50 protein-coding genes and 2 pseudogenes (2 of these 52 cut by a window edge) are annotated in these 56,576 nt (G+C 69.8%); 25 read left to right on the top strand and 27 right to left on the bottom strand.

The window, feature by feature from the left end; all coding sequences use genetic code 11:
• Positions 1-1,726: the 3' portion of an NHLP bacteriocin export ABC transporter permease/ATPase subunit gene (locus JOC24_RS29035; RefSeq protein ID WP_205023383.1), read on the top strand. 1,133 nt of this gene lie to the left of the window's left edge; only the last 1,726 of its 2,859 coding nucleotides appear in the window; the start codon falls outside the window, past its left edge; its stop codon occupies positions 1,724-1,726.
• Positions 1,727-1,765: 39 nt separating this feature from the next.
• Here the strand turns inward: JOC24_RS29035 and JOC24_RS29030 are convergent, their stop codons facing one another.
• The 3 genes from JOC24_RS29030 to JOC24_RS29020 form a co-directional block, all read right to left on the bottom strand.
• Entirely contained in the window at positions 1,766-2,506 is a 741-nt protein-coding gene (locus JOC24_RS29030; RefSeq protein WP_205023382.1) for a hypothetical protein, read from the bottom strand.
• A gap of 144 nt (positions 2,507-2,650) precedes the next feature.
• On the bottom strand, positions 2,651-4,831 hold the full coding sequence (gene tkt / locus JOC24_RS29025; RefSeq protein ID WP_205023381.1) for a transketolase: 2,181 nt from the start codon (positions 4,829-4,831) through the stop codon (positions 2,651-2,653).
• 284 nt (positions 4,832-5,115) lie between these two features.
• Positions 5,116-6,780: an IclR family transcriptional regulator domain-containing protein gene (locus JOC24_RS29020; protein ID WP_205023380.1), complete on the bottom strand. Its 1,665-nt coding sequence runs from the start codon at positions 6,778-6,780 to the stop codon at positions 5,116-5,118.
• Positions 6,781-6,908: 128 nt separating this feature from the next.
• Here JOC24_RS29020 and JOC24_RS29015 point away from each other — a divergent pair, with 128 nt between their 5' ends.
• The 11 genes and pseudogenes from JOC24_RS29015 to JOC24_RS28965 all read left to right on the top strand — a co-directional run bounded on the left by JOC24_RS29015 (position 6,909) and on the right by JOC24_RS28965 (position 15,757).
• A complete protein-coding gene (locus JOC24_RS29015) occupies positions 6,909-7,679 on the top strand; it encodes a CoA transferase subunit A (RefSeq protein WP_205023379.1) in 771 nt (256 codons plus the stop codon).
• Positions 7,679-8,350, top strand: coding sequence for a CoA transferase subunit B (locus JOC24_RS29010; protein ID WP_205023378.1), 672 nt, complete (start codon positions 7,679-7,681; stop codon positions 8,348-8,350). Before JOC24_RS29015 ends, JOC24_RS29010 begins: the two co-directional genes overlap by 1 nt.
• Complete coding sequence (locus JOC24_RS29005; RefSeq protein ID WP_205023400.1) at positions 8,347-8,571, top strand: hypothetical protein; 225 nt, start codon at positions 8,347-8,349, stop codon at positions 8,569-8,571. The genes JOC24_RS29010 and JOC24_RS29005 overlap by 4 nt, the downstream gene beginning before the upstream one ends.
• Before the next feature lie 186 nt (positions 8,572-8,757).
• Positions 8,758-10,581 (top strand): SpoIIE family protein phosphatase, encoded by a 1,824-nt coding sequence (locus JOC24_RS29000; protein ID WP_205023377.1) that lies wholly within the window; start codon positions 8,758-8,760, stop codon positions 10,579-10,581.
• Between the two features lie 237 nt (positions 10,582-10,818).
• Positions 10,819-11,271 carry a DUF6003 family protein gene (locus tag JOC24_RS28995; protein ID WP_205023376.1) on the top strand — a complete coding sequence of 151 codons (453 nt, stop codon included), beginning with the start codon at positions 10,819-10,821 and terminating at the stop codon, positions 11,269-11,271.
• A gap of 83 nt (positions 11,272-11,354) precedes the next feature.
• Positions 11,355-12,477, top strand: a pseudogene (locus JOC24_RS28990) (IS630 family transposase).
• A 46-nt stretch (positions 12,478-12,523) separates the two neighbouring features.
• A complete protein-coding gene (locus tag JOC24_RS28985; protein ID WP_205023375.1) occupies positions 12,524-13,096 on the top strand; it encodes a S1 RNA-binding domain-containing protein in 573 nt (190 codons plus the stop codon).
• Between the two features lie 288 nt (positions 13,097-13,384).
• Complete coding sequence (locus tag JOC24_RS28980; protein ID WP_205023374.1) at positions 13,385-13,795, top strand: DUF1428 domain-containing protein; 411 nt, start codon at positions 13,385-13,387, stop codon at positions 13,793-13,795.
• A 47-nt stretch (positions 13,796-13,842) separates the two neighbouring features.
• The gene (locus JOC24_RS28975; RefSeq protein ID WP_205023373.1) at positions 13,843-14,136 is read left to right on the top strand and encodes a hypothetical protein; all 294 of its coding nucleotides are present in this window, start codon (positions 13,843-13,845) and stop codon (positions 14,134-14,136) included.
• A gap of 88 nt (positions 14,137-14,224) precedes the next feature.
• A complete protein-coding gene (locus JOC24_RS28970) occupies positions 14,225-14,791 on the top strand; it encodes a transposase (RefSeq protein WP_374104538.1) in 567 nt (188 codons plus the stop codon).
• A gap of 54 nt (positions 14,792-14,845) precedes the next feature.
• Entirely contained in the window at positions 14,846-15,757 is a 912-nt protein-coding gene (locus JOC24_RS28965; RefSeq protein WP_205023372.1) for a MerR family transcriptional regulator, read from the top strand.
• Here the strand turns inward: JOC24_RS28965 and JOC24_RS28960 are convergent.
• Both JOC24_RS28960 and JOC24_RS28955 read right to left on the bottom strand, forming a co-directional pair.
• Positions 15,743-16,049, bottom strand: a pseudogene (locus tag JOC24_RS28960) (hypothetical protein); the annotation flags it as partial. The gene JOC24_RS28965 and the pseudogene JOC24_RS28960 sit on opposite strands and share 15 nt — an antisense overlap.
• A gap of 13 nt (positions 16,050-16,062) precedes the next feature.
• Complete coding sequence (locus JOC24_RS28955; protein WP_239581131.1) at positions 16,063-16,566, bottom strand: DUF6924 domain-containing protein; 504 nt, start codon at positions 16,564-16,566, stop codon at positions 16,063-16,065.
• A 369-nt stretch (positions 16,567-16,935) separates the two neighbouring features.
• Between JOC24_RS28955 and JOC24_RS28950 the strand changes: the two genes are divergently transcribed.
• Positions 16,936-17,643: a DUF2470 domain-containing protein gene (locus tag JOC24_RS28950; RefSeq protein WP_205023371.1), complete on the top strand. Its 708-nt coding sequence runs from the start codon at positions 16,936-16,938 to the stop codon at positions 17,641-17,643.
• 58 nt (positions 17,644-17,701) lie between these two features.
• Here JOC24_RS28950 and JOC24_RS34290 read toward each other — a convergent pair whose 3' ends face one another.
• Complete coding sequence (locus tag JOC24_RS34290) at positions 17,702-17,779, bottom strand: 50S ribosomal protein bL37 (RefSeq protein WP_374104540.1); 78 nt, start codon at positions 17,777-17,779, stop codon at positions 17,702-17,704.
• A gap of 403 nt (positions 17,780-18,182) precedes the next feature.
• Between JOC24_RS34290 and malX the strand changes: the two genes are divergently transcribed.
• From malX to JOC24_RS28930, 4 genes are all read left to right on the top strand, one after another.
• Positions 18,183-19,781: a maltose/glucose-specific PTS transporter subunit IIBC gene (gene malX / locus JOC24_RS28945; RefSeq protein WP_205023370.1), complete on the top strand. Its 1,599-nt coding sequence runs from the start codon at positions 18,183-18,185 to the stop codon at positions 19,779-19,781.
• 2 nt (positions 19,782-19,783) lie between these two features.
• Positions 19,784-20,974 carry a MalY/PatB family protein gene (locus JOC24_RS28940; protein ID WP_205023369.1) on the top strand — a complete coding sequence of 397 codons (1,191 nt, stop codon included), beginning with the start codon at positions 19,784-19,786 and terminating at the stop codon, positions 20,972-20,974.
• 388 nt (positions 20,975-21,362) lie between these two features.
• Complete coding sequence (locus JOC24_RS28935; RefSeq protein ID WP_205023368.1) at positions 21,363-22,601, top strand: PP2C family protein-serine/threonine phosphatase; 1,239 nt, start codon at positions 21,363-21,365, stop codon at positions 22,599-22,601.
• Between the two features lie 300 nt (positions 22,602-22,901).
• Entirely contained in the window at positions 22,902-23,396 is a 495-nt protein-coding gene (locus JOC24_RS28930; protein ID WP_205023367.1) for an ATP-binding protein, read from the top strand.
• A 125-nt stretch (positions 23,397-23,521) separates the two neighbouring features.
• On the opposite strand, the gene JOC24_RS28925 is transcribed toward JOC24_RS28930, so the two are convergent.
• The 9 genes from JOC24_RS28925 to JOC24_RS28885 all read right to left on the bottom strand — a co-directional run bounded on the left by JOC24_RS28925 (position 23,522) and on the right by JOC24_RS28885 (position 33,075).
• On the bottom strand, positions 23,522-24,061 hold the full coding sequence (locus JOC24_RS28925) for a transglycosylase SLT domain-containing protein (RefSeq protein ID WP_239581144.1): 540 nt from the start codon (positions 24,059-24,061) through the stop codon (positions 23,522-23,524).
• A gap of 466 nt (positions 24,062-24,527) precedes the next feature.
• Complete coding sequence (locus JOC24_RS28920; protein ID WP_205023365.1) at positions 24,528-26,363, bottom strand: sugar-binding domain-containing protein; 1,836 nt, start codon at positions 26,361-26,363, stop codon at positions 24,528-24,530.
• Between the two features lie 61 nt (positions 26,364-26,424).
• Positions 26,425-27,039: a hypothetical protein gene (locus JOC24_RS28915; protein WP_205023364.1), complete on the bottom strand. Its 615-nt coding sequence runs from the start codon at positions 27,037-27,039 to the stop codon at positions 26,425-26,427.
• Between the two features lie 6 nt (positions 27,040-27,045).
• Positions 27,046-27,882 carry a carbohydrate ABC transporter permease gene (locus JOC24_RS28910; protein WP_205023363.1) on the bottom strand — a complete coding sequence of 279 codons (837 nt, stop codon included), beginning with the start codon at positions 27,880-27,882 and terminating at the stop codon, positions 27,046-27,048.
• Complete coding sequence (locus JOC24_RS28905) at positions 27,879-28,847, bottom strand: carbohydrate ABC transporter permease (RefSeq protein ID WP_205023362.1); 969 nt, start codon at positions 28,845-28,847, stop codon at positions 27,879-27,881. Before JOC24_RS28905 ends, JOC24_RS28910 begins: the two co-directional genes overlap by 4 nt.
• Positions 28,844-30,181 carry an ABC transporter substrate-binding protein gene (locus JOC24_RS28900; RefSeq protein WP_205023361.1) on the bottom strand — a complete coding sequence of 446 codons (1,338 nt, stop codon included), beginning with the start codon at positions 30,179-30,181 and terminating at the stop codon, positions 28,844-28,846. Before JOC24_RS28900 ends, JOC24_RS28905 begins: the two co-directional genes overlap by 4 nt.
• A gap of 103 nt (positions 30,182-30,284) precedes the next feature.
• Positions 30,285-31,013, bottom strand: a complete 729-nt coding sequence (locus JOC24_RS28895) for a cupin domain-containing protein (RefSeq protein ID WP_205023360.1) — start codon at positions 31,011-31,013, stop codon at positions 30,285-30,287.
• Complete coding sequence (locus JOC24_RS28890; RefSeq protein ID WP_205023359.1) at positions 31,007-31,930, bottom strand: DUF6807 domain-containing protein; 924 nt, start codon at positions 31,928-31,930, stop codon at positions 31,007-31,009. The genes JOC24_RS28895 and JOC24_RS28890 overlap by 7 nt, the downstream gene beginning before the upstream one ends.
• A complete protein-coding gene (locus JOC24_RS28885) occupies positions 31,927-33,075 on the bottom strand; it encodes a Gfo/Idh/MocA family protein (RefSeq protein ID WP_205023358.1) in 1,149 nt (382 codons plus the stop codon). Before JOC24_RS28885 ends, JOC24_RS28890 begins: the two co-directional genes overlap by 4 nt.
• Positions 33,076-33,372: 297 nt before the next feature.
• Here JOC24_RS28885 and JOC24_RS28880 point away from each other — a divergent pair, with 297 nt between their 5' ends.
• A complete protein-coding gene (locus JOC24_RS28880; RefSeq protein ID WP_205023357.1) occupies positions 33,373-34,416 on the top strand; it encodes a LacI family DNA-binding transcriptional regulator in 1,044 nt (347 codons plus the stop codon).
• Positions 34,417-34,607: 191 nt separating this feature from the next.
• On the opposite strand, the gene thpD is transcribed toward JOC24_RS28880, so the two are convergent.
• From thpD to ectA, 4 genes are all read right to left on the bottom strand, one after another.
• Positions 34,608-35,516 carry an ectoine hydroxylase gene (gene thpD, locus JOC24_RS28875; protein WP_205023356.1) on the bottom strand — a complete coding sequence of 303 codons (909 nt, stop codon included), beginning with the start codon at positions 35,514-35,516 and terminating at the stop codon, positions 34,608-34,610.
• A 3-nt stretch (positions 35,517-35,519) separates the two neighbouring features.
• The gene (locus JOC24_RS28870; protein ID WP_205023355.1) at positions 35,520-35,918 is read right to left on the bottom strand and encodes an ectoine synthase; all 399 of its coding nucleotides are present in this window, start codon (positions 35,916-35,918) and stop codon (positions 35,520-35,522) included.
• A gap of 103 nt (positions 35,919-36,021) precedes the next feature.
• Positions 36,022-37,290 carry a diaminobutyrate--2-oxoglutarate transaminase gene (gene ectB / locus JOC24_RS28865; RefSeq protein ID WP_205023354.1) on the bottom strand — a complete coding sequence of 423 codons (1,269 nt, stop codon included), beginning with the start codon at positions 37,288-37,290 and terminating at the stop codon, positions 36,022-36,024.
• Positions 37,287-37,847, bottom strand: a complete 561-nt coding sequence (gene ectA, locus JOC24_RS28860; RefSeq protein ID WP_205023353.1) for a diaminobutyrate acetyltransferase — start codon at positions 37,845-37,847, stop codon at positions 37,287-37,289. Before ectA ends, ectB begins: the two co-directional genes overlap by 4 nt.
• Positions 37,848-38,767: 920 nt before the next feature.
• On the opposite strand from ectA, the gene JOC24_RS28855 reads away from it, so the two are divergent.
• A complete protein-coding gene (locus JOC24_RS28855; protein WP_205023352.1) occupies positions 38,768-39,439 on the top strand; it encodes a hypothetical protein in 672 nt (223 codons plus the stop codon).
• Between the two features lie 23 nt (positions 39,440-39,462).
• A complete protein-coding gene (locus JOC24_RS28850; RefSeq protein ID WP_205023351.1) occupies positions 39,463-40,632 on the top strand; it encodes a hypothetical protein in 1,170 nt (389 codons plus the stop codon).
• Positions 40,633-40,724: 92 nt separating this feature from the next.
• Here the strand turns inward: JOC24_RS28850 and JOC24_RS28845 are convergent, their stop codons facing one another.
• The 4 genes from JOC24_RS28845 to JOC24_RS28830 all read right to left on the bottom strand — a co-directional run bounded on the left by JOC24_RS28845 (position 40,725) and on the right by JOC24_RS28830 (position 45,630).
• A complete protein-coding gene (locus tag JOC24_RS28845; protein WP_205023350.1) occupies positions 40,725-41,216 on the bottom strand; it encodes a hypothetical protein in 492 nt (163 codons plus the stop codon).
• Between the two features lie 231 nt (positions 41,217-41,447).
• Positions 41,448-43,412 (bottom strand): acyl-CoA dehydrogenase family protein, encoded by a 1,965-nt coding sequence (locus JOC24_RS28840; RefSeq protein ID WP_205023349.1) that lies wholly within the window; start codon positions 43,410-43,412, stop codon positions 41,448-41,450.
• 562 nt (positions 43,413-43,974) lie between these two features.
• Positions 43,975-44,343 carry a nucleoside triphosphate pyrophosphohydrolase family protein gene (locus JOC24_RS28835; protein WP_205023348.1) on the bottom strand — a complete coding sequence of 123 codons (369 nt, stop codon included), beginning with the start codon at positions 44,341-44,343 and terminating at the stop codon, positions 43,975-43,977.
• Positions 44,344-44,574: 231 nt separating this feature from the next.
• Positions 44,575-45,630 (bottom strand): aldo/keto reductase, encoded by a 1,056-nt coding sequence (locus JOC24_RS28830; protein WP_205023347.1) that lies wholly within the window; start codon positions 45,628-45,630, stop codon positions 44,575-44,577.
• A gap of 286 nt (positions 45,631-45,916) precedes the next feature.
• Between JOC24_RS28830 and JOC24_RS28825 the strand changes: the two genes are divergently transcribed.
• Positions 45,917-46,813, top strand: a complete 897-nt coding sequence (locus JOC24_RS28825) for a helix-turn-helix transcriptional regulator (RefSeq protein ID WP_205023346.1) — start codon at positions 45,917-45,919, stop codon at positions 46,811-46,813.
• Positions 46,814-46,978: 165 nt separating this feature from the next.
• Here JOC24_RS28825 and JOC24_RS28820 read toward each other — a convergent pair whose 3' ends face one another.
• Positions 46,979-47,821: a phosphotransferase gene (locus JOC24_RS28820; protein WP_205023345.1), complete on the bottom strand. Its 843-nt coding sequence runs from the start codon at positions 47,819-47,821 to the stop codon at positions 46,979-46,981.
• A 285-nt stretch (positions 47,822-48,106) separates the two neighbouring features.
• Here JOC24_RS28820 and JOC24_RS28815 point away from each other — a divergent pair, with 285 nt between their 5' ends.
• A complete protein-coding gene (locus JOC24_RS28815) occupies positions 48,107-48,487 on the top strand; it encodes a VOC family protein (protein ID WP_205023344.1) in 381 nt (126 codons plus the stop codon).
• 371 nt (positions 48,488-48,858) lie between these two features.
• Here the strand turns inward: JOC24_RS28815 and JOC24_RS28810 are convergent, their stop codons facing one another.
• Entirely contained in the window at positions 48,859-49,314 is a 456-nt protein-coding gene (locus JOC24_RS28810; RefSeq protein WP_205023343.1) for a VOC family protein, read from the bottom strand.
• 575 nt (positions 49,315-49,889) lie between these two features.
• On the opposite strand from JOC24_RS28810, the gene JOC24_RS28805 reads away from it, so the two are divergent.
• A complete protein-coding gene (locus JOC24_RS28805; protein ID WP_205023342.1) occupies positions 49,890-51,068 on the top strand; it encodes a PP2C family protein-serine/threonine phosphatase in 1,179 nt (392 codons plus the stop codon).
• Positions 51,069-51,144: 76 nt separating this feature from the next.
• Here the strand turns inward: JOC24_RS28805 and JOC24_RS28800 are convergent, their stop codons facing one another.
• Positions 51,145-53,388: a serine/threonine-protein kinase gene (locus tag JOC24_RS28800; protein ID WP_205023341.1), complete on the bottom strand. Its 2,244-nt coding sequence runs from the start codon at positions 53,386-53,388 to the stop codon at positions 51,145-51,147.
• Between the two features lie 730 nt (positions 53,389-54,118).
• Here JOC24_RS28800 and JOC24_RS28795 point away from each other — a divergent pair.
• Positions 54,119-54,712 (top strand): LURP-one-related/scramblase family protein, encoded by a 594-nt coding sequence (locus tag JOC24_RS28795; RefSeq protein ID WP_307792772.1) that lies wholly within the window; start codon positions 54,119-54,121, stop codon positions 54,710-54,712.
• A gap of 255 nt (positions 54,713-54,967) precedes the next feature.
• A complete protein-coding gene (locus JOC24_RS28790) occupies positions 54,968-56,047 on the top strand; it encodes a hypothetical protein (protein WP_205023340.1) in 1,080 nt (359 codons plus the stop codon).
• A gap of 251 nt (positions 56,048-56,298) precedes the next feature.
• On the opposite strand, the gene JOC24_RS28785 is transcribed toward JOC24_RS28790, so the two are convergent.
• On the bottom strand, positions 56,299-56,576 hold the 3' portion of the coding sequence (locus tag JOC24_RS28785) for an Imm7 family immunity protein (RefSeq protein ID WP_205023395.1). 118 nt of this gene lie beyond the right edge of the window; the window shows 278 of its 396 coding nt (coding positions 119-396); the start codon falls outside the window, past its right edge — the gene reads right to left on this strand; it ends in the stop codon at positions 56,299-56,301.

The raw sequence follows: 56,576 nt of genomic DNA, 5'->3' as shown, positions 1-56,576 counted from the left end.
CTACCGGCCGCTGCCGGAGAAGCCCCTGAGCAGGCGGCAGCTGCTGCGTTTCGGTCTGTTCGGCACGCGGGGCGACCTGCGGAACCTGGTCATGGCCGGATTGGTCACGGTGGCGCTGGGTTCACTGGTGCCGATCGCCACCGGCAGAGTGCTCGGCGTGTACGTGCCCAACGCCCAGAACGCGCTGATCGTGCAGGTGTCGCTGGCGGTCATCATCTCCGGTGTCGTCTCGGCGGCGTTCATGCTGCTGCAGAACCTCACGATCCTGCGGATGGAGGGGCGGATCGAGAGCACGCTCCAGCCCGCGGTCTGGGACCGGTTGCTGCGGCTGCCGACGAAGTTCTTCACCGGGCGCTCCACCGGAGAGCTGGCGAGTGCGGCGATGGGGGTGAGCTCCATCCGCCGGGTGCTGTCCGGCACCGGTCCCGTCGTGGTGCAGGCGGGCACGCTCGGGGTGATGAATCTCGGACTTCTGCTCTGGTTCAGTGTTCCGCTGGCGCTCACGGCCGTCGCGATGCTGGTGGTCATCGCCGGAGTGTTCCTCGTCATGGGGATGTGGGAGCTCCGCTGGCAGCGCAGGCTGGTCGTGCTGGGCAACAAGCTGAACAACCAGGCGTTCCAGACCCTGCGCGGACTGCCCAAGCTGCGGGTCGCGGCGGCTGAGAGCTTCGCGTACGGGGCATGGGCGGCGGAATTCGCCCGCAGCCGTGAGCTGCAGAAGCGGGCGGGCCGGATCAAGAACATGACGACGGTGCTCAACGCCGTCTATCTGCCGTTGTGTTCACTGATCATCTTCGTCCTGCTGGCGGGCCCGGCCCGGGGCTCCCTGACGGCGGGCGAGTTCCTGACCTTCAACACGTCCGTGACGATGCTGCTGACCGCCGTCACCCAGCTCACCGGTGCGTTCGTGTCGGCCGCCGCCGTGCTGCCGATGTTCGAGCAGATCAAGCCGGTGCTCGACGAGGCACCCGAGGTTCGCGGCGCCAGCACCCAGCCGGGCGCGCTGGCCGGGGAGATCGAGGCCCGGGGTGTGTCGTTCCGCTATTCCGACGAGGGTCCCGTCGTCCTGGACGAGGTGTCGCTGACCGTACGGCCGGGCGAGTTCGTCGCGATCGTGGGCCCCAGCGGATGCGGCAAGTCGACGTTGCTGAGACTGCTCATCGGCTTCGACAAGCCGGTCTCGGGCAGTGTCCTGTACGACGGTCAGGATCTGACGGCGCTCGACCAGGCGGCGGTGCGCCGCCAGTGCGGGGTCGTCCTGCAGAACGCACAGCCGCTCTCCGGATCGATCCTGGACTGCATCTGCGGCGCCGAGGTCTTCACCCAGGAGGAGGCGTGGGAGGCCGCGGCCATGGCGGGGCTGGCCGAGGACATCAAGCGCATGCCGATGGGGCTGCACACGATGATCTCCGGCGGCGGCTCGATATCGGGTGGGCAGCGCCAGCGGCTGATGATCGCCCAGGCGCTGGTGCGGCGTCCCCGCATCCTCTTCTTCGACGAGGCCACCAGCGCCCTCGACAACGAGACCCAGCGCACGGTGATCGAGAGCACCAGGTCCCTGCGGGCCACCCGTGTCGTGATCGCGCACCGGCTGTCCACGGTCATGGACGCCGATCGCGTGATCGTCATGGCGGAGGGCCGTGTGGTTCAGGAGGGGCCGCCCGCTCAGCTCCTCGCGGACACGGGTGGGCAGCTCCATGAGCTGGTGCGGCGTCAGATGGGCTAGTCAGGGGCTCCGCCGGGCGGTTCGGGCCGGTGGTGCGGCTCAGGAGTGACAGAGCAGGTCGAGGACGACGGTCTCGGGGTCGAGGCCGTCGAGATAGCGGTTGGCCCGTTCCCAGTGGCCGTCCGTGTCCGCGTCCGCCCACGAGCCGTCGAGCCTGACAAGTGCGAAGCCGGGCACGGCGCACCGGACCGCCCACAGCCGTGCTTCCTCGTGCTCCTGCGCGAAGTACGCGACCGGGTCGCCGGTGAGGAACGACGTGTCGAAGTGCGGGTCTCCCGCGACCGCCCGCCGTGCCACGTCCTGCACCAGCGGCTGGGCCAGGTGATCCGCCCTGGCGTCCGCCAAGGAGTACCTCCCGGGCTCGGCGTCGTGGCGGGCGGCGAAGTCGGAGAGCGGCCGGGCCGGGGGGTGTGCAGCGGTCAGCTCGGTCCAAGCGGCGAGCAGGGCGTCATGCGTGCTCGCCGCTCGTTCCCGCATACGGTCGAAATCGAGCAGACCCCGGGGCCCGCCGTGGCACTCCAGCGGTCCGAGGGCGTCGAGCGCGGCCTTTCTGCGAGGCACGGTCGAGGCCGTGACGAGCCTGCGGTCGCCGTCGTGCTGCGGCATCACGAGGTAGGCGTTGCCCGGGCTGGAGTGAATGGCCCACCGGTCCCAGTGGCCGACCGGATTCCATCCCTCGGTGAGGTTGGCGTCGTAGGGCGCCATGGCGGCGGCTATCGCCCGTGGAAGCTTCCGGGGAGCGGTCGGAGGCAGGCACACGGTGACGAAGAACTTGGTCATGCCCGGGAGCGTAAGCCCTTGGATGTGATCCGCCGGTACGGCTGTCACCTCGTCGGACTCGTCGTCCCGGGCGGGCGGCGGGTGATCCGGGAGATGGGGATCAGGGGCGTCATGTCCGGCTGGATCCGGTTGCCGCCCGGATTCTCAGGTCCTCCGCCCGCCCGGCCTCGGGGGCTCCACCGCGTCGCGGATACTGGCGCGTGCCGCTGCGGCGACCGCTTCGGCGGTGATGCCGAACTCGTCGTACAGCCGCTGGTAGTCGGCGGAAGCGCCGTAGTGCTCCAGGCTGACGATCCGGCCCGCGTCGCCGACCACCTCGCGCCAGCCCTGGCCGACGGCGGCCTCGACGCTGACGCGGGCGCGTACGTCGGGCGGCAGTACCTCGTCCTGGTAGGACAGCGGCTGCTCGGCGAACCATTCGCGGCAGGGCATCGAGACCACGCGGACGGCCAGCCCTTCGTCTACCAGCAGTTTGCGGGCGTCGAGAGCGATGTGGACCTCGGACCCCGTCGCCACCAGAATGACGTCGGGGGCTGTTCCGGATGCCTCCACGAGGACGTAGGCGCCGCGGGCGGCCCGCTCGGCCGGGGCGTGGACACCGTCCGCGCGGTCGAGCACAGGAAGGTTCTGCCGGGTCAGGACGAGACCGGCCGGGCGGTCGGTGTGCTCAAGGATCGTCCGCCAGCAGGTGGTGGTCTCGTTGGCGTCGCCGGGGCGTACGACGTCGAGGCCGGGGATCGCGCGCAGGGCGGCGAGGTGCTCGACGGGCTGGTGGGTGGGGCCGTCCTCGCCCAGTCCGATCGAGTCGTGGGTCCACACGTAGGTGGCGGGCAGCTTCATCAGGGCTGCGAGGCGGACCGCGGGACGCATGTAGTCGCTGAACGTGAGGAACGTGCCGCCGTACGGGCGCGTCAGACTCTGCAGCGCGATGCCGTTGAGCACGGCGCCCATGGCGTGCTCACGGATTCCGAAGTGCAGGGTCCGCCCGTAGGGGCCTCCGGCGAACTCCGTCGTCTGCCGGTCGGTGGGGACGAAGGAGGGCTCGCCGTCCATGGTGGTGTTGTTGCTGCCCGCGAGGTCCGCGGACCCGCCCCACAGCTCGGGCAGGACCGGTGCGAGAGCGGTGAGTACCTGGCCGGACGCCTTGCGGGTGGCCATGCCCTTCGCGTCGGCCGGGAAGTCGGGCAGGGAGTCGGTCCAGCCGTCGGGCAGTTCCTGTTCCCGCAGCCGGTCCAGCAGGGCCGCACGCTCCGGGTTGGCGGTGCGCCATTCCTCGTAGGTCCGCTGCCAGCGGTTCCGGGCGTCCCTGCCCCGCTCGCCCACGGCTCGTGTATGGGCGAGGACCTCGTCCTCGACGGGGAAGTGCGCCTCGGGGTCGAATCCGAGGAGCCGCTTGGTTCCGGCGACCTCCTCGTCCCCCAGGGCAGCCCCGTGGGCCTTGCCGGTGTTCTGCTTCGTCGGGGCCGGCCAGCCGATGATCGTGTGCAGCATGATCAGCGAGGGCCGGTCCTGCTCCGCCTTCGCGGCCTCGATCGCGGCGAGCAGTGCGTCGACGTCCTCGACGTAGTCGCCTGTGCGTGTCCAGTCCACGGTCTGCACGTGCCATCCGTAGGCGGCGAAACGGGCCGGCACGTCCTCGCTGAAGGAGATGTCGGTGTCGTCCTCGATGGAGATGTGGTTGGAGTCGTAGAAGGTGATCAGGTTGCCCAGCCGCTGATGACCGGCCAGCGACGCGGCCTCGGACGCGACGCCCTCCATCATGTCGCCGTCGGACGCCAGCACGTACACGTGGTGGTCGAAGGGGCTGGTTCCCCGCGCGGCGTCCGGGTCGAGCAGGCCCCTCTCCCGGCGTGCCGCCATCGCCATCCCGACGGAGGCGCCCATCCCCTGGCCCAGCGGGCCCGTGGTGATCTCGACGCCGCGGGTGTGCCGGTACTCCGGGTGGCCCGGGGTCGCCGAGTCCCAGGTCCGCAGCGCCTTGAGATCGTCCATCTCCAGGCCGTAGCCGGCGAGGTAGAGCTGGATGTACAGCGTGAGGCTGGTGTGGCCGCACGAGAGGACGAACCGGTCCCTGCCCAGCCACTGGTCGTCGGCGGGGTCGTGCCGCATGACCTGCTGGAACAGCAGGTAGGCGAGCGGGGCCAGGCTCATCGCCGTACCGGGGTGTCCGTTGCCGGTCCTCTGGACGGCGTCCGCGGCGAGCACCCTTACGGTGTCCACCGCGCGCAGGTCCACCTCGCTCCACCCGGCCCGGCCGGCCACGGGAAGGGCGAGCCCCGGGTCGCGGGGTGCGGTGCTGCCGGAAGAGGATCGCTCGGGCGCCATGGTGTTGTCTCCCTCGGATGTCGCTTCTCGGTACGAAGGGGCCGGCCGGCCCGGCTCGCCACCCTCGCATCCTCCGTTCCCGCGTCGCCCTCCGCACCCGGAGCGGGCCCGGCGGTGCGGCAGGGCCTCCCGCGCCCGGACGGAGCGGGTGACGAGCGCGCGGCCCGTCGAACGGTCGCCTACCCACGTCGGTGCGCGACAGGCCCGTGCCGTCGCGGGCAGGTCCCCGCTCCCGTCACCGGCCGGTCCGACAGGGGCCGGGCCGGGGCGCTCCTCGGCCCGGATCACACCGTGGCCACCCGGGCGAAGCGGGCCGCGGTGTGCAGTTCGGCCTCGATGTTCCCTGCGGTGAGGCGCAGTAGGGGCAGCACGTACTCGAGGCACTCGTCGATCGTCCGGCTGCTGCTGTGCATGGCGACGTTGATGGCCGCGACCGCTTCGCCGGTCCGGTCCCGCACGGGTACGGCGATCGAGCGCAGGCCGGCCTCCAGCTCCTCGTCGACCAGGGCGTATCCCTCGGCACGCACGCGTTCGAGCACGGCTTCGAGTGCGGCACGGCGGGTGAGGGTGTGGGGGGCGAGCGGGCGCAGCTCCGCGTGGTCGAGGAGGGGCCCCAGTCCGGCGGCGGGCAGGCCGGCGAGCAGGACTCGGCCGAGCGAGGTGGCGTAGGCGGGGAATCGGGTGCCGACGGTGATGTTGACGTTCATGATGCGGTGGGTGGCGGCACGCGCCACATACTGCACCGAGTCGTCGACCAGGACGGCGAGGGACGTGGATTCGTGGATCCGCCCTGCCAGCGCGACGAGGTGCGGTTCCGCGATCCTCGGCAGGGTGACGCGGGAGAGCGGCGGGTATCCGAGCGCCAGGACACGGGGGGTCAGCCGGTGTCCGCGCCCGTCGACCGCCACGTAACCGAGGTGTTCGAGGGTGATCAGGGCGCGGCGCGCGGAGGCGCGGGACAGACCGGTGGCGCGGGCGACGGCGCTGAGCGTCAGGGCGTCGCCGGTGTCGCCGAAGGCGGTGATGACGGTGAGTCCCCTGGCGAGGGACTCGACGAACTCCCGCCCCAGTTCCTGCTTCGAGGCGGCCGTCCATGAGGCCAGGGACCCCGGGGTCGGTTCGGTGCCGCCGGGAGGGGCGTCACGCAGCCGGCTCTCCATGGCCGCGGCGGCATCGCGCAGCCGGGGCAGCAGGCTGTCGCGGAGGCCCTGCGCACTGTGCCGACTGGTGTGACTGACGACGCTGAGCACGCACGCGATGCCTCCGGCGGGGTGCCGTACGGGTACGGCGAGGGCGAGGAGACCGGGTTCGATGAGCTGGTCGTCCAGGGCCCAGCCGTCGGCCCGCGCCGCGTCGACGCGGTCCTCGAAGGGTTCGTCCGACGGGCGGCGGCGCCGCGGCAGGGACGGGTAGCCGGTGCCGTCGGGGTCGGCGGCCGACCTCTCCCGCCATGCGTGCCATTGCTCGGGCCCCCAGACAGTGGCGAAGACAGTGCCCGGGGCGGTCCGTTCCGCGGGCAGCAGGTCACCGATGCGGAAGCTCAGGGACATCGCGCGGCGCCGGGTGGCCTGGTGCACGAAGCGGATGTCCTCGCCGTCGGGCACCGCCAGCGACACGGACTCGTCGAGTTCGTCGGCGAGGGCGTCCACCAGGTCGCCGAGCAGGCCGGGGATGCGGACCGAGGACAGATAGGCGTTGCCCAGCTCCATCAGGCGCGGTGCGAGGGTGACGGTCCGGCCGTCCAGGCGCACGTATCCCGTGCGGGCGAGGGTCAGCGTGACGCGGTCGACGGTCGAGCGGGCGAGTCCGGTGGCGCGTTCCAGGTCGCTGAGGCTGAGGGAGCCGTCCGCGTCGGTCAGCCGGCGCAGAACGCAGATGCCGCGCATGAGCGGGGCGACGGCCTCCGCGGGGGGCTGCGCGCCTGGCCGGTCGGGACTGGTCGGTGGCATCTGTTCTCCCGTCGGGTGCGCCCGGAGGTTCCCTGGCCCCGTTGACAGGGCTCCGATCCGGGCGGCAGACTCACAGCATCATAGTGAAATAAATTTCACCATGCGAACACTCAAGGATGGTCGGTTCCATGGACAAGGTGGTCGCGTCGGCGGCGCTGGCCGTCGCCGACGTGCCGGACGGCGCGTCGGTGGCGGTGGGGGGCTTCGGCCTCAGCGGCGTGCCGAACGTGTTGATCGATGCCCTGTACGCGAGCGGTGTCGGCGGGCTCGGAGTCGTGTCCAACAACTGCGGAGCGATGGACTCCGGCCTCGCGGTGCTGCTCTCGGCCGGCCGGATCAGCCGGGTGACCGGCTCGTACATCGGCGGGAACAAGGAGTTCGCCCGTCAGTACCTCGGGGGCGAGCTGGAGCTCGAGCTCATCCCGCAGGGCACGCTGGCCGAACGGCTTCGGGCCGGCGGGGCCGGGATACCCGCCTTCTACACCCCCGCAGGCGTGGGAACGCAGGTCGCCGAAGGCGGCCTCCCCTGGCGCTACGACGGTGGGGGCGGCGTGGCCGTGGCCTCCCCGGCCAAGGAGGTTCGCGACTTCGACGGCACGGAATACGTCCTGGAGCACAGCATCCGCACCGACTTCGCCCTCGTCAGGGCGGCGAAGGGCGACCGGCACGGAAACCTGGTCTTCAACAAGTCCGCTCGCAACTTCAATCCGCTCGCCGCCATGGCGGGCCGCATCACCGTCGCGGAGGTCGAGGAACTGGTCGAGCCGGGCGAGATCGACCCGGACCACGTGCACCTGCCGGGCATCTTCGTGCAGCGGGTGGTCGCGCTGACCCCGGGACAGGCCGTGGACAAGAAGGTCGAGAAGCGGACGGTCACGGAGCGGGAGGCACGGGTCTGATGGCCTGGAACCGGAACGAGATGGCCGCCAGGGCGGCCGCGGAGCTGCGCGACGGCGAGTACGTCAACCTCGGTATCGGGCTGCCGACGCTGATCCCGAACCACCTGCCCGAGGGCGTACACGTCGTCCTGGAATCCGAGAACGGCATCCTGGGCACCGGCGCCTTCCCGTACGACGAGGACGTCGATCCCGATCTCATCAACGCGGGCAAGGAGACGGTGACCGTCCGGCCGGGGGCGTCGTTCTTCGACTCGGCTCTCTCCTTCGGCATGATCCGCGGCGGTCACATCGACGCAGCCGTACTCGGGGCCATGGAGGTCTCGGCCCGGGGGGACCTCGCCAACTGGGCGGTTCCGGGGAAGTTGGTGACCGGCATCGGCGGCGCCATGGACCTCGTGCACGGGGCCCGGCGCGTCATCGTGACCATGACGCACACCGCCAAGGACGGCAGCCCGAAGATCGTCGAGGAGTGCACCCTGCCGCTGACCGGCAGAGCGTGCGTCCACCGCGTCATCACGGACCTGGCCGTGCTCGACGTGACCGACGCCGGCCTGGTCCTGGTGGAGACCGCCCCCGGAGTGAGTGCCGCCGAGGTCCTGGAGCGAACCGCCGCTCCGGTCCGTACCGCCGTGCGTACCGCCGTGCGTACCGCCGAAAAGATCACGTCATGAGCTTCCGTCCCCGCGACGTGTACGTCGTCGACGCCGTCCGCACCCTGATCGGCAGGTACAACGGCGCACTCGCGCAGGTCGGCCGGTGCGCGGGCCTTCCCGGGCGGCGGAGCCCCTGGCAAGCCGAACCCGGCGGCGGTGAGCCCTCCCGAGCGGCGGAAAGAGGGCGCCGGATGAATGATGAACAGAGGCTGTGGTGCCTCGGGCGCCGTCCGGCCTGAGTCGCCGGGCGACCGGGCGCGGCTCCGACCACGAAGCGGAAGGCATGAGCGCATGACCGCCCAGACCGCGTTTCCGGCAGCGGACGACATGCCGTTCGTGCACATGCCGCCGCCGGGTGGTCCAAAGGGCGCGGCGAGGGCGGGCACCGGCGGAACGGTCCGCGCGAGGTCAACGAGGGCGGCCCGATGAGATCGACGGACGGGCCGCTGGAGATCGGCTTCATTCGCTCGGTGTTCGACAGCCTGGGGGCAGGGGTTTTCGTCGCCGACGCCACCGGCCGGCTCACCGCGTGCAATCCGCGCGCCGAGCAGCTCCTGGGCCTTTCGCAGGAGCAGATCCTGGGTCGCGACATGCATGATCTGCTGCACCGCCGGCGGGACGGCGGCAAGGTCCCGCGGAGCGAGTACGGTCCGCTGACCGTGCTGGAGAGCGGCCGGCCGGCCGAGGGGAGCGAGGAACTCCTCCTTCGCGGGGACGGCAGCGTCGTCCCGGTCATCTGGGCGTCCACACCCCTGCGGCACGAGGGGCGTTTCGAAGGCGCGGTGGTCGTCTTCCACGATTTCAGCCTGCACCGTGACGCGGCCGACCAGACCGCGGCCTACCTCGCCGCCCTGGAGGGGCTCACCGCCCGGCTGACGATGGTGGCGGAGGTTTCCACGGCCCTCATCTCCGCCCTGGACACGCCGGAGATGCTGGACAGACTGGCCGGACTGCTCGTGCCCGACATGGGCGACTGGGCCGCGATCGACGTGCGTACGGCGGAGCAGACTGGTGAGCTGCAACGCGTCACCGTCCGTACCGCCGGCGATCAGGAGGCGGCGGAAGCGCTCACGGGCCCGTTGCCGTCATGGCCGGAGTCCACCCGCTCGGCAGCCGTGCAGGCGCTGGGGAGCGCCGAGCCGGTCCTCCTGGACGCCCACTCCCTCGAGGAGGAGCCGGACAGCCCGCTCGCGGGCGCCCACCGGGAGCTGTTCGACCGGCTGGGAGGCAGCTGCGCCGTCGTGGTGCCCCTGCACACCCGGCGGCAGGTGTTCGGCGCGCTGACCGTGGCCCGCGTCGCTCCGGACGCGTCGTACTCGGAGGCCGAGGTCCTCGTGCTGTCCGACATCGCGCGCCGCGCCGGTCTCGTCATGGAAGCCGCCGAGCTGTCCGAGCAGCAGCGCCATGTCGCCGAGACCATGCAGCGCCAACTCCTCACCCCTCTGCCGCAGGTCGACCACCTCACGATGGCGGCCCGCTACCGGCCGGCCGAGAGCGCCGCCGAGATCGGCGGGGACTGGTACGACTCCTTCCTCCTCAGCGACGGCGTCCTGACGATGGTCATCGGGGACGTCGTCGGCCACGACCTCAAGGCCGCCGCCCACATGGCCGAGGTCCGCAACATGCTGCGTGCTCTGGCCTGGGACCGTACGGAGCCTCCAAGCCTGATCATGCGCCGTCTGGACGAGGCGATGACCCACACGAGCGACGCCCCCATGGCCACCTGCGTCTTCGCACGCATCGAAGGCCCGGAAGGCGGGCCGTGGCAGCTCAGATGGGTGAACGCAGGCCATCCACCGCCCCTGCTCGTCACCGCCGACGGGCGCGCCTGGTTCCTGGAAGCCGGTCACGGCCCACTCCTCGGCCTCAGCTCGGCCCTTCACCTGGGGCTGACGTGGCCCGACGCACACGCGGACCTGCCGCCCCGGTCGACGCTCCTGCTCTACACCGACGGGCTCGTCGAAAGCCGTACCCGTGACGTCGAGGCCGGCCTCGACGCGCTGCGGCGGCACGCGGCGGCCCTGGCGGACCGTGACGTCGAGGACTTCCTCGACGAACTCCTGGCCCGCATCAACCCCAGTGGCGACGATGTAGCCCTGCTGGTCCTGCGCACCCCGGCGGCGGGCGTGGGCTCGGAGGACGAGGAGGCTCCGCCGCAGCACGCGCACAGCCCGGCGGCCTCCAACCGCGGAGCGCCCGGCTCCCGCGTCGAGGACGCTCCCGTGAGGGACACCTCCGAACCGGCCTGAGGCCATGACCGGCTGTGGCAACGAAGACCGGGAACCCCTCCGCCGGTCGGGCCCCGGGCCTCCGCGTCGCACTCCCTCCCCGCCCCGGTTGCCACGAACACCCGGCGGTTTCCCGGGAGTCGGCCGTCCCGCCGTCCTTCACGCGCTCCCGGTGCAGCCGGCCCGGCCGAGCGGAGCGCGACGAAACCCCGGTATCCGGGTTTCGTCGCGCTCCGCTCGAGAAGGTAGCTTTGTGCAATGGACCACGACGCTCGCCTGTTCTTGCTCCCCGACGGCCACCCCAGGGTAGGGGCCGCTCTCGCAGCAGTGGGCGCACCGGCGTGTGCGGAGACGCCTGCTGTGCACGCATGGCTGCAGGCGCACGGGGTTTCCGCCGCCTCCGAGCAGGTCAGGATCCTTCCCGCCGACGCGGAGTCGCTCATCCCCGCAGACGCCGAGAGCCTGCCCGTCCCCCTGAGCGAGGAGGAGGCGCTGCGGGTTCAGCGGGAGTGCGCTCCGACGGCGATCGCGGATCTGGAGGCCGAGCTTCTGGGCTTCCGGGAGACGACCGAGGACTGGGAGGCGCTCGTGCACCGCGCTCTCACCGCCGGTATCCCGGCCCAGCGCATCGTGCACCTCACCGGTCTCACCCCGCAGGAGATCGGCGGCCTCGCGCAGGCGCGGCCTTCGGCAGCCTCGGACGCCCCCTAGTGCTCTGACCACATAGGTTGGCCGGTTTGGTGATCGCGGCGGTTGGATGGGGGGTGACGTCCGTTCCGACCGCTGGAGGTGCGGTGGCCGAGCCTGTCCGCGTGCGCAGACTGACCGACCAGGAAGGGCAGAAGCTGCAGCAGATCGTGCGCCGGGGCAGTACCAGCTCGGTGCGCTACAGGAGCGCGACGATGCTGCTGGCCTCGGCCGGCGGAAACCGGGTGCCCGTGATCGCCCAGCTGGTGCAGGCCGACGAGGACACCGTCCGGGACGTGATCCACCGCTTCAACGAGACCGGCCTGGCCTGCCTGGACCCTCGGTGGGCGGGAGGCCGTCCCCGCCAACTCAGTCCTGAAGAGGAAGACTTCGTCATCCAGACGGCCACCACCCGCCCGACCAAACTCGGCCAGCCCTTCACCCACTGGTCTTTGCGCAAGCGCGTCGCCTACCTGCGCAAAGTCCACGGCCATGTGATCCGGATCGGCCGCGAGGCGTTACGCTGCCTGCTCGCTCGCCGCGGCGTGACCTTCCAGCGCACCAACACGTGGAAGGAATCCCCTGACCCCGACCGCGAGGCGAAGCTGGACCGGATCGAGGAGGTCCTCGACCGTTTCCCCGACCGGGGCTTCGCCTTTGACGAGTTCGGCCCGCTCGGGATCCGTCCCACCGCGGGCTCGCTCGGGATGGGCCGAGCAGAAGCGCCCCGGCCGGCTGCCCGCCACCTACCACCGCACCCACGGCGTGCGGTACTTCCACGGCTGCTACTCGGTCGGCGACGACAGCCTGTGGGGCGTCAACCGCTGCAGAAAGGGTCCCGGCAACACGCTGGCCGCGCTGAAGTCGATCCGTGCCGCCCGGCCCGACGGCGCCCCGATCTACGTGATCCTGGACAACCTGTCCGCCCACAAAGGCGCCGGCATCTATCGCTGGGCGGGGAAGAACAAGGTCGAGCTGTGCTTCACCCCGACCTATGCATCCTGGGCGAACCCGGAAGCCCACTTCGGACCGCTGCGGCAGTTCACCATCGCCAACTCCCACCACCCCAACCACACCGTCCAGACACGGGCCCTGCACGCCTACCTGCGCTGGCGCAACGCCAACGCCCGCCACCGTGACGTCCTGGCCGCCGCACGCAAGGAACGCGCCCGCATCCGCAGCGAGACAGGCATCCGCTGGGGCGGACGTCCCCTCAAGACCGCAGCGTGAGCGCACTTCCTACCCAGTGCGCAGCTCCGCGTGAAAGGCTGGGAGCATGATGGGCGGACCGTCTGAGAACCCAGAACTCTGGGCGTTCCTCGAGTCACTGCACTGCGGCGAGTTCCTTTCCGGCACCGTCACAGCGATCGAACGGTTCGGTGTGTTTGTAGCGCTGGACGACGGACCCGACCATCCGGTCTTCCCCGGCGTCGGGTTCATCTCCCTCGCTGAACTGTCCTGGCAACGCTTCGAGGCAGCCACCGACGTCGTGCAGGTCGGGCAGCGCGTCTCATGCGAGTTCCTCCAGTTCGACACATGGAACCTGGAGGCCAGACTGTCCTTGAAAGCCACACAGCCGGACCCCTTTCAGGTATTCGCCGACAGGATCGCGGTGGGGCAGAAACTGCCTGGCCAGGTCACCAAGCTGATCCCGTTCGGCGTCTTCGTCCAGGTCGCCGACGGAATCGAGGGGCTGGTTCACCTGCGCGAGCTCGCCTGGACACCGGTGGAGACTCCATCAGATGTCGTCCAGGTCGGCGACGCGATCACTGTGGTCGTCACCGAGGTCGACCGAGAGCGACGCAGGCTATCCCTCTCCCGACGGCAAAGCTCATCCGCCGGCGTGTGACGCGCTGCGTTCCTGCGACCGTTCCCTTGCGCGAGTGCTCCTGAACGTATGCTCAGCCAAAGGAAGACACACGCCCCAGGCCGGTGAACCTTTGCGGTCACAGCACTAGCCAAGGGCGGGACAGACCTCAGGGCCTGTCCGACAACTGATCCGTTCACGCGATGTCGGTGGCGGTCGAGTGTCGCCGGCTGCGTGGCAGGCTTGTCGGAACGTGGACAGGTGAGCCGGCTGTGATCAGGGCGGCGGGCCGCACGCCGACCGTAGAAGCACTCGACGCGAGGGGCACGGATGACGTTCGCCGACATCACCATCGTTCCGGTCCGGAGTGACCGTAAGGCCGCCTACCTGGCGTTCTCGCGGCGGATGGCCGACGTCTACCGCGAGTACGGGGCGACCAGGATCACCGACCACTGGCAGTCGGGCACTCCGGTCAGCCAGGACGACTTTCATGCGGACGGGGTCTCCTACGGCCCGGGAGAACTGCGGGGACTGGCGAGCATGATGGGTGCGTCGGATCTGGAGTCGGTCGTCGTGACCATCACGGAGTGGCCGTCACGGGATGTCCGCGACAGGGGAAGTGCTGCCGCCACGAAGGACCCGCGCGTCCTCGCGACGCTCGACGAGGACCCCGTATTCGACGGGCGCCGCCTGGTCGCCGAGAGTTTCGAGATCGCGATGAGCCTGCCGGACGAACGCTAGTGCCGCATCAAGCAACGTTCGCCCTGTCAGGTCGGCATACTCCTGGTGTGCTTGAGTACTTGCTTGCGACCGACGACGACGTCTTCCTCGGGCCGGTGCACTCGGACAGGTACCCGGATGTGCTTGAGCCAACGGGCTGGGGGGCGGTGCCGGTGGCCGGCGACGGCCACTACCGGATCGCTGTCGAGGGCATGCGGATTGAGTTCACCTGGGAAATGCCCGGCCTTCAGATCACGGTTCACGGCACATCAGACAACCCCGTGGTTGATGAGTTGGTCGCTACCATCGCGCATCAGGTCGGAACCGAGCTCGCGGTGCGAGTCCGGGTGATTCCGCTCTAGGGCCGATACCGGGTTTGCAGGTTCGGCTTCCTGTGCGCGCCCTGCACGATGATGATCAATATGCGGGGCGAGGGGATCCTTCTGATGAGTGGTGGCCGGCATAAGTCGCAGGTGGCCCGGCTGTCGGCGACTGGCAGACGGTGTGCGGTGGCGGGTTCGGACCGGAGTTCCGTGGCGGGACCTGCCGTTCGCGTACGGACCGTGGCAGACGGTGCGCGGGCTGTTCCGCAGATGGCGGCGCAGGGGCGAGTGGGCCCGACTGCTGACGTTGTTGCGGGCGAGAGCTGACGCGGTCGGGCCGATCTTCCGGGAGGTCGATGGCGCGGTCGAATGCGGGATCAGCCGTCTCGAGCAGCGCCGGGCCGTGGCGGCCCGGTTCGACAGACTTGCGGGTCGACTCCACCATCTGCCGGGCACACCAGCATGCTGCCGGTGCCCGCCGGAGCGGCAATGTGCAGAGGGAACCGCCGGGCGGAGTCAGCCCCGAACCGAAGACCATGGGCCGGGCAGGTCGCGAGGCGGGTTCACCACGACGATCTGGCGTGTGAGCAGGGACAGAAGCCGTTGTGGCTGTTGGACGGCCCTGCGGTCGGAGGAAGGACGCGTTTCCTGGCATTGGCGCGGAGTGGTGCGTACGGGGTTGCACGTTCCGTAGCGGCATGTGGTCCGGTGGACCTACGTCCCGATGCCTTGAGGAAAGGTCCCGCTCATGCATGCGTCTTTCATGCCACCCCGTCAGGTCAAGATCGGTGACGCGGCGGCCTTCGTCGGCAGCACGCCACGGGCGATTCGCCACTACCACGCGATCGGTCTGCTCCCCGAGCCTGAGCGGGGCGGCGATGACCGCCGCCGCTACGGGTACGAGGACATGATCCGCTTGCTGTGGATTCGCAAGATGGCCGACGCCGGGATCGCCCTGGACGACATCCGAGACGCCTTCACCACCGGCACGGATTCCGTCGGTGCGGACAACGGAGAAGGTATCGCGGGCATCCTGGAGCGGTTGGAGGAAACCCTCGCCGAGCAGGAGGCGGAATTGCGGCGGCAACGGACCGCCGTACGGCGGATGCGTGCCGAAGGCAGCCGGACGGGCCTGCTCTCCGACCTCGTCACCGAACGCCTCAAGAACCTGCCCGGGGGCTCCCTGCGTCAGGCGGACCTGGACACCCTGCTGGTCACTGAGCGGATCTTCGGCCCGCTGGGCGCGGCCGTCCAGGCCACCCGCTTCGTCGCCCTGGCCACACATCCCACTCTGCGGGAGGACTCCGACCGCGTCGATGACGCCGAGGAGGCACTCGATGACAGCGTCGCCGTCGATGATCCACGGGTGGCTCGAGTGGCCGTCGCGCGGCACGCCTTCGAAAGCGCCCTGCAGGCCGTCATCGAGGAGTCCGGCCTGGACAAGGACGACGACGCCCTCTTCGACGCCTGGGACACTTTGCACCCTGCCACCGCCGATGACGGCGAGGACGAGGTCGACCTCGTCTCCGGCAGGCGGAAGGCCGACTCCATGAGCGCGTTCGAGGCCACCGGCAAGATGCCCTACGACTTCTCCCCAGCCCGCCTGCGCTGCATGGAACTGGCGGAAGAACTATCCGCCCAGGACTCACCCGCTACCTGAGACCCAGCCTGGCACCCGGCCCGGGTCTCGGATGGGCAGGCGGGGCCGGAGGACGAGGGAGGCCAGGTGGACTCCCGCCCGGTGGCGGTCGGCGAGTTCGTCGAAGTGGGTGGTGGTGGCGCGGAGTTGCCGGAGACGGCCGAAGCGGCGTTCGACGACGTCGCGGTTCCGGAAAGTTCACGGTCGAAGACCGGTGGTCCGCAGCCGGCACGGCCGCGCCGCAGACGGTTGACGTTCTGCTCGGCCGGTCGGGGATCACGGTTCGAATACTTCGCCCGCGAAAGGGCGGCCGCCCGCCGTTTCGGTCAGATGGGCCGCAGTACCTGATCAGGCTCTTCGGAGGCAGCCCCGGCGATCTCTGCGAAGTTCACGTTGCCGAGTGCCAGGTCCACCTGGACGCCGTGGACCGCGGCGGGCACGGCTCGACACTCCCTGGGCTCCGGCGACTCCACGAGCTCCCGGTAGTAGACGGGGTCAAGCTCGCTTTCGTCCTCCCAGTCGGTCGACAGAGCCAGCAACGCCCACGCCGGCGACTGCATCGTTTCGCGGTCAGCGAGGAAGACGACACGCAGGTCCTCGTCCACCACGGCGGCAAGAACCTCGTCAGCCGTTGCCCCTGACCAAGCAGGGGCAACGACCAGCTGAACCATTGCGGGAAACTCACCACCGGGCCCCCACGGTCGGCGCAACTCCCCGACCACCGCGCTCCACGACTCGTCGTCGCTGAAGTCGGTCCTGATGACGAGGACGTTGAACAGGTCGTGTCCGATCTCAGGCATCACTCGCTCAAGGCCCTCCGGCACCGTCATGCCCAGGACTCTCCCACGCCGCACTGACATCCAGCCCGGCCGTCCGAGCCGCTTCCACCTCATGTTGCCCTGTGTTCCGGGCGCTGAGCTGTATGGACGGAGGAAGCGCCGAAGGTGCAGGCAACCCGGGGACGCACGCAGCCGGTCGCGGGGAGCGTCCCGGACGTCTCCACTGCCGCAGCGAGGACCGGTCCCGGCGGAAGACCGCAGATCGCTCACCCCTGCACCCGCACCGACCCGGGCGCCCCGATGTCCGGACACCTGCCGGGCACGGATGCCGCAGTACCCGAACCCCACCTCATGAGTTAGGTTAGGCAAGCCTAAGTTAACGTAATGAGGTCTCCCCGCCCGCTCCTCTGGAGAACTTGGATGCGTCCTTTCAACTCCCGTACGACACAGCCCACTCCCGCCGAACGCGTGCTGGCGATCCTGACCGCGGCCCACTCGATGACGGTGGTGAGCGACGGGCTGGACCCCGTCGAGGTGCACCGGCTCGACGGCACGGCCGCGATGGGCCACATCCACCTGCACGAACCGTCCGAGTCCGGCCCCACCCCACCAGGGGCGCGCATCCCGGTCAGGCTGGAGTTCACCGACATCGCGCCCACACCCGTACGGGACCGCACACGCGCCCGCGTCACGGTGACCGGCCTGTTGTCGGCTCCGTACAGCACCGAGGCCACGGACAGCACCTGCATGGAATTCGGCCAGGCGGTCTTCGAGGACCACAGGGGCCGTACCTTCGTCACGCTGGACACGCTGCAGGACACGGTTCCCGACCCGATCGCCACCAGCGAGGCGGCCATGCTGACCCATCTCATGGACGATCACGGCGAACTCGTCCCGCTGCTCCTGCGCCTCGTGCAACCACAGCCGGGCAGGGGCGTGACGCGCGTCCTCCCGGTGGCGATGGACCGTTACGGCGTGACCCTGCGCCTGGAGTACCCCGGCACCCATCGCGATGAGCGATTGTCTTTCGCGAAGCCCGTGGCCCGCCTCGACCAGGCCGGCCCCCAGATCCACGCCCTGCTGACCGCCGCCCGGCGCGCCTCCCACCGCAACCAGCTGCTCACCTGAACCGCGGGAACGCGTCCGGGGGGTGGCACATGCCACCCCCCGGACGCACAGCCACCCCTCAGGACTGGGGGCGACTGCCGTGGTTCGCGCCGTTCTTGCGGCGGGCCCTCTTCTTGCGACGTCGCTTCGAGGACATCGACCCTCCTGATTCGCTAGCTTTCGCACACTGCCCACCGGATTGTCATCTCCGGCGATCACAGGGCCCCTACCCCCGGACGCGCGGCCAAACACTCGACAATGCGGCGAACGGGTGGCGTACGTCACCGCACGCGACGGGGGGCTCACTCCGCGCGGCGATCACTCAGCGCGTGCCCGGAGCGAGGCCCGACGGCCATGGACAGTCGCCGACCTGCTGTGATGTGATCCGTGCGGTGGAACGGCCCCGCCTGGCGCTGCTCACCGGGCGATCCTCGGGTGCGTCGTGCGAAGGCGGCCCGGATCCCCGCGTCATGCCTTACGCCGCTCGATCATCCGTGGCTCTCCGCGAGCACCACGACGAGCGCCCGGGTCCGTCCCCCAGGCTCGAAAGTTCCGTACACATGCAGAAGACCAAGGCCGCACTCTGGGAATTCCTCCAGGGGCTCGGCAAGACGTTCATGCTCCCGGTGGCCCTGCTCGCGTTCTGCGGCATCATGCTGGGCATCGGCTCCTCGCTGTCCAGCGAGGCCGTCACCGACAACCTTCCCTTCCTGAAGGCCGAGGGCTTCCACCTCGTCTTCACCTGGATGGCCAACACAGGTCTGGTCGCCTTCACCTTCCTGCCCGTTCTCTTCGCGATGGCGATCCCGCTCGGTCTCGCCCGCGAGGACAAGGGTGTCGCCGCGTTCTCGGGGTTCGTCGGCTTCGCCGCCATGAATCTCGCGGTGAACTTCTACCTCACCGCCAAGGGCGTCGACTTCGAGGACGGGAAAGCGATCGAGCACTACGGCATAGCCGACGTGCTCGGTGTGCAGTCCATCGATACGGGACTCCTCGGAGCCGTAGCCGTTGGCATCGTTGTCAGCCTGCTCCACCAGCGCTTTCGTACGCAGCGGATGCCCGACGCACTGGCCTTTTTCGGCGGGCTTCGCTTCGTCCCGATCGTCTCCGCGCTCGTCCTGAGCGTGCTGGGTCTGCTCATTCCCCTGGTGTGGCCGACCTTCAACGGCTGGATCACCGCCGTAGGCCGAGGCATCGGACACACCGGAGTCTTCGGACCGTTCTTCTTCGGCATGGGAGAGGTGCTGCTGCGGCCGATCGGGCTGCACCACATCCTCGTGGCCATGTTCCGCTTCACGGACGTCGGCGGTTCGGGAGCCGTGTGCGGGGACAACGTCTCCGGGGCCCTGAACATGTTCTACGCGCACCTGGACTGCGCGGGCGCGCCGAACAGCGCCGTCACCGACGCGACGCACTTCCTCTCCCAGGGCAAGATGGCCGCCTACCTGGGCGGCCTCCCCGGTGCCGCGCTGGCGATGTACCACTGCGCGAAAAGGAAGATGCGCCCGGAGATCAAGGCGCTGCTCGTGTCCGGCGTGGTGGCCTGCGTCGTCGGCGGCATCACGGAACCGCTCGAGTTCCTCTTCCTGTTCGTCGCGCCGTGGCTGTACGTCATCCACGCGGTCCTGGTGGGGCTCGGCTTCCTCACGGCCGCCGTCCTCGGCGTCTTCATCGGGAACACCGACGGCAACGTCATCGACTGGCTGGTCTTCGGTGTCCTCCAGGGCTCGACGACCAAGTGGTATCTGGTGCCGGTGATCGCGGCCGTGTGGTTCGCCGTGTACTACTTCCTCTTCCGCTGGGCGATCACCCGCTTCGACCTCAGGACCCCCGGCCGCGAGGAGGAGCCGGAGCAGGAGGACGCGGATACCGCTCAGGAAGGGGCCGATGAGCCCGCCCGCGAGCTGGTCGCAGGGAAGTACGACGCCGTGGCCATCCTCGACGCGATCGGCGGCGCCGACAACATCCGGTCGTTGGACAACTGCATCACCCGCCTGCGCATGACGGTGGAGGACGCGGGACAGGTGGACGAGGCCCGGCTGAAGAAGCTCGGCGCCGTGGGCGTGATCAAGCTCGACGACCACAACGTGCAGGTCGTCATCGGGCCGCAGGTCCAGTCGGTGAAGGACGCCATCGCCACCATGATCCCGGTGGGCTGACCATGGCTTCCCCCTCCCCCGGCCGGGCTCGTGAAAGCGTGCCTGCGCCCTACGACTTCGACACCCCCGTGGACCGCCATGGCACCTGGTGCACGCAGTGGGACTACGTCGAGGACCGGTTCGGCGTGCCGGATCTGCTGCCGTTCACGATCTCCGACATGGACTTCGAGACCGCCCCGGAGATCATGGCCGCGCTCCGCGGCCGACTGGACCACGGCGTGCTCGGCTACTCCCGGTGGCGCCAGGACGACTTCCTCTCCGCGATCGTCCACTGGTACGCGACACGGCATGCGACGGCCGTCGATCCCGGATCGGTGGTCTACGCGCCCTCCGTCGTGTACCAGCTGTCGCAGTTGCTCCGGCTGTGGTCGCGACCAGGTGACGGCGTGGTCGCCCATACCCCCATGTACGACGCTTTCCCGAAGACGGTGGCGGCCCATGGGCGGCAGCTCCACGCGTGCCCGCTCGACGACTGGGTGGAGCTGGAGCGGCTCCTGGCTCTGCCGGACACGGCCGTGCTGCTGCTGTGCTCGCCGCACAACCCGACGGGCAGGGTCTGGTCCGCGGACGAGCTGGACCGGATGGCACGGTTGTGCGCCCGGCACGGTGTGGCCGTCATCAGCGACGAGATCCACTCCGATCTGGCACACGCACCCCATGTCCACCGCACCTGGGCGCGACACGGTGACGAAGGCCGGTGGGCCGTCATCACCTCGGCATCGAAGTCGTTCAACATCCCCGCACTGACCGGCAGTTACGGAATCATCGGGGATCCGGCGTCACGGGACGCCTACCTGCGCCGGCTCAAGGAAGCGGACGGCCTCTCCTCCCCCGCCGTGCTGTCGCTGGTCGGGCACATCGCCGCGTACAGGGAGGGCGCGCCCTGGCTGGACGCCTTGCGTACGTACCTCGCGGGCAACCTCGCGATGGTGGCCGCCCGCCTTGGCGGGCAGTTCCCGCAGCTCGGCTGGGAGCCCCCGCAGGCCGGGTATCTCGCCTGGATCGACCTGCGGCCGCTCGGCGTCGACGACGACGCGCTGCAGCGCGAGCTCGTCGAGGTGGAGAAGGTGGCCATCATGCCCGGAGCGGCGTACGGCTCCCCGGGGCGGGTTCGGCTGAACGTCGGGTGCCCCCGCTCCAAGGCGGAGGCGGGCCTCGATGCGCTGGTGCGCGCCCTGCACCGGCTCATGTAGCCGGCCGGCCGGCGGACCCGCGGCCACCCCGGGCGAGGGCTGCGACCCGCTGTAGTCCGTCGTCTCGTTCCCCTCGTCCGTCTCCGGTGGTCGACGTCACGCGCCCCTGGGTCCGGCCCGGCAACGGGCCCGCGGTGGTGGCCCGCGGTCGTCGGCATGCCTTGTCGGCGACCCGGAGCCGGGAACCCCGAGAGGGCCTCGTCGTGGCGGGACCGGACGCGGCGGCAACGGTTCCCGCCCCTGGATCCGAGCCCGTCTCCTGATCACGTCGGCGCGACGCGGCGCGTGCCTGTGCCGACGTCCCCCTCCGCCGGATGAGACCGGCCGTCGGATCACGCGTAGATTTGGAAGGAGACCCGTCGCGCTCGCAGGGTGGAGGGAGCGCGTGATGAAAGCGGACATCGATTTCACGGCGTTCTTCGACGCCACGCCCAGCCCTTATCTGATGCTGGACACGGACCTGGTGATCGCCTATGCGAATGCGGCATATCTGCGCGCCACCGGCCGGACCAGGGAGCAGCTGGTCGGGAAGTACTTCTTCGAAGCCCTGCCGGAACGCCCGGGCATTCCGCGCGATACGCACCAGAACGTGAAGTCGTCGCTTCAACGGGTCCTCGACACAGGGGTACCGGACACCTTGGTGCTGTCGCGGTACGACATCCCCGTCGTCGGCCGCCCGAACGAGTTCGAGGAGCGTTGGTGGTCCGAGATAAACACCCCGCTCTCCGGACCCGACGGCATGGTGCGGTGGATCGTGCAACGGGCCGAGGACGTCACCGCTTTCGTGCGGTCGCACCGCGCCCGCCAGCTCACCGAGGAGTTCACCGATCGGGAGAAGGGCATGGCGGCGGAGCTCTACGCGCGGGCCGGCGAACTGGAGCGGCTGAACGAGGAACTGCGCTCGGCACACGCCCGTGAACAGCAGGTCGCCATAACTCTCCAGGAAGCCATGCTCTCCGTCCCCGACCTGCACAGGCACGACGACAACATAGCCGTGCGCTACCTTCCCGCGACCACATCACTGAACGTCTGCGGCGACTGGTACGACATCGTGGACCTGCCACCGGACCGGTACGCGGCGGCGGTCGGGGACGTCGTCGGCCACGGCCTGCGGGCCGCGGCGGTCATGGGCATGCTCCGCAGCGCACTGAGCGCGGTCATCCGTGCCATTCCCAGTCCCGCCCAGGCTCTGGAGGTCCTCGGTCTGTACGCCCGCTCCCTGGACGGTGCGACGGCCGCGACCGCGGTCAAGGTACTCATAGAGACCCGCAGCAATCTGATCATCTACAGCAACGCCGGGCACCCGCCGCCCGTCCTGCTCCGCAGCGACGGGACCTTCGAGCTGCTGGACCAGGCGACCGATCCGTCGCTCGGCGCCCGCCCCTACCACGTCCCCCGCCCCCAGGCCGGGATCTCCTACACCCGTGGGGACACCCTCGTGATGTACACGGACGGTCTCATAGAACGCCGGGGCGAGGACATCGACGTCGGCCTGGAGCGCCTGACCACGGCTCTGGCCCAGGAGAGCACGCTCGCTCCCGGCAAGATGGCCGACGCGCTGCTGACTCGCCTCGACATCGCGGAGGGTGCCGCCGACGACGTCGCCCTCGTCGTCATCCGTCTGTAGGGAGTCGTGACGCCGTGCTCCTCGTGTCCGTCACGTGCGGGGGCACTCCACATCCACCCGGGCGCCCTCGTATCCCGGGCCGCGGCGCTTCGGCACTGTTGCCCGCCGCGACCTGGCCATGCCAGGCGCTCCTCGCAGCGGTCCGGCCGGGGATCCGTGCGGTGGGTGCGCCGATGCTCGCCCACCGACCAATGCCGCCCGGCCGGTTTTTCCTGTCTCCCCGGTCTGAAACGTGAGCGGGAGGGTAGGCGGAGCGCCAAGTGAGCAGTGTGGTGCAGCGCACCTGACGGGGGACGTGTGATGGAACGGCTGGCGACGGATCGCGGTGCGGAGCAGGACGGGACGGTGACTGTTCCGGGTGTCGTGGCGGGAAGCGCCGCCTTCGACATGGACTCGGGAGAGATCGCCCGTGCCCGTGACTTCGTCCGCGACTTCCTGTCCGGGGCGCAGCGGTCCCTGGACGGTCTGCACGTGTCCGCACGGGCGCTGGGTGCCGCGCAGTTGGTGGTGAGTGAGCTCGCCACCAATGTCTGCAAGTACGCGCCGGGGCCCTGCCTGCTCGACCTCGAAGTCGACGGCGACATGCTGGGCATCACCATGTGGGACTCGGGCTCCGTGCTCCCCGGCACCCTGCGGGCCGACCCCACGCGCGCGGGACAGCACGGACTGGAGATCGTCCTCGCGGTCTGCCAGAGCTTCGAGGTCCGCCGCGAGCCCGTGGGCAAACGCGTTCGTGTGCGGATCTCGCTCGTCGACGGCCTGGACGATGATCCTGCGGGCTCTTCGCCCTGGTGAAGTCCCATCGCGCGCCGGCGCCGATGCCCGGCGACGTGTTCGCGCCCGCACATGACGGTGGGGCGGCCGCACCCTCCGGGGCGCGGCCGCCCCACCGTCGCGTTGCCGTGACGTGTGGCCGGTGCTCAGTAGGCGGAGTCGACGTTGTCGATGGAGCCGTACTTGTCTGCGGCGTAGTTGGCGGCCGCGGTGATGTTGGCGACCGGGTCGGTCAGGTCCTTCGGGGTGCCGTCGACGTGATAGGCCTCGAAGGTCGGCTGGATCACCTGCAGCAGGCCCTTGGAAGGCGTGCCGTTCTGTGCGTTGACGTCCCAGCCGTTGGCGGCGTCGGGGTCGCCGCCGGACTCACGCATGATGTTCCGGTGCAGCCCCTCGTAGCTGCCGGGGATCCCCTCGTCATCCATGATCTTGAGGGCCTTCCGGATCCAGCCGTCCAGGTCGTCCTTGTCGGAGGCTGCCGCGGCGGCCTTCTGCGCGACGGCGTCCGCCTGCGCGGAGACCCCTGCTGCCGATACCCCGGCTGCCGCGGCGATGCCGTGCGAGGCCGGCTCCGAGGCGTGTGCGGGCGAAGGGGCGAGGGTGAGGGCCGCTGCTGCGGCTCCCGCCGCGCACAGTGCGGAGACCGAGAACCGGCGGATCCGGGCGGTACGGGCGGTGGGGGCCAGGGACTGGTCGGACGTACGGATAGGACACTCTCCTTGCACAGCGGTCGGGAATGTCCGGGAGCCGGGGACGACGGAACGGAAGGGGCCGCGGTGCGTCCCGTACGTGTGGAACGTGCTTGTGCGCCCTGTCGGTCCGGAGCGTCGGCTCCCGTGGACTCGATCCATGGTTAGCGGCGCCGCTGGACGGAGGCAACGGGCGGCATTACTACGCGCCTACGTAGCAGGGGACCTGCAGGCCGTTGGACGGGATCCAGCACCGCGCTGCACGGCACACACCTCTACTACCGCTCTTCGTATGTGATCTGAGACCTATGGGCCGACTCACATGCCCCATGGCCGGTCCACCGCTCCGTGCCCAGGAGGGCCGGCCGCCGCCCTTCCCACCCCCTGGGCGGAACACTCGCACGCCCTCCGGACACGATCCGGGGTCGCCCCTCCCCGGCGTGAGCCATCCGGTATGGATCGATCACCCCTCGGGCGCGGCGTCGAAGGTGGCGTCCTCGGCCTTTCGCGACGGGAGCCGGCGAAGGATCGTGCGCAGGTCGGGGAGCGGGAGCTTCGGCCGCCGGTCGGCCGTGAGCAGGCCGTTCGTCTCCTGCTCGGTGTCGGTGAACTGGGTGTAGCAGAAGCCTGCGAGCCCTGAGTCGACGGCGGCGCCGACGAGGGTGGAGAGCCGGTCGGCGAGCTCCTTCGGCGTGGTGAGGGTGTCGTAGCCGAACCACCGGGTGCCGGCCGGTGCGAGGGTGGCGCCGCCGAATTCGCTGAGGACGACGGGCTGCCCCTGGTGCTGGATCCCGGGGAGTGTGAGCCGCCTGGCACCCGGCCACGGGTCGACGATGTGGCCGCTGCGGAGCGAGGAGTCACCGTAGCGACGGCGGAGGACCTCCGCGTCCTGCGTGTAGTCGTGGACGCCCCAGATGTCGCTGGTGGAGATTTCCCAGCCGTCGTTGGAGACGGTGGGGCGCGAGGGGTCCAGGGTCTTGGTGAGGTGGTAGAGGGCGTCGATGAAGTGGCGCTGCGCGGGGACGAGGGCGGGGTTGGGCACCGACCAGGACTCGTTGACGGGTACCCAGGCGACGATGGAGGGGTGGCTGAGGTCACGGGTGACGGCTTCGGTCCATTCGCTGATCTTGCGGCGGACCATCCGGGTGCTGAACGCGAAGGCGGACGGCATCTCCTGCCAGAGCACCAGACCGATCCGGTCGGCCCAGTAGAGGAAGCGGGGGTCCTCGATCTTCTGGTGGACGCGCAGTCCGTTGAGGCCCATGTCCTTGGCCAGTTCCGCGTCGCGGCGCAATCCCTCGGCGGGCGCGGACAGGTGCGTGTCGGGCCAGTATCCCTGCTGGAGGGCGAGGCGCAGGAAGTACGGCTTGTGGTTGAGGAGGAAGACTCCGTCGCCCCAGCCGATGTCGCGCAGGCCCAGGTAGGACGTGACGCGGTCGACGGGGTGGCCGTCGGCGGCGTCGCTGAGCGTGACCGAGGCGTCGACGAGGTGCGGGTGCTCAGGACTCCAGAGCAGGTCGTCGAGGTCCTGGGCGTGGCGCAGCGCGGGGATGGAGATCTCGAAGTCGGTTTCCTGACCTTCTGCCAGGGTGCGTTGCTCCGCGAGCACGCGATCGCCGAGAGTGAGGCGGACCGTGAGGTGCAGCGGGCGCTGCGGCCACCGGCTGAGCTGGATCTGGCAGCGCACCCGGGCGTGGGCGACGTCGGGCGTCCAGTGCAGGAGTGTCACGTGCTGTTCGGGGACCTCCTCGAGCCACACCGGCTGCCAGATTCCGGACGTGCGGTGGTACCAGATGACGTGGGGGTCACGGCGCCAGTCCTGCTTGCCGCGGGGCTGCGCGGCGTCGGACGGCTGGTCCTCGGCCCTGACCACGACGACCTGGTCCCCGTCGTGATCGACGACGTCGGTGAGATCGCAGGTGAAGCCGGTGTGTCCGCCTTCGTGGCGGCCCACCAGGTGGCCGTTCACCCAGACTTCGGCCCGGTGGTCCACCGCACCGAAGTGCAGGAGCAGACGCCGCCCGGGGGCCGGCACGGTCACGTCGACGGTACGCCGGTACCAGAGCGTGGGGTGGAAGCCGGTGTCTCCCACCCCCGAGGCCCGGCTCTCGGGCGGGTACGGCACGGTGATGGTGCCGGTGAAGGGGGCGGTCACGTCCGGGGCCATCCAGCGGCCGGACCGGCCGCGGTCCGCGTCGTCGTAGGCGAACTGCCACGTGCCGCTCAGATCACGCCAGTGCGGGTCGCGGACGAGTTGCGGCCGGGGGTGTCCGGCGGCGTCCAGGTGCGTGTGGGACATACGGGAACTCCGGGAGGGATCGGAAAACGTGCACGGGGATGGAGGGCGTCGCCGCGGCCGGTCAGGCTTCTTCCCTGCCTGTGGTGGAGCGGAGGTCCACCACCGTCGCGGCGAAGGCCAGCGGCCCGGGCAGCAGTGGTATCAGCAGGGGCATCGACCACACGAGGAGCGCGGCGAGCAGCACGGCGGCGGCCAGCAGGAGGCTCCCGCCCGGGTCGGCGGCCGAGCGGACGAGCCCCTCGCGTACGGACAGCTGGTGCGGGGCCGCGATCGCGGTGGCGCGCAGCCCGACGACCGCGGCCGAGAGCGCGAGCAGGGCCAGTGCGGGTGCCACGACGGGCGCCCCGGGCAGCTCGCTGCGGACCAGAGCGGCGTCGACCGCGAGGACCACGACGAGAACGGGAATCAGCAGTCCGGCGGCCAGCGTGCGAACGGACAGACACGCACGCAACCGGCCGGCGTAAGCCCCGAGGCCGACCGGCAGACCGTCGTGCGCGGTCTGCCGGAGGGTCCCCGATGCTGCGGCGAACGCGGCCGGAGCCGTGACGACGGGCAGGCAGGCAACGCTCGTGAGCAGTCCGACGACCAGCATGTCGGCGAAGAGGCTGAAACCGGAGCCGAAGACCTCGCCGGGTTCCCGGCGGTCGCGGTGCGGTGCGGTGGGCGCGTGGGACATGGCGGCTCAGCCCTTCAGCCCGGAGGTGGCCATGCCCTGCACCAGGTAGCGCTGGAACACGAAGAAGAACAGCACGATCGGGAGCACGGAGATCACCGACATGGCGAACATCGGTCCGTACGCGGAGGTGCTGGACTGGTCGACGAAGCTGCGCAGGGCCAGGGTGATGGTGAACTTCTCCGGCGCGAACAGGTAGATCATCTGTGTGAAGAAGTCGTTCCACGTCCAGATGAACGTGAAGATGGCCGTGGTGATCAGCGCGGGCCGGCTCAGGGGCAGCGTGATCGACCAGTAGGTGCGGAAGGGACCGCAGCCGTCGATGCGGGCGGACTCCTCGAGCTCACGGGGAAGCCCGCGCATGAACTGGACGATGAGGAAGACGAAGAACGCCTCGGTGGCGAGGAACTTGGGCATGATCAGCGGCCAGTACGAGTCCACCAGGCCGAGCTGGTTGAAGACGATGTACTGCGGGATCAGCACCACGTGGTGCGGCAGCATCAGCGTCGCCACCATGAACCCGAACATCACCTTGCGCATACGGAAGCGCATCCGGGCGAAGGCGTAGGCGGCCAGTGAACAGGACAGGACGTTGCCGAGGACCGCGCCCCCCGCGATCAGCAGGGTGTTGCCGAGGAGTCTGCTGACGGTGACACCCGACACCCCCTCGAGGGCGGTCGTGTAGTTCGACCACTCCAGGTGGCTCGGCCACAGATCGAGGCTGGTCACCACTTCGTCGGCGGGCTTGAGTGAGGTGGCGAGCAGCCAGGCCAGCGGATACAGCAGGAGGAGGAGGCTCACGGCCGCGGCCGTGTGCGGCAGCCACCGCTTCGTGGCGATGTTCATCGTCCCTCCTCGTCCGCGTAGAAGACCCAGGACCGGGAGGTCCGGAACAGGATCAGGGTGACCAGGCCGATGGCGATGAGAAGCAGCCAGGCCATGGCCGATGCGTAGCCCATGTGGGAGGCGGTGAAGCCTCGCTCGTACAGGTACAGCGTGTAGAACATGGTGGAGTCGGCGGGGCCGCCGTTGCCGCCGCTGATCGCGAAGGCCGGGGTGAAGACCTGGAAGGACTGGATGGTCTCGAGCACCAGGTTGAAGAAGACGACCGGGGACAGCATGGGCACCGTGATGGACACGAACTGCCGCCATCGGCCGGCGCCGTCGAGTGCCGCCGCCTCGTAGAGGTCGGGCGATATCTGCTGCAGCCCCGCCAGGAAGATCACCATGGGAGCGCCGAACTGCCAGACGGTGAGCAGGACGACGGCGTACACGGCGAGGTCGGGGTTGCCGACCCAGCCACCGGCGTCGATGCCGATCGCGCCCAGGATGCCGTCGACCGAGCCGCCGTCGTTGAAGAGGGCCTTCCACACCAGGGCGATGGACATGCTCGCCCCGAGAAGGGAGGGCGCGTAGAACGCGGAGCGGTAGAAGGCCCGGCCCCGGCCGAGGTTCTTCAGGAGCATGGCCACACCGAGGGCGAAGGCCAGCTTGAGTGGGACGGCCACCACGACGTAGAGCAGGGTGGTCCCCACCGAACGCCAGTATCGGGGGTCCGCGGTGAGCATCTCGGTGTAGTTGCGCAGGCCCACCCACTGCGGCGGGTCGAAGAGGTTGTAGTCGGTGAACGACAGGTACAGCGAGACCGCCATGGGCACGAGGGTCAGGACACCCGCGCCGATCATCCACGGTGAGAGGAACGCGTAGGCGGGCCACTGCTTCTCACGTACCCGGCGGCGTCGCTCGTCGGGGAGTTTCGGGGCCTCTGTCCGGTCGTTGGACGCGGGTGCCCTGGTCGGTACTGCGCTCATGACCTCAGCTCCCGGACGGCCTCGTCGATGAGTTCACGCGCGGCCTCGCGCGGGGTGGCGAGGCCGTACGCCACGCGCTGGTACTGGCGGGTGAAGGCGGTCTGGACGGCGACGTCGCCTCGCGGCGGTGCGGTCGGCGGGGCGTCCAGGCCGTGCTTCTCCATCGTCTGCGCGTACCGGTAGATCTCCAGCTCCGGGCCTTGCAGGGTCTTCGCGACCCGGTCGGCGATCACACGGTTGGGCGGAGTGGACCGGGTGAAGCCGAGGATGTCGCCGGCCCGCCGGTCGTTGAGCAGAAAGTCGGCCAACTGGGCTGCCTCCTTCGGGTGTTCGCTGTGGGCTCCGACGCCGAGGAGCATGGAGGGCTTGAAGTACTGGCCCGCGTGGCCGTCGGTCGTGGGGACCGGAGCGAAGCGGATGTCGTCACCGAGGAGAGCCGTGTAGCCGGGGAACGGTGCGTCCCAGGTGTAGTCGGCCGCCGCGAGTCCTCGTCCGATGGGGCTCGTCTCGGTGCTGCTGGCCTGCACGGTGTCCTTGGCCTCCGCGACGGCGCCTTCCCTGCGCAGCTCGTCGCAGAACGTCCAGAACTCGGTGAGGTCGTCCTCGGTGAACCCGAGCCTGTTCTGGTCGGCGTACAGCTGCCCGCCGCGGCTGCGCAGCCAGTTCTCGAACACGTCCTCGTTGACCCCGCCGTCGTTGGCGCCGACGACACGGCGCCCGTCGGGGGCCCTCAGCCCCAGGGCGGCGACCCGCCTGTTGGCCTGCGCCCACTCCTGCCAGGTCCAGCCGGGGCGCGGCGCGGGGATCCCTGCCTGCTTGTAGACGGCGGAGTCGTAGGCGTATCCGGTGATGCCCCGGCCCATGGGCAGGGCGTACTGCTTACCCTCGTACGTGCCCGTGCGCAGGAAGTCGGCGTCCACCTCGGAGGTCCGGATCGTCCTGTCCCGGATGGCCTCGCCCAGGGGCAGGAGCGCCCCGCCTCCCGCGTACTGGGAGACCTGGCGGTAGTCGAGCTGGGCCAGGTCCGGGATGCCGCCTCCCGCGGCCTGGGTGGCCAGCTTCTGCATGTACGAGCCGAAGTCCCCGTTGGAGGTGCGGACGGTGACGCCTGGGTGTTCCTCCTCGAAGAGCCGCACGGCCCGCTGGGTGCGTTCGGCTCGGTCGTCGTTGCCCCACCAGGAGAACGTGAGGGTGATTCCTCGGGATGTGCCGCCGCTCTCGGCGGAACACGCGGTGAGCGTGGCCGTCAGTGCCGTACTGAGACCGATGCCGGCCGCGGCCAGGACGGCCCGGCGGCTCGGGTGTCGGCGCCGGCCGTTTCGGGGCTCGGGCATGGAGGAGCCTTCCAGGAACAGGACGTGGGTGGAGGGAGGGGAGGGAGGAGCGCAGGGCCCCGGCGCGGGGTCGGGGCCCTGCGACGCGGGCGGCTGACTGCCGTCAGATACCCGGGTAGACGTTCAGGCGTCCGCACATGCCGAAGCGTCCGCGTGCCGTGGGGCCGGTCGAGGCGACCCGCGCCTCGGTCAGGTGCCGCCCGTCCGCACCGCGCAGGGCGCCGAACTGCTCCCCGGTCGCCGTCGCGGCGGCGTGGGCGCCGTCCCGCCAGCGCTGCTCCCACTCGTCGAGACGGGGCCGCACCAGTGCGGCGGCCGCCCGCTGGAACGCCGCGAGCGGTTCCGGATCGCCCGCCTCCGTGGCTTCACGAAGCTCCAGGAAGCGGTGTGTCGCCAGGTCGCGGCGAGCGCGGGCGATGTCCGCCTGTTCGGCCTCGGGGACGTCGGTGGGGATGCGGATCGCGTCGGCGTACGTCTCGGCGTCCGTGAGACGGTCCTGCGGCAGGGTGAGGACCGCGTCACCCGCCTCCGGCAGACCGCTGTTCTGCATCACGACGACGATCTCCAGACCGCCTTCGTTGACCAGGCGGTGGATCGTGCCGGGCGTGAACCAGGCCACGGTGCCCGCCTCCAGGGGTGTCTCCCGGTAGCCGGAGGTGGTGAGGGTCTGCACGGAGCCCCGGCCGGCCGTCACCACGTACCCCTCGCTGCAGGTGAGGTGGAGGTGCGGGGTGCCGCCACCGGGCAGGCCCTCGACCGTGGGCCAGTCGTAGACGCTCAGCCGTGACACTCCGACCGCTGCCGGGAACCCGTCGTAGGTCGCGCTCACCATGTGCGTGACTCCAGGTGTGCCGCGACCTGTTCTCGGTCCCAGGCACCGTCGGCGACGAGTACGCGGTAGCTCCGGTGGAGTGTGTCGCCGGGGGCGAGGACCATCTCCTCGTGGAACGCCCAGGAAGGCGCCACGGCGGCGAAGGGGTCGCTGCGGACGAACCAGTGGGCCGGGTGGGTCCCCTTCTCGCCCGTGTGGTCGTTGGCCGGGGAGTGCTCGAAGACGACCGTGGCGTGACCGTCCCGCCCGTCGTGCTCACCGACGTACGCCAGCCAGGGGGCCTGGCCTCCCATGAGGTCCTCGCCGTTCGAATCGCCGGTGAACACCGTGCCGTCGCGGAAGGCGCGGGGGCCGCGCCAGAAGAGGCCCGTGTATCCGGCCGCGGGTCGGCCGTGAGTGGTGGGACTGCCGAAACGCAGGGGTTCGGCACGCCGGTTGGTCAGCGTCGAGGTCCAGCCGAGCGTCCAGCTGCCGGCCTCCGGGTCGACGTCGCACACCTCGATGCGGCGTTCCTCCTCGGCCCACAGTTCGCCGCCGTGCGGGTGCCAGGTCAGCTGCTCGGCGATGACGGCCCGGTCGCCGACGGCGCTGACCTCGCCGAAGGCCACATGGGCCATCGAGCCGATCTTCTCCGGCAGTGCGAGGTACCCCTCGCCGTGCACGTACGTGTTGCCGCCCCACAGGTTCTGCCCCGACAGGTGGGAAGCCGTCAGCTGCAGTCCTTTGTGCCAACGGTGGTCGTTGGGGCGGTAGTCGGTGACGAGTCCGCCGGAGAGGGTCCTGATCGGGTGCAGATATGGCTTGGGCGCCTCCCACGCGGCCTCGGGACGGTACACGTAGGCGAAGAGTTCGGTTCCGGTCGCCTCATGGGCCACGGTGATCCGGTCACCGTGGGCGTGGTTCAACGAGAGCGTCATGCGTGGTCCTCTTCCTTGCGGGTGATGACAGGTGCCCAGCCCGGGGCGCCGCCGTGCAGCTCGGTGTAGTAGGGATCACCGGGACCGATGTCGCCCGCGCGTACGGCCGTGTCGGTGAACGCCGACTTGTAGAGGGCGGTGATGAACTCGAGCGTCTGCCTGCCGCCGGCGCCGCTGGTGGGGTGGCGCCGCCCGTCACGGATGTCGGCCACCAGGGCGCGTAGCTGGGCCAGGTGGGAGCTGGGCCGGTCCGTGCCGAAGTCCCGCCAGGCCGCCGCGGTCTCCTCGGGGACGCCGGGCGCCGGGGTGATGCGCCAGTCCGCGTTGCGGTAGCCGTACAGATGGGTGAGCTCGATCGTGGCCCTCTCGCAGTCGATACGGATCCGGCTGACCTCGTCGGGGCTGAGGACGCTGTTGACGACGGTGGCGACGGCTCCCCCCTCGAAGCGGACCTGGGCGGTGGACACGTCCTCCGTCTCCACGTCGTGCACGAGCCGGGCCGCCATGCCGCGCACCTCGGTCCACGGGCCCATCAGGTCGAGCAGCAGGTCGGTCTGATGGATGCCGTGGCCCATGGCGGGGCCGCCGCCCTCGGTCGCCCAACGACCGCGCCACGGGACCGCGTAGTACGCCGTGTCGCGGTACCAGGTGGTCTGGCAGTGCGCCACGAGCGGCCGGCCGAACGCACCATCGCGCAGCAGCCCGCGGACGTGGCGGGCGCCGGAACCGAAGCGGTGCTGGAAGACGATGGACGCGTACGGCTCCGTGTCACCGCCCTTCTCCGCCGCCTCGATCGCGTCGAAATCGGCGAGCGAAGGACACGGCGGCTTCTCGCACCACACCCAGGCTCCGGCCCTGAGCGCCGCCACGGACTGCGCCCGGTGCACTGCGGGCGGCGTGCACAGGACCACGAGGTCCGGGCGTACTTCGGCGAGCATCGCGTCGAGGTCTGTCCCGGCATACGGGATTCCGGCCTCGTCCGCGAGTGATCGGACGGCGTTCGCGTCCACGTCCACCGCGGCGACGACCTCCACCTCGCCCTCCGCGGCCAGGGCCTGAAGTGCGGGCAGGTGGCTGGAACGCGCTATCCCTCCCGTGCCGACCACGGCGGTGCGCAGCGGGGCGCTCGAACGATGCGGAGACATACAGACCCTCTCGTGAGGCAGGCGGGTGGAGCGCTCCGGGCCGGCGGGCCCGCCGCGACGGGCCAGGCCCCGGACAGGACCCCTGTGCGGACGGCCGGTCTCGGCCCGCAGACGTGCGGCGGTACCGCCCGGACTCTGCTGCCGGCACGGTCGCCGGTGATTCATTACAACGTTGTAACCGCCGTGAGTCTCCGGGGTCAACCCTTCGTACGAGATGGATTCGAGGAACGGTCCCGGCGCTGACACCCCGCACCTGCGCGTGCATAATCCTGATGACGACGAAGAGGGGGCCGGCCTGTGGCAGCGGTGACGCTCAAGGACGTGGCAGATCGCGCAGGGGTGTCGATCAAGACTGTGTCCAACGTTGTACGAGGTGCCCCCCGGGTCTCCGAAGCGACCCGGGAACGTGTGATGCGCGCCGTGGGCGACCTCGGCTACCGCCCGAACCCCTCGGCGCGCCGCCTTCGCACGGGGCGCAGCGGTCTGATCGGTCTCGCCGTCCCGGATCTGGCCACGCCCTACTTCTCGGAGCTCGCCCACCACGTCAGGGCGGAGGCCGCGGCGCTGGACCTGACGGTCCTGATCGAGGAGACGATGGGGGACGCGACGGAGGAGTTGCGCCTGGCGACGGGGGTGGGCGCCGCGCTCCTCGACGGGGTGATCCTCTCGCCGTTGCACGTGTCGCGTGGTGAACTGGCGCCTGTCGCAAGCGAGTTCCCCCTGGTGCTGCTCGGGGAACGCAGCTACGTGGGTGACCAGGTCGTGGCGGATCATGTCCTGATCGACAATGTCGCGGCGGCCCGTGAGGCGACCGCGCACCTGGCCGGCCTCGGACGGACCCGGATCGCTGCGGTGGGTGTGGACCCACAGGCGTCCGCGACCAGTCGGCAGCGGCTTGAGGGGTTCCAACAGGCTCTGCACGACGCCGGGTTGATGTTCGATCCCCGGCTGGCCCCTCCGGTGCGGGAGTTCGACCGGCGCAACGGCCTGCTGGCCACCCGCGCGCTCGCCTCCCTGCCGGCGGAGGTGCGGCCCGATGCGGTGTTCTGCTTCAGCGATCTGTTGGCGTCCGGAGCGCAACGGGCTCTGTACGAAGCAGGTATGAGCATCCCCGGGGACGTCGCGGTGGCGAGCATCGACGGCTCGGACGAGGCGCTCTACAGCACACCGTCCCTCACTTCCGTGGTGCCCGACAAAGCCGCGATCGCAGCCTTGTCCGTGAAGTGCCTCGCGACACGCATCCGCTCGGAGGCGCCACTGCCGTTCGAGGTGCACACAGCGCCGCACCGGCTGGACGTGCGGGAGTCGACGGACGGCGTGCCGCGGCAGTTGGCACCGTGACGGGTGTGCGCTCCGACGGCCGCCCCGTGACGTCGGTCCCCCTGGTGACGGTGGTGGTGGACCCTTGGTGGCGGGCACTGCCGCCCGGCGGCGTCCGCGGCCGGGCGGCGTGGGCCACGGCTACGCGCCGCGCCCTGGCCGGACGGCGGTCGGCTTCTGATCGAGCCCGACGAGGACCGTCGGCCGGGCGTTCACGCGGATGACCTCACCTTCACCGGTGTGAAGTCGCGTGCCCCGATGAACTCGGGGCGGCGGATCGGAGCTGAGAAGGGCTCCTGTGCGGTGTTGTCGACGCTGTTGAACACGATGAAGACGTTGCTGCGCGCGTAAGGGGTGATGTTGTCCCCGGAGCCGTGCATGGCGTTGCAGTCGAACCAGGTCGCCGAACCGGCGCTGCCCGTGAAGAGCTTGATGCCGTGCCGGTCGGCCAGCTGTGTCAGGACCTCGTCGGAGGGGATCCCGGCGTCCTGCATCTGCAGGGACTTCTTGTAGTTGTCCTTCGGCGTCTCACCCGCGCAGCCGACGAACGACTTGTGGGAGCCGGGCATGATCATCAGCCCGCCGTTGGTGTCGAAGTTCTCGGTCAGCGCGATCGACACGGACACGGTCCGCATGTTGGGCAGACCGTCCTCGGCGTGCCAGGTCTCGAAGTCGGAGTGCCAGTAGAAGCCCGAGGCCCCGAAGCCGGGCTTGACGTTGATCCGTGACTGGTGGACGTACACGTCGGAGCCGAGGATCTGGCGGGCCCGGCCCACCACCCGCTCGTCGCTGACCAGCCCGGCGAAGATCTCGCTGAGCTTGTGGACCTCGAAGACGGAGCGCACGCTTTGCGACTTCGGCTCGATGACCGAGCGTTCGTCGGCACGCACCCGCGGGTCGGCGACCAGCCGGTCCAGCTCGGCCCGGTAGACGGCCACCTCGTCGGGGGCGATGAGCTGGTCGACGGTGAGGAAGCCGTTCCCCTCGAAGCCCTGGAGGTCCTTCGCGGTGACCGGGCCCGGCGCGCCCGGCGCGGACCAGATGACCGGGTCCTGGCGGGGAGTGGTCATCTCGGCGGCGCCGCGCGAGGGGTACAGGTCGGCGCGTACATCGGTGGTCATGGTTCAGCCCTCCTCTGTCAGCAGTGGGTATACACCGTTCTCGTCATGGTCCTCCCGTCCGGTGACGGGGGGATTGAAGACGCACACGCAGCGGAAGTCGGTCTTGGGCCGCAGGGTGTGGTGCTCGTGCCCGTTCAGCAGGTACATCGTGCCGGGGGAGATCCAGTGCTTCTCGCCGGTCTCGTCATTGGTGAGCTCGGCCTCGCCCTCGGTGCACAGAACGGCCTCGATGTGGTTCGCGTACCACATCGACGTCTCCGTGCCCGCGTAGAGCACGGTCTCGTGGAGCGAGAAGCCCACCTTCTCCTTGGCGAGCACGATGCGCTTGCTCTCCCAGGTACCTGAAACGGACTTGATGTGCCGGTCGGTGTTCTCGATGTCACTGAAAGATCGGACGATCACGGTGCGATGGCGCCTTTCCTTCGGTGGCGCACCCCACGTGCGGTGGTGAGGCGCGAGCGGCCGGCCGGCCGCCGGGTTCGCGGGTGGCCCTTCGTGACGGACCTCAGCCGGTTTCCCGAACCGCGTGGGCGAGAATCCGCAGACCTTCGTCCAGCTCTTCCGAGGAAACGGTGAGTGGCGGCATCACCTTGACCACCTCGCTCTCCGGGCCGGAGGTCTCCAGGAGCAGGCCCAGCTCGAAGGCGCGGGCGCAGACGGCGGACGCGCGCTCGGGGTCGGTGAACTTCATCCCCCGGACCAGGCCTCGGCCACGGGTCTGGGCACCGGCCTCCGCGTGCTCCTCCCCGATCGCCATGAGCGTCTGCTCGACCTGCTCGCCGCGGGCCAGGGTCTGCTTCTCCATCTGGCCGTCGGCCCAGTAGGCGTCGAGCGTGGCGGCGGCGGTGACGAAGGCCGGGTTGTTGCCGCGGAAGGTGCCGTTGTGCTCGCCCGGCTCCCACACGTCCAGCTCGCCCTTGAACAGGCACAGCGACATCGGCAGACCGTAACCGCTGATCGACTTCGACAGCGTGACGATGTCCGGGACGATGCCGGCCTCCTCGAAGGAGAAGAAGCCGCCGGTACGGCCGCAGCCCATCTGGATGTCGTCGACGATCAGGAGCATGTCCTGGCGGTGGCACAGCTCCTGCAGCGCGCGCAGCCACTCGGCGCGGGCCACGTTGATGCCGCCCTCACCCTGCACGGTCTCCACGATCACCGCGGCCGGCTTGTTCAGCCCCGAACCCTGGTCCTCCAGGAGCCGCTCGAACCACAGGAAGTCGGGGACCTGACCGTCGAAGTAGTTGTCGAACGGCATCGGGGTGCCGTGCACCAGCGGGATCCCGGCGCCCGCGCGCTTGAACGCGTTGCCGGTCACCGCGAGCGAGCCCAGCGACATGCCGTGGAAGGCGTTCGTGAACGAGACGACGGACTCGCGGCCCTTGACCTTGCGGGCGAGCTTCAGCGCCGACTCGACGGCGTTGGTGCCCGTCGGGCCGGGGAACATCACCTTGTACGGCAGGTCACGGGGCCGCAGGATCACGTTCTCGAACGTCTCCAGGAAGGCCCGCTTGGCGGTCGTGGCCATGTCCAGGCCGTGCGTGATGCCGTCGCGCTCGATGTAGTCGATCAGCGCGCGTTTCAGCACCGGGTTGTTGTGGCCGTAGTTCAGCGACCCGGCACCGGCGAAGAAGTCCAGGTACGAGTGGCCGTCCTCGTCCGTGAGCCGGGCGCCCTGCGCACGGTCGAACACCGCGGGCCAGCTGCGGCAGTAACTGCGTACTTCCGACTCAAGACTCTCGAAGACACTCAGGGCGGGCGGGGTCCTCGTCATGATGCAACGCTCCTAGTGCGGCGGGTTTCCGAGTACTGGGTTCCTGGCGTCGGAGTGGGAGACTCAGCCAACGGTCCGATGCGGTAGAGGTGTTCGGACTCGTGGGCATCGGGGAAGAGCCGCGCGGGAAACAGCGGCTCGTGTTCCACCGACGCCCCGTGCCGCGCGGCGAACGAGTGGAACAGCCGCTGCGACGCCTCGTTCTCAGCGCTGATCGTCGTCTCCATCCGCTGGAGGACACCACGGGACCGCAGGCGGCCGGTCAGGTGATCCAGCATGGCCCCGCCCAGCCCCCGTCCACGCCGCTTCCCGTCCACGGCGATCTGCCAGATCACGAGCGTGCCGGGCTGTTCGGGGCGGATGTACCCCGTCGCGAAGGCGGCTGCCGTGCCGCTCTCGTCGCGGGCGACCACGGAGGTCGCCGCGAAGTCACGACACCAGAGCAGATAGCTGTAGGAGGAATTGACATCGAGCACGTGGGAATCGCGTGCGATTCGCCATACGGAAGCGCCGTCCTGGACAGTCGGCTCTCCCATATTCCCTTCCGAATTCACCATGGGTTTACACCTCCGTCTCGCCGCAGTGCACAAGGCGGGAGGATTCCCGCGCGAATCAGATGAATTCCCTCAGGCTGAACGGACAGAATGATCGCTAAAACACGCGTTCACCGAAAAGATGTTCTTGACGGTTCGCATTCGGAAGAGCGGTCCACGTGCCGGAATCGTCATTCCGTTGCAGCTCGGAAGGGCTGCCCGGATTCATGCTAGGCCGACGCTCGCGCTCGGGCCACAGGAGAACTTCCGTACGGGCGGACAGGCAGGCAGGCGCGGAAGCCTCTTCCTACGGGGGAATGCCGGTTTCCCCACTTGGCCGGCCGGGCCGCCGATCGGGTGAGTTCTCTCGTCTCCGCGTACAGCCGGAGCGGACCGGAACGGGGACGCCGCCGGCCGCGCCGCTGCCCCTGCAGACCGGCGTCACGCCCGATCGCCGGGGGCATCGGTGACGCCCCCGGCGTCGAACGACGTACAGCCGGACGGCCGGCCCGACGGCAGCGGACGATCGGACCGGTCACCACTGTCCCGGCGACGGGGCGCACGAATGTTGCGCCTTCTTGTCAACTACCCCGTAGTAGGCGACTGTTGGTCAGCTTCAATTGGATCGGGGGATGTACATGACCGACGGGTCCCGCCCGGGGAGACGCTCGCCCGGCACACCCACTCCTTCGACACCCGGCACCGTGCCGACCCACCCGCTCGTACCGGACCCCGCCACGCACCCGCCGGGCCGGCCCCCGCAACCGTCGACGACACCGGCGCCGGAGCCCCCGCAGGCACCTGCCCCAGAACCCACCCCGGCGCCGCTTCCCGGCACGCCGTCTCCCCCGACCCGCCCGAGTCGACTCCGCACACAGGTCGCTCGGATCCGGGCACTGGATCCGGCCAACAAAATCGCACTGGGCGGACTGGTCCTGGCCGTAATGGCCTTCGCGGCGCCTTCGCTCGGTGCCACGTACAAACACCTCTTCGCTCAGGACTCGGTGGTGGTCGGGGCCGAACAACTGAACGGCTACTGCACGAGCACCTGGTCCACCCTCCCCGGTAACGCCGACCTGCTGCCCCGGCTGCCCGAGGCCGACCAGCGGGAGATCGTGCGCTGGGAGCGCGAGCAGCGGATAGTGCAGCGTCAGACCCTGCGGGTCCTGCTCAGTCTGCGCGGCAACACCGACAAGGCGGCACAACTGCGTGACGTCACTGTCACCGTCGTTCGCCGTGATCCGCTGCCCGAGGGGGTACGCCCCGAGGTGCGGACGCTTGGATGCGGGAACGGCGAGGAGCCTCCTCAAGCGGCGGGGATCAACCTCGACCTGCTCGCGGTGGGACGGCCCGTGTCGCTGAGCGCACTGCGGGGAAAACCGGGGCAACGCGCTGCGGCCGAGGAGGCACTGGACTGGGGCAAGCCCGTGACCCTGCCGCACTCACTGGACAGCGGGGCGGTCTATTCCCTCTTCCTCCTGGGCCGGACCGAAAGTTACGACGTCAGTTGGAAGGCCACCCTGACCTGGTGGGACGGAGAGAAGACCAAGTCGGTCGACCTCGACAACGACGGCCGGCCCTTCCGTGTGATGGCCGACCCCCGCCGATCCTCATGAGCGGCCGGCACCGGATGTTCGCTGTGGCCGCTGCGGTTGCCGTCGTCCATCTCGCGGGCGTGCTCCCCGCACAGATCCACTGGGCGGAGGCAGCAGGGTCCCCGTCGTCCTGGGAGGCCCTGAGAATGGCGACGGTGTCGCCCGTGTGGCGGTTCAACGAGCAAACCGGCGTTGCCGGGTTCCTCCTGGAGGGGCTCTGGCTGGCACTCTTCCTGGCGGTCCTGCTGTCGGCCACCCGTGCACTCGCCGCCCGGATGGGGCCACCACTGCGGCCGGGGGCTCGGCAAGCCGTCATTCTGCTGCTGGCCGCCCCCGCAGCCGCAGGGGTGGCTCTGCTGATCAGCAGGTTTCCGGACTTCCTGCACGACCAGGAGCCGGACGGACTCTGGCAGCGCATCATGAGGTACGAGGGCCCACAGCTTCCCCGTCTTCTGGAAGACGCCTGCACCATCGCCCCGCACGCTCTCCTCCTCGGTACCGCTGCGGCCGTGACCTGGCAGGCGTGTGCTGTGCCCGCCAGGATGCGGTCCGCGGGAATCCCACGGTCGGTGCGGCGACGGGCGCTGTTCCTGGTGTCGGTGCTGCGCGGCCCTCTGCGCACGCTCTGGCCACGGATCGGCGAAACGGTCCTGGCGACAGCGGCGGCCACCGCCTTCGAACGGCTCCTCGCCCTGCCCGCACTGGGTACGCCCGCCCGGGTTGCCTTCGAAGGTCTCTGCCCGTCGAATTGCGGGGATGGTGTGGCTTCCGCCGTGCTGCCCCTGCCCGACACCGGCGGTCAGCCGACCACGGTGCAGGAGCTGATCATGGTCGTCCACATCGAGCCGTTGGGCCACGTCTGGTTCACCTGCGCCTTCGCCGTCACTTTCTTCGTGTTCCGTGCGCTGCCCGCGTTCCGCGCCAGGCCGCTGCGCCCGGCCACCCTGTTCGTGCTGTTCTGGCTCTCCTACGCGGCCGGGCGGCTCTGCAGGCACCTGTACGTCACGGTGTGGTCGTTCGGCATGGAGGCGCCGCCGGTTCCCGCAGAGGTGCTCCGGTCCCTGCTGCTGGAACCGGAACCGTTGCGTGACGCGCTGTTCAGCGCCCCGGCGACCGCGGCGTCGGCGACGGCGGTGGTGGCGCTGATCGCAGTGGTACACCGCAGATCCGTCCCACGACGTCCCGCACCGATTCCCGAGCACCCCGCCGATTAGAGCGAAAGTGCCGGCACCGGGTGCATACGGGCGGCAGGTACGGCTCAGTGACGTGCCCGTCCCACGGCGGGGCGACCGTCCGGGGCGGCAGGCTACTTGCCCCGGAGACCGCCAAGATGGGCGGTGAGCCTCGGCTTCTCGCTCTCGATGCGTTCCAGGATGCTTTCCGCCGTCTCCCTGCGCCGGGTACCGAGCTCGCGGTAGACGAGCCAGAGGCCGGTGCGCGCCTCCTCCCGGCAGCGGTCGCCCAGGCCGGGGTCGCCCAGGGCGACCTCGCCCTCGTCGGATTCGCCCATGACGATCTGCCGGAGGAGTTCCAGGACCATGTCCCTGGCGTCCGCGGACAGCTCACCGAGCAGGCCCGCCAGGAGGACGGAGACTGTGGGCAGCGCGGCGCTGTGCAACTGCCCCTGCACGACCACGACGTTCTCCAGGTCCCAGTAGGCCGCCAGGGCGTCGTCCTCGTCAGCGGCCGCGAGCAGACGGCGCAGCGCCCCGGGCACCCCGCCGGACCGGTCGCCGAGTGTACGGAAGTCCTCCCACCGTATGCGGGCGATCTCCGTCTCGGCCGGCTGACTGCTCAACGGTCTCCTGCCCTCTTCACACGCATCGGTGGGGTCACGCCCCGCCGTGATCCTACGTGGCGTCCGTCGGGAACCGGTTCCGCCGGCACCGGGTCCGGCACTCGCAGCACACCGGGACCTCGGCCCGGTTGCCCGGCCACACGCACCTGGGAGCCGGCCGCTCCCCCGCCCCGCCCGTGTGGGCAGCCCGGCACCGTACCGGTCGCAGCTGCGCGGGACTCCGCCTTCGGATCAGCCCACCAGATCCGGCGCGCGCAGCATCTCGGGCGGGATGCCCCAGGCGTCGACGAGGTCGACTGCGAGGGGCCGGACCTTGCGGCAGAGGTCGTTCACCTCGCGGCTGATCGCCTTGGAACGCTGGACTGTCAGCCGGCCGTGCTCCATGAACCAGGCCCGGTCGGCCTCGATCGTCGACAGCGCGAACAGGTCGCACAGCAACCCGAGCGCGACCTTGTTGCCGCCCTCGGGCAGCGCACGCACCTTGTCGACGAACGCTTCGAGCACAAGCCGCTCGACGTGTGCGTGGGCGACCGCGATGACGTGGTCCTGCACCTGTGAGAAGACGACGCCGGGGCTGCGCTTCTGGTCGACGCCGCGCTTGAGTCTGCGGGCGACGCCGGCGAGCATGTGCTCCTCGCGGTAGCGGAGCATGGCGAGCTGGTACTCCGAGTCGAGCAGGCCGGCTTCCTGGTCCCACTCGTCGCCGCCGGGCAGCAGGTCGCGCACCCGCTCGAGCAGCTTGTGGACGGACGTCTTCTCTATGACCGTCTCGACGGCCAGGCCGGTGACGTATCGAACCGTGCCCAGCTGGTCCAGGTCCTCGAACTCGCTCGCGTAATGGGTGAGCAGCCCCTTGGCCACGAGCTGGAGCAGGACGTGGTTGTCGCCCTCGAAGGTGGTGAAGATGTCGCTGTCGGCCTTGAGCGCGGCGAAGCGGTTGACGCTGAGATATCCGGCGCCGCCGCACGCCTCGCGGCACTCCTGGACGACCCGCGTCGCGTGCCAGGTGCCGAGTGCCTTGGTGCCGGCGGCCCGTGACTCGAGCTGGCGCCGCGCGTACGCGTCGTCCTTGATGCCGGAGAAGACCTCGTGCAGTTGTGTGCGCACCACGTCCTGGGCGAAGTGCAGCGCATACGTACGGGCGATGAGCGGCAACAGCCGACGCTGATGCAGACCGTAGTCGAGCAGCAGTTGCTCCTCCGTCGTGTCCGAGGTCGCTTCGAACTGCCGGCGCCGGACGGCGTACTTCGTCGCGATCGCGAGCGCGATCTTGGCGGCGTTGACACCCGCGCCGCCGACGCTGACCCGGCCCTGCACCAGCGTGCCCAGCATGGTGAAGAAGCGTCGGTCGAGGTTCTCGATCGGACTCTCGTAGACGCCTTCGGTGGTGACGTCTGCGAACCGGTTCAGCAGTGCCTCGCGCGGCACCCGCACGCCGTCGAACCGGATCCGGCCGTTGTCCACGCCGTTGAGGCCCATCTTGCGGCCGTCGTCCTCGATGTGGACGCCGGGCGCCACTTCGCCGTCGGCGCGGATCGGCACGACGAACGCGTGCACGCCCTCGGACTTCCCGCCGACCTCCAGCTGGGCGAAGACGACCGCCAGCTCGCCGTGGCGGGCTGCGTTACCGATGTAGTCCTTGCGCGCCCCGTCGCCGTCGGTGGTGATGACGAACTCCTGGCTGTCGGCGTCGTACCTCGCGAGGGTGCCGAGCGCCTGGACGTTGGAGCCGTGCCCGGTCTCGGTCATCGCGAAGCACCCCATCAGCTGCCCGGTGATCAGGGCCGGCAGATAGGCCTCGTGGTGACGTTCGGTGCCCAGATGCAGGATCGCGCCACCGAAGAGCCCGAACTGCACGCCGACCTTCACCAGGACCGACAGGTCGCCGAAGGCAAGCGTCTCGAAGGCGGCGATCGAGGCCCCGATGTCGCCACCCCCGCCGTACTCGCTCGGAAAACCCATGCCGGTCTGGCCTGTCGCGGCCATCTCGACCACGAGCTCACGCACCCGCTCGCGAAACGAGTCGACGCCGAGTTCCTCGGCGTCATCGAGAACGGAGGCGTACGTCACCAGGTTGGTGCGGACGAGGTCGCGGATATCCGCGTACTCGCCGTCGAGCACCTCGGTCAGTGCCCGGACGTCGACCTCGGGCTGCACGTATCCGCTCGCATCAGTGGCGGTGTTCTCAGTGGCCATGCCATTTCGCTACCCCGCCCGGGGACGATCAAGCGGTTGGAGAGGCCGCTGGGGGATGTTTTCAGGGCATTCGGTCGACATCGGTGGGCGCTCCGACCTCGTGGGCCTTCGTCGGCTGCGACTTCGACCAGGCATGGCACGGCCCGCTGGTGGAGGACTGCTCACCACCGCCCGGCCGGATTCCCCGTACAGCGGCAAGCCCGTCCCGGGCCAGGCCCGGATGATCCGGATGCGGCCCGAGCTCGGCGTCGCCCTGGAAACCTGCCAGGCCGACGTGCGTCCGCTCCCCACCGACGGTGGGTCCCCGGCCCCGGGCGCCGCCCCTTCTGCCGCACCCTCCGAGCACGCCCCGGTGCGGCCGCCGAACAGCCCGGGCACGGGCGCCCGTTGTCTCGCCGGTTCCGGGCCCGCGCATCGCGGGGAGGTGCGGGACGACATCCACGAACCCTGCCACCCTCGAACGCACCCTCGGACGGCGATGCCCGAAGCCGTTCCGACCGGGCGACTCACCTGGCCCCGGGCGGCGGCCGGCGTACCGGATCAGGACCGCGCGCCCCTGCGCTCACTCGCCCATGCCCCGCAGGGTCTGCGCCAGACCACCGTCGATGCGGTCCATGGTGGCGGCGTAGGCCTCCGGCATGTCGACATCGAGCCGGTCGGCGAGCACGAAGACCCACCACAGGCATTCGGCCAGTTTGTGCCGCAGTTCAGCGTCCACATCACCGTCGATGCCCCACGTGCGCTCGGCGGCGAGCACCAGGCGCCCGACGTAGGCGGCGTCATTGGTGAAGCCGACCGCGAGCTCCGGCAGCGTCCATGTCCTGCCCAGTACACGCTGCTCGATCTGCTCGTACCGGGCCCGGACTCTCAGTGCCCTGTCGTCAGCCTCGACGAGTCCGGCCTTGTCCTCACGCTCCGGCGTCTCGCTCATCCCAGTTTCCTTTCGGGTGGTGCTCCGTGTCATCCACGACGCTAGAGGCAGATGCGGACGGTTCCGGTCCTGGTTCGCCCGCGTACGGATCGGATCTGTCGGCGAATGGATGACGTGTCGCGGACGCGGCCGACGACCCGGGGATCTCATACGTCGTCGGCAGACGGGCAATGAGCAGCCTCTCCCGGCCCCGCCCATGCCGACCGCGACGGTGCGAGGGGTGTGGCTGTGTCAGCGGACGAAGGCCTGGGCGGCCAGACCGTTGATGGTGGTGTCGCCCTGCTGGAATCCGACCATGGTCCCGATCATGTTGTGCGGGTAGTCGAGGGCGGGCGTCGTGAGGCCGTCGAGTTCGGCGATCTGCCCTTCGGAGAGGGTGACGTCGAGTGAGGCGAGGTTGGCGACGAGCTGCTCGTGGGTGCGGGCGCCGACGAGCGTCGAGGTGACCTCCGAGCGCTGACGGACCCAGGCCAACGCGGTAGCGGCCACGGTGGTGCCGTGTTCGTCGGCGATGCGGCCCAGGGTGTCGAGGAGGACGAAGGTGGACTCTGTCAGGTGCGGGGCGGCATAGGCGGAGCGCCCGGAGCCGGCCACCTCGGTGGTGGTACGTGAGTACTTGCCGGACAGGACGCCGCTGGCCAGGGGGCTCCAGGGGGTGACGCCGAGGCCGAACCGGCGTGCGGCGCCGAAGGTCTCGCCCTCGACGGTTCGGGCGAGGAGGTTGTACTCGACCTGCAGGGCCGCGATGGGCTCCAAGTCACGCAGCCGGGCGGTGGTGGCCGCCTCCGCGACCCACCATGCGGGCACGTTGGACAGACCGATCGCGTGGATCTTCCCTGCGCGCACCAGATCGGTGAGGGTGGACAGGGTCTCCTCGGCCGGGGTGTGCCGGTCCCACTGGTGCATCCAGTACAGATCGACGTAGTCGGTGTTCAGCCGGCGCAGGGACGCGTCCAGCTGCGCTCGGATCGCCTTGCGTCCCGCTCCGCCGGAGTTGGGGTCGTCGGCGGTCATGCTGCCGCCGAACTTCGTTGCCAGCACCATGCGGTCGCGGGCGCCGGGACGCCGGTCGAGGTAGCGGCCCAGGGTCGCCTCGGAGGCACCCTTGTTGTACATGTTGGCGGTGTCGACGAAGTTGCCGCCGGCCTCGAAGTAGTGGTCCAACAGCGCGAACGACGCCTCGGGGGCGGAGCCCCAGCTGCCGTCGTCGAAGTTCATCGCGCCGAAGGCCAGCGGGCTCACACGCAGACCGGAACGGCCGAGGGTGCGGTACGAAGTGAGAGACATGGCGTTCCTTTGCGAGTGGGTGGTTGTTCCACCGCCAACATTCGCCGCTCACGAGCCGCCGATGAAGGCTGTGCGAGGGTGGGTGTGCCACACCCAGGAACCGAACGCGAAGGCCGCCGTGCTCACGAGCGCCAGCACGTCGGACCCCCGCGATCCCCCTGCGGTACATGTGCGTCCGGCGCAGGCCGTCCGTAGAGTCGTCGCAGACGGGCGTAGAGCCGGGCGGGACCGTGTCCCGCCGGTCCTCGCCGCCTCCCGCCGTTCGCCCCAGTCGACAGGTCGAAGAATGCAGCAGTCACAGAACGGGCTCGGCGCCTTCCTGCGTGCGAATCGTGCGCGCACAGAGCCGGCCGACGTGGGCCTGCCCGCCGGTGGCGGCAGGCGCAGGGTGCAGGGCCTGCGCAGGGAAGAGGTAGCCGTCCTGGCAGGCGTGAGCGCCGACTACTACGCGCGGCTCGAACAGGGGCGTGAGCGTCACCCGTCGCCGCAGGTGGTCGACGCGGTCGGCCGGGCGATGCGGCTCACCCCGGACGCGCGGACCCACCTCTTCCGGCTGGCCGGCCTGCATCCCGCCCTCACTTCGGCTGCGGGCCGCGACGTGGTCCACCCGTCGCTGCTGCACCTGCTGGACGCCTTTCCGGCCGCTGCCGCCTACGTGCTGAGCCCCGCCTTCGACGTCCTCGCGTCGAACGCGGTCGCCGCCGCCCTACTCGCTCCCTTCGAGGGCACCTCCAACATGGTCCGCGTGCTGTTCCAGCACCCCCGCGCACGCGACGTCTTCGTGGAGTGGCCCGCGGTGGCGCGCGCCACGGTGCACGCGCTGCGGCTGCACGCCGGCCTGTTTCCGGACGATCCGGGCATCATCGGTCTCGTGTCCGAGTTGCAGGCCTCATCGGAGTTCCGGCGGCTGTGGCAGGAGAACGAGGTGGAGAACATGACGCGTGCGTTCAAGGTCTTCGTGCTTCCAGGCGTAGGCCGCATCGAGTTGACCTACCAGAACTTCGATGTCCATGACGCCCCCGGACAGCAACTCCTGGTCGGGGTTCCCCAGCCCGGCAGTCCAAGCGCCGCCGCGATCGAGGCTCTCGTGGCACCGGTCGAGCGGGGCTTCCAGTCACCGTCCTCCGCGCACGGCCCGGATCAGGCCCTCGCGGTGGCCGACACCCGGATCACGGACTCCTGAGAGCTGCTCTGCCACCCATGTGTCCTTCCGGCTCTGGGGGGTTGCCGGGGGCACGGGGCGAGGGAACGAGACGTTCCGTCCCAGCCTGTCGAATTCGGCTGTGCTGTGCCGGGATGCCGTACACGGCGCACCGGATCAGGTCGGAGCCGCCCCTCCGTCCCGGGTTCAGCCGAGGCCGCAGCGTTCGAGTGCGGAACGAACCTGGTCGAGCCCCACCGTCCTCCAGTGGTCCCGGTCAGGCATCTGGTCGTCCCGGCGCCAGCGCCAGGCCGAGAACATCGCCCAGTTCAGGGCGCGACACCGGCGGATCAGGCCCTGGTCGACCCCAGCGTAGTGTTCTCCCACTTCTTCGGGTGCGTGGGCGAGGTCGAACTCGACCGGTCCACGGCAGGCCGTGGCGAGGTCCACGAAAAGCGGGCCTCTTCCGGTGTTGAGGAGGTTGCCCGGATGCGGCTCGCCGTGCAGCAACTGGTCACCGGCCCTCGCCGTGCCGACTGCGACGCGCAGTCCACCGAGTGTGTCGCCCAGGAGTTCCCGGTCGGCATCGGGCAGCTCGGGTGACTGCTCCCGGTCGTTCACCTTCCTCAGCGCCGCGGCGACTCGATCGGTGAAGTGTGGTGCGTCCAGATCGATCCGGCGCAGGGCGGCATGGTGCCGCCGGAGCACGTCTGCGTAGACGGCCGGTGCGATTGCCGGTCCCACAGGTTCGTAGTAGGTCCAGAGCGAGATGGCGAAGGCGTCACGCGAGTGGATTCGGGGCTCGACCCGAGGGTCGAGCTCCGCCACCGGAGCCTCGACCTCGGCGAGACGGCGAGCGACCTCTACTTCGAACGCGGAATCAGCCAACTGCCCCGAGGGCGCGACCCGAGCCAGGACGTCGCAAGGGACCAGGCGCAGCGCGACGCGGTCCGAGTTGTTGATGACGATCGCATCGTCGACCTGAAGGCCCAGCGCCGAAACGGTCATTCGTCCTGCGTCAACTGCGCGGCGGAGCTCTGACGGCTCCATACGGTTCTCCCCCGTCGTCGAGTGCACGTACCCATCCGTGGACAACAGCGACGCCCTCGATGTCTTGAAGAGCATCGTTCGGCGTCCGGACGCGAACCAGGTCCCCGTCCCAGCCCGGGTACCGTCGACAAGCATCCGTCAGCTTCCCCGATCAAGGGCGCCCCGAAAACACTTCGCCCGTACTCGCCCCCTCCGGTACGGTCTCGGGGTTCCTACTGCTGGGAGCCCATGAGGTTCGCGCGTGTGGCTTGCCGGGCAGTTCCCGGGCTGAGAGCAGGTTTCGTCATGGCATGTCGTATCAGTGAGCTCGTGCTCGGTTGCCGCGACCCTGAGTTGCTGGCGCGGTTCTGGTGCGAGGTCCTGGACTTCGTTGTGCTCGATCGCGAGGACGACGGCACGCTGGAGATCGGACCGCGCGAAGGTTTCGGTGGTCCGCAGCCGACGATCATCCTCAGCCGCAGGGATGAACCGGAGCCGGGGAAGTCCCGGCTGCACATCGACGTCAACGCCACCGATCGCGATCAGGGCGCCGAGCTCGACCGCCTTCTGAAGCTCGGTGCGCGCCCTGCCGACATCGGACAGACAGGACAGGAGCAGTGGCACGTCCTGACCGACCCCGAAGGCAATGAGTTCTGCCTGCTCAAGGCCCGCCTCAACCCACTCTGATGCTCATCGGTCACAGTCGGCACCTGGGATCGGCAGGGCTCTTCGGGCAGCACGAGGCCCTACGGAAGGAACCTGCCGACCGAGCCCTTTGACCCTGGCCTGGGACATCACCTGGCGGGTTCGCCACCAAGCCGCACGTGGCTGTTGAACAGGGCGGGCCCGCAACCGAAGGACAATCGGCTCCCGTGGAGACCGACCGCCGCCTTTCGATGCGGTGGATCACCGGGAGCGCCGTACGGCCCGACGCGTGATCAACCGGCTCAAAAGCAGGGCAGTGGCCACGAGGTACGACAGGCTCCGTCCGCTGCGAGCCGGCGTTGCGGGTCGCCGCCCGTGACCGAGCGGCAGCGACCAGCAACGCCGCAACGGCCTCAGACGACGTCGAATTCGTTGCCCTCGGGGTCCTGCATGGCGGCGGCGTAGAGCCCCATGTCCGGCTCGTCCTTGATTCGCAGCACGGTGGCACCGGCTCTGACCAGCCGATCCACCGTAGCCGTGACCCGCTGTGTGCGGACGTCCAGTGGGACGTCACGGCCCCCACCCACCTTCAGGTCGAAGTGCCACCGGTTCTTGGCGGCCTTCGGCTCCGGGACCTGCTGGAACCACACCCTCGGTCCACGTCCGGCGGGATCGATGATCGACTCCGGAACATCCCCGGCACCGGCCGGCAAATCCGCCTCGGGCACCCCTGCCGCCGCCCAGTAAGCCCGCCACGTGGCGTGCCCGCCCGGCGGAGGCTCAGGCACGTAGCCCAGGGCACCGGCCCAGAAGGTCACCATGCTCTGCGGGTCGGAGCAGTCGATCGTCAGTTGCATTGTCATCTCCATGCCCGAAGCATCCCAGGCAGGTCTGACATACGGTCCACTGCCACAACTGGCCCCGAAGCGTGTGGCACAGGGCCGCGGGGCGGGCAGTTCTCGTACCGGACCGACCTCATGATGCGGCAGCCCGCGCCTCGGTTCGCCCGCCGGCGGGCCATCGTGTGCCGGCATCCATCGTCTTCGGCCGCTCCTTGCGATCGAGCCTCCCCCGGACGAGGTGTGGGAGCGGTTCGCCTCGTCCTTCGCTCAGCTGAGGCAGGGTCGTCACCGAGAACCGCCCCCGTCTGGTCCTCTACCTGTGACACCACCGAAGCGACACGCGTGACGACGTGGCAGGGCGTCCCGACAAGGGATGCCTCGCCACGTCGTTGGCAGGCGGACGGCGTCCCCTCCAGCGTCGTTCACCGGCCCCACACGTACCCGGGCCGGCTTCTGCGGACAGTAGGTTTGCGCGTCCGTACGCCACCGCCACGCCGTGCCGGGAGGCCGGTCCAGGAAGGACATCGCGACCAGGCGTGACGGACGTACGGGTGAGGTCGACGACCCGGGGCATAAGTGGCGACAGACAATGGGAGGTTGCCATGGATGGCAGAGATCTGGAACTTGGCGAGCTCCTGGCCGCAGCAGAGTCCGCGCCGCCCGGGGAGTCCATCGGCGTAATTGCGCACGATCTACGCAAACGCTTCGGGGCGGACTGCGTGTCGTTCCTGTTCGTCGATCTCATGGAGGAACGACTCGTGCGCCTGACCGCGCCCGCCGAGGGGGAGATGGAGGACGCCGCAGGACCTATCGGCCTGCAAGGCAGCATTTACGACACGGTCCTCCGCACCCAGCGCCAGCACGTGGAACCCGATGGCCAGGGCGGACGGCGCGTGATCTCGCCGGTGAGCAATCGCGGCGACTGCATCGGTGTGCTCGAGGTGACACTGCGGTACGCCGACGACACCGTGCTCGGACAGATCAACGACGCGGCCCACGCGCTGGCTTACATCATCGTCACGGACCGCCGCTTCACCGACCTGTACCACGCCGGCCGACGCACCACGCGGACCAGCCTGGCCGCGGAGATCCAGCACCAGCTGCTCCCCTCGTCCTCCTGCTGCGAGGCTCCCCAGTTCACCCTCGCCGCAGGTCTCGTCCCGGCCGACGACATCGGCGGCGACACCTACGACTACACCCTCGATCGGGACACGCTGCACCTGTCCATCACCGATGCCATGGGCCACGACACCGACTCCGCCCTGTTGGCCACGCTGGTCACCGCGGCACTGCGCGGAGCCCGCCGCACAGGCTGCGACGCACTCCAGCAGGCCCATCACGCCCACGAAGCCCTGCTGAGCCACAGTCGTGGGCTGGCAACCGGACAACTGCTGTGCATCCGTCTCGAAACGGGCACGTGCGAACTGGTCAACGCCGGACATCCCTGGCCTCTACGCCTGCGGGACGGCGCCGCGGAAGCCGAGGAGGTCCAGCTCGCCGTCAACCTGCCGTTCGGCGTCGCGGCGCCCACCTCCTACCAGCTGCAGGAACTTCAGCTGCACCCCGGCGACCGCCTGGTCCTGCTCACTGACGGCATGCAGGAACGCGGAGCCGCAGCTGTCGATCTGGCCTCCATCCTGGTCGACACCCGCGCCTGGCATCCCAGGGAGGTCGTCCGCAGCCTGACCAAAGCGGTACTGGATGCCTGCCGGGGCAACCTCAACGACGACGCCACGGTCCTCGTCCTGGACTGGCACGGCACCAAGGAGCTCACTCCTTGACCGGTGGTGCGCCACACACGACTCCCGCGGTCTCCGCCTTGCGGCCTCCCGCGGAAGACGGCCGGTGCCTCCCCGGTCAGCCGGACTTCGGAGGCTTCTGCGCGTCGAAGGCGAAGACGGTGTTCTTGGCCGCGGCCACGATCACCGCACGGCCCGCAAGGGCCACGCGCGGGCTTGCACCCTGCTCGCCCGTCAGGCCGTCGGCCCGCGGATCCGTCGTCCACAGGGGCTTGCCGTCGGACGGTGACAGGGCGACCACCCGGCCGGTGGCCGAGCTGAAATACAGTGCGTCGGCTCCCGCGACGGGACCGGACGCCCCCTCGACGCCCGTCTGCCGCGACCACTTCGTCCGGCCGGTCGCGGGGTCGAGCGCTGTGACCAGGCCGACCTGTCCGCTCACGTACACGGTGCCGTTCGCCATGCCCGGCGTCCCCGCGTACGTCTTGGCGAATTCGGAGTACGTGACCTTCCGCGAGGCCGGGTCTACGCTCGCCACTCCGTCGTAGCCGGTCAGCGCCGCTCCCTCCATGTGGCTCCGGAGGAGTACGAGCCCGCCGTCGGCGACGCCCATCGGCACGGCGGGGCCGTCAACCGTGATGGGTGTGCCCAGTGCCCCCGAGGTGCGGTCGACCGTGTACAGGGTGGGGTGGCGCACCTCCAGCGCATCCACCTCCGAGTCCGTCGCGCACATCGCGAAGAGCTGAGGGCCCGCCGGGACAGGAGCACACTGCGTGCCCCCGGGGAACGGTGTCGTCCAGTCGACCTCACCGCTGTGCGCGTCCCGGGCCTCGAAGCGGGAGTTGGAGGCGTCGACCGTCACGGCGGCGGAGCCGACCACCACGGCGTCCTGAGAACGTCCCGTGACGGCCATCGACTGGGCGCCTGACGGCACGGACCACAGCTCCCGGCCGTCGCTCGCGTCGATGGCCACCACCTCGCCGGGAGGGTCCTGCGGTGCGTCCTGGGCGGCGAAGCGGTAACCGAGCACCGTGTCGTCGGTGGCACCCACCAGGTGCATGCCCTGAACAGGGACGCCCGGGCTCTTCGCCGTCCAGACCCGCGAGCCGTCCAGTGCCCTGATACGGGTCGCGACGACACCGCCGCCCCCGCAGAACAGCGCATCGCCGCGCGCGACGCAACGCAGCTCGTCGGGGATGTCCTCGTCACCACCCTGCACGGTCTTGCGCCACGGCGTGAAGCCGTCCGGCAGTGTGGCACCAGACGCCGCGACGCTGCTGCCCTTGTCGCCGCCGGTGTGCCCCCCGAGGCCGTCCGCCTTCAGCGCGGCGGCCCCTCCGCCGATCGCTGCCACCGCGACCGCGGCCGCGAGCACAGGGCGCCATCGGCGACGCAGACGGCGGCCGATCCGGGGGCCGGCCCTCCCCGTATCGGGGTCGGCCGATGCGTTGGCCGGGGCAGTCGGCGCAGGGGTGTCCCCCGTCGCGAAGTGATGCTGGGTGATCATGTCGCGGGTGCGCCCCGCTCCGGCCCCGTTCGCGCCGGTCCCACCGAGGTCGGCCGGCAGGTCCCGCAGCAGCACGAGGAGTTCGTCCGCCGAGGGACGTCCTTCGGGCTCCTTGTGCAGGCACGATTCGACGACCTCGCGCAACGCGACCGGCACGGCACCCAGCGACGGCTCGTCGTGCACCACCTGATAGGCCGTCATGTAGGGGCTGTCCGCGTCGAAGGGCCCGTGGCCCGTCGCCGAGTACACCAGCAGGGTCCCCAGAGAGAAGACATCGGACCGCGGCCCCACACCACGCGGCGTCTGCAACTGCTCCGGCGACATGAAGGGCGGCGTCCCGATGACCCGCCCCGTCATCGTCAGCGTCTGCTGGTCCGCGGCACGCGAGATGCCGAAGTCGATGACGCGCGGGCCCTCGGGCGAGAGCACGACGTTCGAGGGCTTGAGGTCACGGTGGACGACCCCGACCCGGTGGATGTCGCACAGCGCCTCCGCCAGCCCGATGGCGAGCCTCCGCAGCTCCGCTCCGTTCAGCGGGCCGTTCGCGGCGATGCGCTGGGCGAGCGTGTGCCCCTCGATGTACGTCGTCGCCATCCACGGCTGCTCGGCCTCCGGGGCGGCGTCGACCACTGCGGCGGTGAACGCGCCGCTCACCCGCCTCGCGGCCGCCACCTCCTGCCGGAAACGGATGCGGAACTCGTCGTCCCCCGCGAACTGCTGGTGGATCAGCTTGATCGCGACAGGCCGCCCCGAGCTCGTACGGGCCAGAAAGACCGTGCCCATGCCACCCGAGCCGAGCCGCGCCTCGAGCGGATAGCCGCCGATCTCGGCTGGATCACCTCCGCGCAGCGACACTCTTCCCGACCTCCCGTCCCCCGTGCACCTCTGCCAACACGGGTTTGCGTACCTGTCCTGCACACAAACTAGCCGCAGGGCAGTACGACGGAGCCAAGCGGGTGACGAACGGGAAGCCCGAAGGGCTGCTCCCGTGCCGCGCGGCACCGAGCCCGGCGCAAGAATCGTGTCGGGGCTTCATCGTTCGCGGGATTGACGCGGGTGGCTTCGTGGCCTCTCAGACATGCATCACCAACAGCGTCGATGCCCTGGACCACAAAGGCCTGACCAGCGCCTACTCGCTTCACCTGGGCCACCCGGGCCGCACGGAACCGCCAGGCGGCTCAACCCCGATCGCTACACAGCTCGCAGCTCCGGTCGAAGGGTGCGCGCCGTGCCCGGGTGTCAGGACGGGCCGCGCGGTCCCGATCGGCGAAGCCGGGCAAGCCCGCCCCGGAAGGCCGTGTGACGCGTTCGGTCGCGCTTCGTCCCGTTGCACGGACCGACGGCGTACCCGCCGTGAGCACCGCATCATCCTCCTGCGGGAGGCGCGAACGACGAAAGTGAACAAGCACCGGTGTGTACGTGCTGGTGGGGAACCGCACACCCTCGCCTTTGGTCGCGTAGGTGCGCGACTTTCCGGGGCTGCTTCGCGCAGGCGGGATCGCGACGATGGTCCAACACGCCAACGAAGGACGCGAGCAGGTGGCGGCCGGGCGGCGCAAGAGACGCGAACAGAGGGAGACACACCGTGGACACCACGCACCTGCAGGCGGCCGAGCGGTTCATCGTGAGCCAGAAGACGACCGTGATGAGCAACCGGTACGTGGTGAGTTCTGCTCGTCCCGACGGGTCGGCCGGTGAGGTCGTCGCGTTCGCCGAGCAGGAGCTGATGGCGTTGAAGGAACAGGTGACCATCTACACCGACGAGTCCCGGCATCACGTCCTGTGCACCTTCGAGGCCGACCAAGCCGTTGACGTCGGCGCCGTCTACACGGTGCGGGACGAGGACGGGAGCCCCATCGGTTCGTTCCGTGAGAAGACCATGGTCTCTCTGCTGCGCTCGACCTGGGTCCTCGAGCAGCCGGGGCTGACGGAGCTCACCGGGCGCGAGCGCAACGCGGCACTCGCTGTGCTGCGCCGGATATGGGACTTCCTGCCGGCCACCGAGTTCGTGCCGTTCGCATGGCCGCGTCACTTCGACTTCGCCGAAGGCGACAAGCGCTGGATGGCGGTCGAGAGGAAGTTCGGGCTGCGCGACCGCTATCTGGTGGACATCACGAGTGCAGGCCTCGACCGCCGCCTCGCCATTGCCCAGGCCGTTGCACTGGACGCCTTGCAGTGACGTCGGCGGAACGGACTCCCGGGCCGCGCCGCCTGCGCAGCGCGATCCCTTCGGTCACAGCTGACTCACACCGTGCCAGGACGCATCGGGGCGCCGTACCTCATGCACCACACCGACCGGCGCGGTCAGCCTTCCCGCCTGGCACGCGGCTGGGACCGGGTCTCCCCCACCGCTGACGGCCACGCCATCGATTTCGCCGCCGGTGTCCGGACCGCTGTATAAGGTCGCCACCGACCGCACTCGGAAGGCTCGCTCATGACCCGCACCACCCCGCCACGCCCCCTGGACGTAGAGGCGGCTTTCCCCGCCCTGGCAGCCCACCGCCGCACGACCACCCGGCTGCACCCCCGTCACGGCCTTCCCGGGGTGGGCGAGAGTTCGGTTGCGGGCCCCCTCCTGTGGCCGGCCGACGAACCGTGGCCGGTGTGCACGGCCGTACACCCGAAAGGCACGGGCCACCTGCTCTCCGACGTGCGGCTGTACCGCCGGATCCAGGAGGACGCCCGGGGGCGTGAGTACACCGAGGAGGAACAGCGGCTGCTCGACGGTATGACCCGGGCAGATCACGTCCCCGGTCTGCATGACGACGCCCCCGTGCCGATGTTGGCCGTTGCCCAGCTGTACGCACGAGAGATTCCGGATCTTGTGGGACCCGAGGGCCAGGACCTCCTGCAGGTCTTCTGGTGCCCCTTCGAGGTCCACGGCGACGACCGCACCATCGACGTCGTCTTGAACTGGCGGCGTTCCGCCGACGTCGGCGCTGTACTCATGCCACAGCCCGAGCCGCCGGTGGCCGGCCGGACGCAGTGCGTGCCGACCACGTGCGTCGTGTTCCCTGAGCAAGTCGTGGAGCACGAGTACCTGGGGCTGTTGGAGGGGGAACTCCAGGAGCAGATCGACGCGTGGGAGGAAGGGCTCCTCGACGAGGAGCAGGAGGACGAAACCGATCCTTCCTCGGCAGCGAGCTACGCGACGTACGAGGAGTACGCGTCGGCGATGGCCGCGGCCCGGGACGCGGAGCCGGAGGAGATCAGTTACATGAGCGATCTGTCGATCGCGCCCGGTTGGAAGGTCGGCGGCTTTGCCTCCTGGCATCTGACCGACCCCGCCCCGGTCGACTGCGGGGTATGCGGAGCGGCGATGCCGCCCCTGCTCACCGTGGACATGTGGGAGTGCGACGGGGCCTCACGCGGTTGGCTTCCGATCGAGGACCGGGACTCGGAGAACGACCCACGCGTCATCGACCCGACCGACGTCTACCTCGGCCGCGGCCTGATGCGTGTGCACACCTGCCCGACCGATCCAGCACACCCGCACCGACTCAGCTTCCAGTAGGCCGCCCGGCTCCTGTCGCATCCGGTGAGTTCCTAAGGGCGCCACGGAGTCCCTGGGCCTGCGCCCAGGGTTCTCCCTCCGTCGTCCGCCTTGGCGGCTTGACGTACTTTCAGGATTCAGTTCCACGGGACCCGCGTGAGTACCGGGCGCTCGTGCCGTCGCGCCCCGCTGCGGCCATCGGGCGTACGCCTTCCACGGCATCGTCACGGCGGCTCCGGCTCCGGCTCCGGAGATGATCCGCCGACGCCGCCTCAACCCGCGAAGGGATCTTCCACCGTCGGCACGTACGGAGACAGCAGAGCTTCCGTGTGGTGGGTGACCCTGCCTCGAAGGAGTCTCAGCACGCGTACGTCGTTCTCGCGGTCCGGTTCCTCGTCGTCGTGAACGTGGAGGAGCCCGTAGGAACCCGGAGCGGACACGGCCACATGCTCGAACAGTCCGACCACATCGGGCGATGAGCGGTGATTGGAAAAGCCGCCGAGGTGGATGAACGGCTCGCCGTTCATCCACCTGAGGTCGAGCAGGTACG

This window comes from Streptomyces sp. HB132, from assembly GCF_016909575.1.
In the GTDB taxonomy this organism is placed as follows: Bacteria; Actinomycetota; Actinomycetes; order Streptomycetales; family Streptomycetaceae; genus Streptomyces.
The sequence above is the reverse complement of the archived record's forward strand: the minus strand, read 5'-3'. Positions and strand labels throughout refer to the sequence as shown.

What these genes read in the sequence shown, in the direction of transcription:
- JOC24_RS28995 (WP_205023376.1), top strand. Translation starts at nt 10,819, where the DNA reads ATGGACCACGACGCTCGCCTGTTCTTGCTCCCCGACGGCCACCCCAGG.
- JOC24_RS29020 (WP_205023380.1), bottom strand. Translation starts at nt 6,780, where the DNA reads ATGCCACCGACCAGTCCCGACCGGCCAGGCGCGCAGCCCCCCGCGGAG.
- ectA (WP_205023353.1), bottom strand. Translation starts at nt 37,847, where the DNA reads ATGGTGAATTCGGAAGGGAATATGGGAGAGCCGACTGTCCAGGACGGC.
- JOC24_RS28855 (WP_205023352.1), top strand. Translation starts at nt 38,768, where the DNA reads ATGGCCTTCGCGGCGCCTTCGCTCGGTGCCACGTACAAACACCTCTTC.
- JOC24_RS28890 (WP_205023359.1), bottom strand. Translation starts at nt 31,930, where the DNA reads ATGACGCTCTCGTTGAACCACGCCCACGGTGACCGGATCACCGTGGCC.
- JOC24_RS28810 (WP_205023343.1), bottom strand. Translation starts at nt 49,314, where the DNA reads ATGGAGATGACAATGCAACTGACGATCGACTGCTCCGACCCGCAGAGC.
- JOC24_RS28885 (WP_205023358.1), bottom strand. Translation starts at nt 33,075, where the DNA reads ATGTCTCCGCATCGTTCGAGCGCCCCGCTGCGCACCGCCGTGGTCGGC.
- JOC24_RS28815 (WP_205023344.1), top strand. Translation starts at nt 48,107, where the DNA reads ATGGCATGTCGTATCAGTGAGCTCGTGCTCGGTTGCCGCGACCCTGAG.
- JOC24_RS28830 (WP_205023347.1), bottom strand. Translation starts at nt 45,630, where the DNA reads ATGTCTCTCACTTCGTACCGCACCCTCGGCCGTTCCGGTCTGCGTGTG.
- ectB (WP_205023354.1), bottom strand. Translation starts at nt 37,290, where the DNA reads ATGACGAGGACCCCGCCCGCCCTGAGTGTCTTCGAGAGTCTTGAGTCG.
- JOC24_RS28940 (WP_205023369.1), top strand. Translation starts at nt 19,784, where the DNA reads ATGGCTTCCCCCTCCCCCGGCCGGGCTCGTGAAAGCGTGCCTGCGCCC.
- JOC24_RS28910 (WP_205023363.1), bottom strand. Translation starts at nt 27,882, where the DNA reads ATGAACATCGCCACGAAGCGGTGGCTGCCGCACACGGCCGCGGCCGTG.
- JOC24_RS29030 (WP_205023382.1), bottom strand. Translation starts at nt 2,506, where the DNA reads ATGACCAAGTTCTTCGTCACCGTGTGCCTGCCTCCGACCGCTCCCCGG.
- JOC24_RS28920 (WP_205023365.1), bottom strand. Translation starts at nt 26,363, where the DNA reads ATGTCCCACACGCACCTGGACGCCGCCGGACACCCCCGGCCGCAACTC.
- JOC24_RS28985 (WP_205023375.1), top strand. Translation starts at nt 12,524, where the DNA reads ATGATGGGCGGACCGTCTGAGAACCCAGAACTCTGGGCGTTCCTCGAG.
- JOC24_RS28965 (WP_205023372.1), top strand. Translation starts at nt 14,846, where the DNA reads ATGCATGCGTCTTTCATGCCACCCCGTCAGGTCAAGATCGGTGACGCG.
- JOC24_RS28840 (WP_205023349.1), bottom strand. Translation starts at nt 43,412, where the DNA reads ATGGCCACTGAGAACACCGCCACTGATGCGAGCGGATACGTGCAGCCC.
- JOC24_RS28825 (WP_205023346.1), top strand. Translation starts at nt 45,917, where the DNA reads ATGCAGCAGTCACAGAACGGGCTCGGCGCCTTCCTGCGTGCGAATCGT.
- JOC24_RS28790 (WP_205023340.1), top strand. Translation starts at nt 54,968, where the DNA reads ATGACCCGCACCACCCCGCCACGCCCCCTGGACGTAGAGGCGGCTTTC.
- JOC24_RS28895 (WP_205023360.1), bottom strand. Translation starts at nt 31,013, where the DNA reads ATGGTGAGCGCGACCTACGACGGGTTCCCGGCAGCGGTCGGAGTGTCA.
- JOC24_RS28820 (WP_205023345.1), bottom strand. Translation starts at nt 47,821, where the DNA reads ATGGAGCCGTCAGAGCTCCGCCGCGCAGTTGACGCAGGACGAATGACC.
- JOC24_RS28950 (WP_205023371.1), top strand. Translation starts at nt 16,936, where the DNA reads ATGCGTCCTTTCAACTCCCGTACGACACAGCCCACTCCCGCCGAACGC.
- JOC24_RS28915 (WP_205023364.1), bottom strand. Translation starts at nt 27,039, where the DNA reads ATGTCCCACGCGCCCACCGCACCGCACCGCGACCGCCGGGAACCCGGC.
- JOC24_RS29015 (WP_205023379.1), top strand. Translation starts at nt 6,909, where the DNA reads ATGGACAAGGTGGTCGCGTCGGCGGCGCTGGCCGTCGCCGACGTGCCG.
- thpD (WP_205023356.1), bottom strand. Translation starts at nt 35,516, where the DNA reads ATGACCACCGATGTACGCGCCGACCTGTACCCCTCGCGCGGCGCCGCC.
- JOC24_RS28955 (WP_239581131.1), bottom strand. Translation starts at nt 16,566, where the DNA reads ATGACGGTGCCGGAGGGCCTTGAGCGAGTGATGCCTGAGATCGGACAC.
- JOC24_RS28900 (WP_205023361.1), bottom strand. Translation starts at nt 30,181, where the DNA reads ATGCCCGAGCCCCGAAACGGCCGGCGCCGACACCCGAGCCGCCGGGCC.
- JOC24_RS34290 (WP_374104540.1), bottom strand. Translation starts at nt 17,779, where the DNA reads ATGTCCTCGAAGCGACGTCGCAAGAAGAGGGCCCGCCGCAAGAACGGC.
- JOC24_RS28930 (WP_205023367.1), top strand. Translation starts at nt 22,902, where the DNA reads ATGGAACGGCTGGCGACGGATCGCGGTGCGGAGCAGGACGGGACGGTG.
- malX (WP_205023370.1), top strand. Translation starts at nt 18,183, where the DNA reads ATGCAGAAGACCAAGGCCGCACTCTGGGAATTCCTCCAGGGGCTCGGC.
- JOC24_RS28905 (WP_205023362.1), bottom strand. Translation starts at nt 28,847, where the DNA reads ATGAGCGCAGTACCGACCAGGGCACCCGCGTCCAACGACCGGACAGAG.
- JOC24_RS28835 (WP_205023348.1), bottom strand. Translation starts at nt 44,343, where the DNA reads ATGAGCGAGACGCCGGAGCGTGAGGACAAGGCCGGACTCGTCGAGGCT.
- tkt (WP_205023381.1), bottom strand. Translation starts at nt 4,831, where the DNA reads ATGGCGCCCGAGCGATCCTCTTCCGGCAGCACCGCACCCCGCGACCCG.
- JOC24_RS29010 (WP_205023378.1), top strand. Translation starts at nt 7,679, where the DNA reads ATGGCCTGGAACCGGAACGAGATGGCCGCCAGGGCGGCCGCGGAGCTG.
- JOC24_RS28805 (WP_205023342.1), top strand. Translation starts at nt 49,890, where the DNA reads ATGGATGGCAGAGATCTGGAACTTGGCGAGCTCCTGGCCGCAGCAGAG.
- JOC24_RS28935 (WP_205023368.1), top strand. Translation starts at nt 21,363, where the DNA reads ATGAAAGCGGACATCGATTTCACGGCGTTCTTCGACGCCACGCCCAGC.
- JOC24_RS28980 (WP_205023374.1), top strand. Translation starts at nt 13,385, where the DNA reads ATGACGTTCGCCGACATCACCATCGTTCCGGTCCGGAGTGACCGTAAG.
- JOC24_RS29000 (WP_205023377.1), top strand. Translation starts at nt 8,758, where the DNA reads ATGAGATCGACGGACGGGCCGCTGGAGATCGGCTTCATTCGCTCGGTG.
- JOC24_RS29005 (WP_205023400.1), top strand. Translation starts at nt 8,347, where the DNA reads ATGAGCTTCCGTCCCCGCGACGTGTACGTCGTCGACGCCGTCCGCACC.